The organism is Candidatus Saccharibacteria bacterium (genome assembly GCA_034521515.1).
GTDB lineage: Bacteria > Patescibacteriota > Saccharimonadia > Saccharimonadales > JAXHMH01 > JAXHMH01.
The window spans coordinates 57,672-114,104 of record JAXHMH010000004.1 but is presented as its reverse complement, the minus strand read 5'-3'; the positions used below and the strand labels follow the sequence as shown (position 1 = coordinate 114,104).

Annotated in this window: 64 protein-coding genes and 5 tRNA genes (2 of these 69 running past the window's edge); 5 read left to right on the top strand and 64 right to left on the bottom strand. The window is 43.9% G+C overall.

Going from position 1 to position 56,433, the window contains the following annotated elements; genetic code table 11:
• Positions 1-459, bottom strand: partial view of an ATP-binding protein gene (locus U5K77_04415; protein ID MDZ7744965.1) — the 5' portion only. 201 nt of this gene lie to the left of the window's left edge; the window shows 459 of its 660 coding nt (coding positions 1-459); the start codon lies at positions 457-459; its stop codon lies beyond the left edge, outside the window.
• Positions 460-641: 182 nt separating this feature from the next.
• Between U5K77_04415 and U5K77_04410 the strand changes: the two genes are divergently transcribed.
• Both U5K77_04410 and U5K77_04405 read left to right on the top strand, forming a co-directional pair.
• Positions 642-893 carry a GIY-YIG nuclease family protein gene (locus tag U5K77_04410; GenBank protein ID MDZ7744964.1) on the top strand — a complete coding sequence of 84 codons (252 nt, stop codon included), beginning with the start codon at positions 642-644 and terminating at the stop codon, positions 891-893.
• Positions 884-959, top strand: a tRNA-Trp gene (locus tag U5K77_04405). The genes U5K77_04410 and U5K77_04405 overlap by 10 nt, the downstream gene beginning before the upstream one ends.
• 70 nt (positions 960-1,029) lie before the next feature.
• On the opposite strand, the gene rpmG is transcribed toward U5K77_04405, so the two are convergent.
• The 38 genes from rpmG to rplC form a co-directional block, all read right to left on the bottom strand.
• Positions 1,030-1,224, bottom strand: coding sequence for a 50S ribosomal protein L33 (gene rpmG / locus U5K77_04400; GenBank protein MDZ7744963.1), 195 nt, complete (start codon positions 1,222-1,224; stop codon positions 1,030-1,032).
• 259 nt (positions 1,225-1,483) lie between these two features.
• Positions 1,484-1,558 (bottom strand) — tRNA-Thr (locus U5K77_04395).
• A gap of 1 nt (position 1,559) precedes the next feature.
• Positions 1,560-1,644, bottom strand: a tRNA-Tyr gene (locus tag U5K77_04390).
• 100 nt (positions 1,645-1,744) lie between these two features.
• Positions 1,745-1,821: transfer RNA gene (locus U5K77_04385), tRNA-Thr, on the bottom strand.
• 31 nt (positions 1,822-1,852) lie between these two features.
• Positions 1,853-2,509, bottom strand: a complete 657-nt coding sequence (locus tag U5K77_04380; GenBank protein ID MDZ7744962.1) for a tetratricopeptide repeat protein — start codon at positions 2,507-2,509, stop codon at positions 1,853-1,855.
• 15 nt (positions 2,510-2,524) lie between these two features.
• Positions 2,525-3,379, bottom strand: coding sequence for a hypothetical protein (locus tag U5K77_04375; protein ID MDZ7744961.1), 855 nt, complete (start codon positions 3,377-3,379; stop codon positions 2,525-2,527).
• Positions 3,372-4,418 carry an RluA family pseudouridine synthase gene (locus tag U5K77_04370; protein MDZ7744960.1) on the bottom strand — a complete coding sequence of 349 codons (1,047 nt, stop codon included), beginning with the start codon at positions 4,416-4,418 and terminating at the stop codon, positions 3,372-3,374. The genes U5K77_04375 and U5K77_04370 overlap by 8 nt, the downstream gene beginning before the upstream one ends.
• A 2-nt stretch (positions 4,419-4,420) precedes the next feature.
• Entirely contained in the window at positions 4,421-5,443 is a 1,023-nt protein-coding gene (gene trpS, locus U5K77_04365; GenBank protein ID MDZ7744959.1) for a tryptophan--tRNA ligase, read from the bottom strand.
• Between the two features lie 74 nt (positions 5,444-5,517).
• On the bottom strand, positions 5,518-6,342 hold the full coding sequence (locus U5K77_04360; GenBank protein ID MDZ7744958.1) for a prephenate dehydratase domain-containing protein: 825 nt from the start codon (positions 6,340-6,342) through the stop codon (positions 5,518-5,520).
• A gap of 39 nt (positions 6,343-6,381) precedes the next feature.
• Entirely contained in the window at positions 6,382-6,792 is a 411-nt protein-coding gene (rpsI, locus tag U5K77_04355; GenBank protein ID MDZ7744957.1) for a 30S ribosomal protein S9, read from the bottom strand.
• A gap of 4 nt (positions 6,793-6,796) precedes the next feature.
• A complete protein-coding gene (rplM, locus tag U5K77_04350; GenBank protein MDZ7744956.1) occupies positions 6,797-7,237 on the bottom strand; it encodes a 50S ribosomal protein L13 in 441 nt (146 codons plus the stop codon).
• The gene (gene rplQ, locus U5K77_04345) at positions 7,237-7,716 is read right to left on the bottom strand and encodes a 50S ribosomal protein L17 (GenBank protein MDZ7744955.1); all 480 of its coding nucleotides are present in this window, start codon (positions 7,714-7,716) and stop codon (positions 7,237-7,239) included. Before rplQ ends, rplM begins: the two co-directional genes overlap by 1 nt.
• A 96-nt stretch (positions 7,717-7,812) precedes the next feature.
• Entirely contained in the window at positions 7,813-8,754 is a 942-nt protein-coding gene (locus tag U5K77_04340) for a DNA-directed RNA polymerase subunit alpha (protein MDZ7744954.1), read from the bottom strand.
• 17 nt (positions 8,755-8,771) lie between these two features.
• On the bottom strand, positions 8,772-9,389 hold the full coding sequence (gene rpsD / locus U5K77_04335) for a 30S ribosomal protein S4 (GenBank protein ID MDZ7744953.1): 618 nt from the start codon (positions 9,387-9,389) through the stop codon (positions 8,772-8,774).
• Positions 9,390-9,406: 17 nt separating this feature from the next.
• The gene (gene rpsK / locus U5K77_04330) at positions 9,407-9,811 is read right to left on the bottom strand and encodes a 30S ribosomal protein S11 (GenBank protein MDZ7744952.1); all 405 of its coding nucleotides are present in this window, start codon (positions 9,809-9,811) and stop codon (positions 9,407-9,409) included.
• Between the two features lie 12 nt (positions 9,812-9,823).
• Entirely contained in the window at positions 9,824-10,210 is a 387-nt protein-coding gene (gene rpsM / locus U5K77_04325; GenBank protein ID MDZ7744951.1) for a 30S ribosomal protein S13, read from the bottom strand.
• A gap of 124 nt (positions 10,211-10,334) precedes the next feature.
• Positions 10,335-10,451 carry a 50S ribosomal protein L36 gene (gene rpmJ, locus U5K77_04320; protein ID MDZ7744950.1) on the bottom strand — a complete coding sequence of 39 codons (117 nt, stop codon included), beginning with the start codon at positions 10,449-10,451 and terminating at the stop codon, positions 10,335-10,337.
• A gap of 126 nt (positions 10,452-10,577) precedes the next feature.
• Complete coding sequence (gene infA, locus U5K77_04315) at positions 10,578-10,796, bottom strand: translation initiation factor IF-1 (GenBank protein ID MDZ7744949.1); 219 nt, start codon at positions 10,794-10,796, stop codon at positions 10,578-10,580.
• 71 nt (positions 10,797-10,867) lie between these two features.
• Positions 10,868-12,361 (bottom strand): preprotein translocase subunit SecY, encoded by a 1,494-nt coding sequence (gene secY / locus U5K77_04310; GenBank protein MDZ7744948.1) that lies wholly within the window; start codon positions 12,359-12,361, stop codon positions 10,868-10,870.
• Between the two features lie 92 nt (positions 12,362-12,453).
• Positions 12,454-12,921 (bottom strand): 50S ribosomal protein L15, encoded by a 468-nt coding sequence (rplO, locus tag U5K77_04305; protein MDZ7744947.1) that lies wholly within the window; start codon positions 12,919-12,921, stop codon positions 12,454-12,456.
• Entirely contained in the window at positions 12,911-13,510 is a 600-nt protein-coding gene (gene rpsE / locus U5K77_04300; protein MDZ7744946.1) for a 30S ribosomal protein S5, read from the bottom strand. Before rpsE ends, rplO begins: the two co-directional genes overlap by 11 nt.
• Position 13,511: 1 nt before the next feature.
• Positions 13,512-13,868 (bottom strand): 50S ribosomal protein L18, encoded by a 357-nt coding sequence (rplR, locus tag U5K77_04295; protein ID MDZ7744945.1) that lies wholly within the window; start codon positions 13,866-13,868, stop codon positions 13,512-13,514.
• Positions 13,868-14,407: a 50S ribosomal protein L6 gene (gene rplF, locus U5K77_04290; GenBank protein ID MDZ7744944.1), complete on the bottom strand. Its 540-nt coding sequence runs from the start codon at positions 14,405-14,407 to the stop codon at positions 13,868-13,870. Before rplF ends, rplR begins: the two co-directional genes overlap by 1 nt.
• Before the next feature lie 111 nt (positions 14,408-14,518).
• Positions 14,519-14,920, bottom strand: coding sequence for a 30S ribosomal protein S8 (gene rpsH, locus U5K77_04285; protein ID MDZ7744943.1), 402 nt, complete (start codon positions 14,918-14,920; stop codon positions 14,519-14,521).
• Positions 14,921-14,935: 15 nt separating this feature from the next.
• The gene (rpsN, locus tag U5K77_04280; protein ID MDZ7744942.1) at positions 14,936-15,205 is read right to left on the bottom strand and encodes a 30S ribosomal protein S14; all 270 of its coding nucleotides are present in this window, start codon (positions 15,203-15,205) and stop codon (positions 14,936-14,938) included.
• Between the two features lie 103 nt (positions 15,206-15,308).
• The gene (rplE, locus tag U5K77_04275; protein MDZ7744941.1) at positions 15,309-15,908 is read right to left on the bottom strand and encodes a 50S ribosomal protein L5; all 600 of its coding nucleotides are present in this window, start codon (positions 15,906-15,908) and stop codon (positions 15,309-15,311) included.
• Positions 15,909-16,029: 121 nt separating this feature from the next.
• Positions 16,030-16,383: a 50S ribosomal protein L24 gene (gene rplX, locus U5K77_04270; protein ID MDZ7744940.1), complete on the bottom strand. Its 354-nt coding sequence runs from the start codon at positions 16,381-16,383 to the stop codon at positions 16,030-16,032.
• Positions 16,383-16,751 (bottom strand): 50S ribosomal protein L14, encoded by a 369-nt coding sequence (gene rplN / locus U5K77_04265; protein ID MDZ7744939.1) that lies wholly within the window; start codon positions 16,749-16,751, stop codon positions 16,383-16,385. Before rplN ends, rplX begins: the two co-directional genes overlap by 1 nt.
• Positions 16,748-17,059 (bottom strand): 30S ribosomal protein S17, encoded by a 312-nt coding sequence (gene rpsQ, locus U5K77_04260; GenBank protein ID MDZ7744938.1) that lies wholly within the window; start codon positions 17,057-17,059, stop codon positions 16,748-16,750. The genes rplN and rpsQ overlap by 4 nt, the downstream gene beginning before the upstream one ends.
• A complete protein-coding gene (gene rpmC / locus U5K77_04255) occupies positions 17,059-17,259 on the bottom strand; it encodes a 50S ribosomal protein L29 (GenBank protein ID MDZ7744937.1) in 201 nt (66 codons plus the stop codon). Before rpmC ends, rpsQ begins: the two co-directional genes overlap by 1 nt.
• 2 nt (positions 17,260-17,261) lie before the next feature.
• Positions 17,262-17,675, bottom strand: coding sequence for a 50S ribosomal protein L16 (rplP, locus tag U5K77_04250; protein MDZ7744936.1), 414 nt, complete (start codon positions 17,673-17,675; stop codon positions 17,262-17,264).
• Positions 17,675-18,307: a 30S ribosomal protein S3 gene (rpsC, locus tag U5K77_04245; GenBank protein MDZ7744935.1), complete on the bottom strand. Its 633-nt coding sequence runs from the start codon at positions 18,305-18,307 to the stop codon at positions 17,675-17,677. The genes rplP and rpsC overlap by 1 nt, the downstream gene beginning before the upstream one ends.
• Positions 18,307-18,744: a 50S ribosomal protein L22 gene (gene rplV, locus U5K77_04240; GenBank protein ID MDZ7744934.1), complete on the bottom strand. Its 438-nt coding sequence runs from the start codon at positions 18,742-18,744 to the stop codon at positions 18,307-18,309. Before rplV ends, rpsC begins: the two co-directional genes overlap by 1 nt.
• On the bottom strand, positions 18,744-19,019 hold the full coding sequence (gene rpsS / locus U5K77_04235; protein MDZ7744933.1) for a 30S ribosomal protein S19: 276 nt from the start codon (positions 19,017-19,019) through the stop codon (positions 18,744-18,746). The genes rplV and rpsS overlap by 1 nt, the downstream gene beginning before the upstream one ends.
• A gap of 12 nt (positions 19,020-19,031) precedes the next feature.
• Positions 19,032-19,868, bottom strand: a complete 837-nt coding sequence (rplB, locus tag U5K77_04230) for a 50S ribosomal protein L2 (protein MDZ7744932.1) — start codon at positions 19,866-19,868, stop codon at positions 19,032-19,034.
• Positions 19,868-20,212, bottom strand: a complete 345-nt coding sequence (gene rplW, locus U5K77_04225; GenBank protein ID MDZ7744931.1) for a 50S ribosomal protein L23 — start codon at positions 20,210-20,212, stop codon at positions 19,868-19,870. The genes rplB and rplW overlap by 1 nt, the downstream gene beginning before the upstream one ends.
• Positions 20,209-20,850 carry a 50S ribosomal protein L4 gene (gene rplD / locus U5K77_04220; protein ID MDZ7744930.1) on the bottom strand — a complete coding sequence of 214 codons (642 nt, stop codon included), beginning with the start codon at positions 20,848-20,850 and terminating at the stop codon, positions 20,209-20,211. Before rplD ends, rplW begins: the two co-directional genes overlap by 4 nt.
• Positions 20,850-21,461, bottom strand: coding sequence for a 50S ribosomal protein L3 (gene rplC / locus U5K77_04215; GenBank protein MDZ7744929.1), 612 nt, complete (start codon positions 21,459-21,461; stop codon positions 20,850-20,852). Before rplC ends, rplD begins: the two co-directional genes overlap by 1 nt.
• Before the next feature lie 327 nt (positions 21,462-21,788).
• On the opposite strand from rplC, the gene U5K77_04210 reads away from it, so the two are divergent.
• The gene (locus U5K77_04210) at positions 21,789-22,328 is read left to right on the top strand and encodes a hypothetical protein (protein ID MDZ7744928.1); all 540 of its coding nucleotides are present in this window, start codon (positions 21,789-21,791) and stop codon (positions 22,326-22,328) included.
• Between the two features lie 79 nt (positions 22,329-22,407).
• Here U5K77_04210 and U5K77_04205 read toward each other — a convergent pair whose 3' ends face one another.
• Positions 22,408-24,060 (bottom strand): FAD-binding oxidoreductase, encoded by a 1,653-nt coding sequence (locus U5K77_04205; protein MDZ7744927.1) that lies wholly within the window; start codon positions 24,058-24,060, stop codon positions 22,408-22,410.
• Positions 24,061-24,139: 79 nt separating this feature from the next.
• On the opposite strand from U5K77_04205, the gene U5K77_04200 reads away from it, so the two are divergent.
• Entirely contained in the window at positions 24,140-25,339 is a 1,200-nt protein-coding gene (locus tag U5K77_04200) for an FAD-dependent oxidoreductase (GenBank protein MDZ7744926.1), read from the top strand.
• Here U5K77_04200 and U5K77_04195 read toward each other — a convergent pair.
• The 21 genes from U5K77_04195 to tyrS form a co-directional block, all read right to left on the bottom strand.
• Positions 25,329-25,607, bottom strand: a complete 279-nt coding sequence (locus tag U5K77_04195) for a hypothetical protein (GenBank protein MDZ7744925.1) — start codon at positions 25,605-25,607, stop codon at positions 25,329-25,331. The two genes, U5K77_04200 and U5K77_04195, sit on opposite strands and share 11 nt — an antisense overlap.
• A 255-nt stretch (positions 25,608-25,862) precedes the next feature.
• Positions 25,863-26,210 carry a 30S ribosomal protein S10 gene (gene rpsJ, locus U5K77_04190; GenBank protein ID MDZ7744924.1) on the bottom strand — a complete coding sequence of 116 codons (348 nt, stop codon included), beginning with the start codon at positions 26,208-26,210 and terminating at the stop codon, positions 25,863-25,865.
• Positions 26,211-26,859: 649 nt separating this feature from the next.
• Positions 26,860-28,041 (bottom strand): elongation factor Tu, encoded by a 1,182-nt coding sequence (gene tuf / locus U5K77_04185; protein MDZ7744923.1) that lies wholly within the window; start codon positions 28,039-28,041, stop codon positions 26,860-26,862.
• Positions 28,042-28,233: 192 nt separating this feature from the next.
• Positions 28,234-28,488, bottom strand: coding sequence for a hypothetical protein (locus U5K77_04180; GenBank protein MDZ7744922.1), 255 nt, complete (start codon positions 28,486-28,488; stop codon positions 28,234-28,236).
• A 37-nt stretch (positions 28,489-28,525) separates the two neighbouring features.
• Positions 28,526-28,753, bottom strand: a complete 228-nt coding sequence (locus U5K77_04175; protein MDZ7744921.1) for a hypothetical protein — start codon at positions 28,751-28,753, stop codon at positions 28,526-28,528.
• Positions 28,754-28,756: 3 nt separating this feature from the next.
• Complete coding sequence (fusA, locus tag U5K77_04170) at positions 28,757-30,838, bottom strand: elongation factor G (GenBank protein ID MDZ7744920.1); 2,082 nt, start codon at positions 30,836-30,838, stop codon at positions 28,757-28,759.
• Positions 30,839-31,141 carry a hypothetical protein gene (locus U5K77_04165; GenBank protein MDZ7744919.1) on the bottom strand — a complete coding sequence of 101 codons (303 nt, stop codon included), beginning with the start codon at positions 31,139-31,141 and terminating at the stop codon, positions 30,839-30,841.
• Between the two features lie 138 nt (positions 31,142-31,279).
• Positions 31,280-31,756, bottom strand: coding sequence for a 30S ribosomal protein S7 (gene rpsG / locus U5K77_04160; protein MDZ7744918.1), 477 nt, complete (start codon positions 31,754-31,756; stop codon positions 31,280-31,282).
• Positions 31,757-31,859: 103 nt separating this feature from the next.
• Positions 31,860-32,273, bottom strand: coding sequence for a 30S ribosomal protein S12 (gene rpsL / locus U5K77_04155; protein ID MDZ7744917.1), 414 nt, complete (start codon positions 32,271-32,273; stop codon positions 31,860-31,862).
• A gap of 103 nt (positions 32,274-32,376) precedes the next feature.
• Positions 32,377-36,204: a DNA-directed RNA polymerase subunit beta' gene (gene rpoC, locus U5K77_04150; GenBank protein ID MDZ7744916.1), complete on the bottom strand. Its 3,828-nt coding sequence runs from the start codon at positions 36,202-36,204 to the stop codon at positions 32,377-32,379.
• Positions 36,204-39,785 carry a DNA-directed RNA polymerase subunit beta gene (locus U5K77_04145; protein ID MDZ7744915.1) on the bottom strand — a complete coding sequence of 1,194 codons (3,582 nt, stop codon included), beginning with the start codon at positions 39,783-39,785 and terminating at the stop codon, positions 36,204-36,206. Before U5K77_04145 ends, rpoC begins: the two co-directional genes overlap by 1 nt.
• Positions 39,786-40,238: 453 nt before the next feature.
• Positions 40,239-40,850, bottom strand: coding sequence for an ATP-dependent Clp protease proteolytic subunit (locus U5K77_04140; GenBank protein MDZ7744914.1), 612 nt, complete (start codon positions 40,848-40,850; stop codon positions 40,239-40,241).
• 196 nt (positions 40,851-41,046) lie between these two features.
• Positions 41,047-42,327 (bottom strand): trigger factor, encoded by a 1,281-nt coding sequence (gene tig, locus U5K77_04135; GenBank protein ID MDZ7744913.1) that lies wholly within the window; start codon positions 42,325-42,327, stop codon positions 41,047-41,049.
• 37 nt (positions 42,328-42,364) lie between these two features.
• Positions 42,365-42,808 (bottom strand): hypothetical protein, encoded by a 444-nt coding sequence (locus U5K77_04130; GenBank protein MDZ7744912.1) that lies wholly within the window; start codon positions 42,806-42,808, stop codon positions 42,365-42,367.
• A gap of 5 nt (positions 42,809-42,813) precedes the next feature.
• Positions 42,814-44,121, bottom strand: coding sequence for a histidine--tRNA ligase (gene hisS / locus U5K77_04125; GenBank protein MDZ7744911.1), 1,308 nt, complete (start codon positions 44,119-44,121; stop codon positions 42,814-42,816).
• A 384-nt stretch (positions 44,122-44,505) separates the two neighbouring features.
• Positions 44,506-44,590: transfer RNA gene (locus U5K77_04120), tRNA-Leu, on the bottom strand.
• An 84-nt stretch (positions 44,591-44,674) separates the two neighbouring features.
• A complete protein-coding gene (rsmD, locus tag U5K77_04115) occupies positions 44,675-45,205 on the bottom strand; it encodes a 16S rRNA (guanine(966)-N(2))-methyltransferase RsmD (protein MDZ7744910.1) in 531 nt (176 codons plus the stop codon).
• Entirely contained in the window at positions 45,202-46,020 is an 819-nt protein-coding gene (locus U5K77_04110) for a hypothetical protein (protein MDZ7744909.1), read from the bottom strand. The genes rsmD and U5K77_04110 overlap by 4 nt, the downstream gene beginning before the upstream one ends.
• A 142-nt stretch (positions 46,021-46,162) precedes the next feature.
• Positions 46,163-48,199: an ATP-dependent DNA helicase RecG gene (gene recG, locus U5K77_04105; GenBank protein ID MDZ7744908.1), complete on the bottom strand. Its 2,037-nt coding sequence runs from the start codon at positions 48,197-48,199 to the stop codon at positions 46,163-46,165.
• A 33-nt stretch (positions 48,200-48,232) separates the two neighbouring features.
• Positions 48,233-49,018: a class I SAM-dependent methyltransferase gene (locus tag U5K77_04100; GenBank protein MDZ7744907.1), complete on the bottom strand. Its 786-nt coding sequence runs from the start codon at positions 49,016-49,018 to the stop codon at positions 48,233-48,235.
• A gap of 26 nt (positions 49,019-49,044) precedes the next feature.
• Positions 49,045-50,274 (bottom strand): tyrosine--tRNA ligase, encoded by a 1,230-nt coding sequence (tyrS, locus tag U5K77_04095; protein MDZ7744906.1) that lies wholly within the window; start codon positions 50,272-50,274, stop codon positions 49,045-49,047.
• Positions 50,275-50,402: 128 nt separating this feature from the next.
• On the opposite strand from tyrS, the gene U5K77_04090 reads away from it, so the two are divergent.
• Entirely contained in the window at positions 50,403-53,285 is a 2,883-nt protein-coding gene (locus U5K77_04090; protein MDZ7744905.1) for a transglycosylase domain-containing protein, read from the top strand.
• Positions 53,286-53,420: 135 nt separating this feature from the next.
• On the opposite strand, the gene radA is transcribed toward U5K77_04090, so the two are convergent.
• The 3 genes in view from radA to U5K77_04075 are tightly spaced (at most 28 nt apart) and all read right to left on the bottom strand, a layout consistent with a single transcriptional unit that may run on beyond the window.
• A complete protein-coding gene (gene radA, locus U5K77_04085) occupies positions 53,421-54,761 on the bottom strand; it encodes a DNA repair protein RadA (GenBank protein ID MDZ7744904.1) in 1,341 nt (446 codons plus the stop codon).
• A gap of 21 nt (positions 54,762-54,782) precedes the next feature.
• Positions 54,783-55,745, bottom strand: a complete 963-nt coding sequence (locus tag U5K77_04080) for a hypothetical protein (protein ID MDZ7744903.1) — start codon at positions 55,743-55,745, stop codon at positions 54,783-54,785.
• A gap of 28 nt (positions 55,746-55,773) precedes the next feature.
• On the bottom strand, positions 55,774-56,433 hold the 3' portion of the coding sequence (locus tag U5K77_04075; GenBank protein MDZ7744902.1) for an ATP-dependent Clp protease ATP-binding subunit. The gene runs 1,833 nt beyond the window's last position; the window shows 660 of its 2,493 coding nt (coding positions 1,834-2,493); its start codon lies off the right edge, out of view; the stop codon is at positions 55,774-55,776.

The window sequence follows — 56,433 nt, the reverse complement described above, 5'->3', positions numbered from 1 at the left end:
CGGCTCAGGATTTTGCATATTTTGACTTATAGCGTCAAACTTTGCGCGGTCAATTTCTTGTGCATATTTATCGTCGGATTTTCGCCTATCCCGTTTAGTGGTTCTCGTGAAAGCAGTTTCGGTATCTATCTGTGACCATATAAGCATACAACGCGCCTTGGACTTTCTAGCTAATTCACGAAGTTTTCTGCGCTGGCTTACTCTCATTGCATTGGTGTCAAAAACAACACTGACGCCCGCTTCTAAAAATTCTTCTGCCATGTAAGTCATTAGGTGGTTAACTACCTGATTCTCTTGTTTGTCATACCTTGGGTTTTCAAACAGTTCATTACGTATGCGGTCATCTTGAACATGCGCCGCTTTGAAGTCATCACAGAATTGTCTAGCAAAAAATGTCTTACCGGATCCAGGAAACCCATATAGTAGTATCAACGCCGTGCGTGCAAGCTCTTGTTTCATTGCTACATTTATACCAGATTAGGTAGTCAAAATAAAGCAGACACGGATGACAAAGATAGAAATTTGCAGTAGTATAATGCAAGTTATGTGCTAAAACCGGTACATGAATAACTGTAGGTTAAAGGGGTGTAGCCCTGCCCGTCTAGTCGACAGACAGGCGGGTCAGCTGGTAGAGTAGCTGTATGTGGTACTTTTACGTATTAACTTCAGAAGTTGATAATGAACATTATTACGGATCAACTAATGACCTGCAACGACGTATTAGACATCACAATGACGGTAAAGTTGAATCAACCAAAAGCAGGAGACCCTTTAAGTTAATCTATTACGAAGCATTTCTTTCCCAAGAATTAGCACGCAGGAGAGAACATACGGTAAAATCAAGCCGTGGTACACGAACAGCATTACTAAAAAGATTGAATATAGGGGTGTAGCTCAGCTGGTAGAGCACTGGTCTCCAAAACCAGGTGTCGCAGGTTCAAGTCCTGTCACCCCTGCCATGTATGCTACGAAATAACAAAAAACGACCACTTGATTGTGGTCGTTTTACGTTATTAGGCTTAGTCTATCCTATTTTACTTCGTTGCGTCCTAGGTTTTTCTTTGTCTCGGTGTATATAACGTGCTTACGCAACACTGGGTCGTATTTACGCAGTGAAATCTTATCGGGAGTATTCATTGTGTTCTTCCTGGTGTAATAATGCCTACCGCCGCTTTCTTCACTCACCATACCAATAATTTTTCGTTTGTCGCCTTTTTTGGCCATGATTTCCTACCTTTATATAATGCAATTTTGTTTAGTTTAACAGATTAAGGCCACGTAATCAAGGGTCAAGTCTTGGCTTGACCCCCGCAAACAGAGGGAGTTATTTCTGATGTGTTTGACCGCTTCACTATTCCTGCTTGTTATTCTGGCCCTTCGACAGGCTCAGGGTTATTCGACCCGCTGTACAAACAATGACTGGTTCACCACTCTTCGATCTTGAGCCTAAGGGTCGAAAGATAAGCGAGCACAGCGAGTTAAATGGAGCCGACGACGAGACTTGAACTCGTGACCCCCGCCTTACCATGGCGATGCTCTACCGCTGAGCTACGTCGGCATGGTGCAGGAGGAGGGATTCGAACCCCCGAAGGCTGAGCCATCTGATTTACAGTCAGACGTGTTTGACCGCTTCACTACTCCTGCAAGCGTAGCTGAAAGTGTAAAAGCCCAAAAGTATAAAGTAGTAGCTACTTTTTTACTTGATAACTTTTTACTTTATACTTGAACTTTCGCAAAAAGTTCTTGGAGCCACCTCGGGGATTCGAACCCCGGACCTACGGTTTACAAAACCGCCGCTCTAACCAGCTGAGCTAAGGTGGCAAAGTACCGAGAAAGTGTAGCAGAACAGGGGTTAAATGACAACACGCTTTGGGCGTGATAATCGTTTCTTTCTATGAGACGTGTGTTTTGTTGAGTGTTTCATCTTCTCAGCAATTAGATCTGCCTCAGCTTGCATGCCCATGTCTTCGTAGGCTTTTCGAATTAGCCGATAGCTTTCTTGTGAGGGCTCAAGTTCTACAGCTTTTTGTAATTCATCCAACATGACTTTCTGATTTCCTAGTTTTTCTTGAACTTTCGCATAGGCAATATGGCGCGCTGCTAGACTATCCTCTAGTTTTAAGGCGTGCTCAAAGGCGGTTGCAGCTTTTGGGTAATTTTCAGTTTCAAAATATATTAGGCCGAGGTTATGAAGGCTTGAGGCGCTGGGCTCAATCGATGAAGCAATCTCGAAACAGTCAATTGCATCTTTATATTCTTTTTGCTTGGCGTACAAAATGCCCAGACGATTATAAGCAGCGGCATTCTTCTCATCGATTTTTAAAATACTAAGCAAAGCTTTTTCGGCACGCAAAAACCGGTTTTCGCGCATCCCCTGATGTGCAATGTCCCACAGTTTACCGATTTTATCGCTAACTTTACGTGGCAACAGTGAGAATTCATCATCTCGGACACTGATACTGTGAACTACCATCACACCAAAACCTGCAAGCAACAAAAGCTCTAACATATACCAACCAGTATACTACAATTGTAGCAATACATCAGTGACTAATAATTTAAGATTTGGATTGTGGTCAATTTTTGCTTCGGCATTTAATACAGCCCTGAGACTTGCCTGGATTTTCAAAAGTGTAGTAGTTTGATGCTGTAGTGCTGCTTTTTCGGCAACTGCAATCTGAACCCGCTTGATTGCGAACAATAGACTTCTAACTTTTTCTTTATCTCGACTGAGCTGGTCAACTTGTAATAATCTATCGTATGGTTTTTCGCCGAATAGTGTTTTAGCTTGTTCAATAGATCTAATTAAGGTATGGTCGGCGTTTTCTAAAATCCCAAGGCATAATCCGGCATAACCGCCACTTATAGCATATGCCTTGTTGATAGTCGCTTGGTCAACATGTGTACTGTAGGCAGAATAAAGCTCTCTGAGCTGAATTGGGAGTACGTTAACATGATGTAGTCTTGATTCTACTGTCGGCAATAAGGCTTTTTGACTAACTGAGGTCATTATGATGCGTACATCTTCCGGCGGCTCTTCTAGAATTTTCAAAAGAGCATTTTGAGCCTCGACTGTTAAATTTTGAGCATCGTGAATGATAATAACACGGCGAATTTTTTGAGATCCGGGCGCCTTAAGTTTGAGCGTTGATTGAATATTGCGTACTGCGTCAATACCTATACTATTTTTTTCCGGCCATATCTCTTTAACTTGATTGATTGAGGGTTTTGCGACATCGAGGAATTTACAAGCCAACCAATATGCAAGATAACTTTTACCGGCGCCGTATGGTCCAATCAAACCAACAGCGTGATGGTCTCCTTGCAGAAGCAGGTTTAGGGCTTGTTCTGTAGTGGAATGAATGAGTATTTTATCCATGTTTTTTCTCAAAAGATTTGAAGCTTTCTGGCTTGGGCGCAACAAATTTTGTAGCGTACTGGCTGTTTGGTAGTTTAATCACTAGCTCCATGGCGTGGAGGTACAGCCTTTCGGCTGTTTCGCCAGAGTACAGTACGTCGCCAACAATGGGATGTTTAATATAGCTTAAATGAACCCTTAATTGATGCGTGCGCCCAGTACGAGGCGTGAGCGCAACTACACTGTGTTCTTTAAGCTTCTTTATTACACTATAGTGTGTCTGCGCAGGTTTTCCATTAGCACCCGTTCTAAATGTTTGAGGCTTTATGGGATTTCTTTCAATTGGCATATCGATTACAGCTTCATTGTCATTCATGTGCCCATCGACAATTGCTAAATACCGCTTCTTTACACTCCGGTTTGAAAACTGTTGTTGCAGGTGTTTTAGCGTCATTTGATTTTTGGCACATATCATAACTCCAGAGGTAGCCCTATCTAAACGATGGACAATTCCCGCCCGTTCCCCTTCAAAACTTTGCACCGCAGCGTCCTGCTTTCCGGCAGAGTCAGAAAGGCTGCCGCTGCTTTTGGCATCCGGCTGTGTTGCTGATTCCAGTGCTCCTTCGCCGTATTTTATATACGGCTCAGTCTGCGCTTCATCAGCGCCTTGTCGGCCATCCAAATGCGAAAGTCTTGAATTCGTAAATACACGTTGGCGAACAAATGAAGCGACTGAAGGTTCATTCCAGTACCTTCCTCGGCTATGGCTTATCACGCCAACTGGCTTATCAATAACCAGTACATTACTATCTTCATAAATTACTGGTAGGTCAATGTCGGCAACACTATCTAAGTCTGCAATCTCTACATCCGTACTTATAGAGTCTCCGGTGCGTAACTTATATCCAGGCTTCTGGGTATTATCATTTACCAAGAACTGGCCTTGGTTAATGAGTCTATGCACGAAAGCTCGGCTTAGCATGGGCAGCATTTCAGCCGCCACGACATCAAATCTCCGTCCCTTTTGCTCCTCGTTTACTACAAGTTCTTTCAGTGCCATACTTATGCTTTTGGACGTAGCCCGATAGCTTGTTGTACCCGTGAAAGCTTAGAAACAGCGACGTCGTACATTGTCTTTTCAGATGATTCCAGCTTACTTATCACGGAGGCTTCATCTACATTAGTGAGCTTGCGCTGGAATTCTTGCAAAAAGACTATGACTTTATCCGCAACAGCTGACTTCAATGGGCCGTACTGCGTATCGCCAATAAACTTGTCTTTGCTACCACCAAATAGCTCCAAGATGTCGAGCAGGTTACTGACACCAGGTTGATTTACGTAATCATGACTAATTTGCCCAAGGCTGTCTGTCGTAGCGCTCATTATCTTTTTCTTGGCAACATCTGGCGAATCGCTCAAGAAAATAACGCCCTTGCCGGTTTCATCTGATTTACTCATTTTCTTGGTTGGATTGGCGAGGTCTCGGACACGCAAGCCTTGGTCTTTACCGAACATTTTATGCTGTTCTTTAACTGGTTTGGGCACAACAAACAGCTCGCCGAACTTGTTATTCATGCGCTTGGCTATATCACGAGTAAACTCCAGATGCTGCGTCTGATCATCGCCGACTGGCACATAGGTAGCGTCATGTAGCAAAATATCCGCCGCCATAAGAACAGGGTAATTAAACAATGCTACACTGATTCTGTCCTCATTAAGTTTCTCTGATTTCTCTTTGAACTGAGTCATGCGGGACATCTCGCCAAAGCCGGTGAAACAATCAAGTATCCACGTCATTTCAGAATGTGCTGGAATGTAGCTTTGGCGATATATATGTATATCTGGATTGTCGAGCGGCAAACCGGCAGCAGCGAACACTTTGACGTTATTAAGTATTTGCTTATAAAGTTCGTCATGGTTTATCGGCGTGGTAAAACTGTGTAAATCTGGCACAAATAAGTTTATTTGGTATTTACCGGCATGCTCGTTAGCCATATCTACCATTGGCAATAAAGCTCCAAGATAATTACCCAAATGAAGGTCATTGTTAGCCCGAAGACCGGTTAGTATAACTGGTTTACTCATTCACTTATATTTTATCATTAATACTACAGGCTGTATAACTTGCGACTGGACATTGGTGATATTGTGCCTGCTTATCAACTTACCAGTATTTTTGTGCGGTGTCCTAGGGAGTGTAGCTCATCAAGCGTACAACGTGATCTCATTTCTTGCATTCCGGCTTCAAATTCAACAAAAAACATCATATCAAATGCCGAATTAGGCATAACTTTTGACTGTAGGTAACTTAAATTGATCCCAGATTCCTGAAAAGGAAGTAAAGCACTAATTAGTGAACCGGCCGTCTGAGGCGTGAATAACAACATACTCGTTTTATCGGCAGTTTTCAATACATCAACATCATCATCACCGCGCCGTTTTAACTGAATAAAACGTGTAATATTGTCTTTATCGTTTTGAATTTTCTTGGCAATTACATCTAATCCATATAGTTTTGCGGCTTGCATACTAGCGATTGCTGCTTTTGATGTATCACGGCTTTTTGACACAAACTCAGCACTGTCAGCTGTGTCATGTGTTTCGATAATTGAAGCGTGCGGCAACTCGTTATCTATGAAATTGCTACACTGAAGCAAAGCAGGAGCTTGAGAATAAACTTCGCGAATTGATGACAATTGTCCGCCCTGCAGAGCAAGTAATGCATGCTCAACTTTTAGATATTTCTCGCCGACAATTACAAAATCTTCAGTATTGGAAGTTAGCAGCTCGTAAGTATCAGAAATAAACTGCATCCGATTGTTGGCTAAAGCAACCAAAGCCGAATCAATTGATGAATTTTTAAGAGCTGTAAATACATCTTTAAATGTTTCAAAGTACTTTATTGTCGCAGAAGGATGCATCTGTTTAACTGCTAACTCGTGATACGACGCCTTGCCGCCCTGGATACCGATCACATCTGACATAACATAGCCTTACCGAATATATTCAACACGAGGCTTGTACTAACGCTTGGTAAACTGACGTTGTTTTCGAGCGCCTTTGAGGCCAAACTTCTTGCGTTCTTTTTCACGTGGGTCACGCCCGAGTAGGTCAGCACGACGTAATGTACTCCTGTAGTCTTCATTCATAGCGACAAAAGCTTTCGCAATAGCAAGTCGCATTGCCTCAACCTGCCCATGTTGACCTCCACCAGTAACAACAGCACTGATATCGTACTTTTTGTTATCAAGTTCTAGAGCATTGAATGGTTTCTGGAGCTCATTAGCCAGGAACTTACTACCCTCTAAGAAATCTGAAATTTCTTTTCCGTTAACTGTAAAATTACCTTTGCCGTTCATAAGGCGAATACGAGCTGTTGCTGATTTTCTTCGACCTAGAGCGTAGTTATAATGTTTCGTGTCTGTTGTAGCCATACGATTACTTACCTTCCTTTACCTTCAACTGTTGAGGTTTTTGGGCATCATGACCATGATTGCCGTCAGTATAAATTTTAAGTCGTTTTAACCGCTCAGCGCGCAACTTGTTGTCTGGAAGCATCCCTTGGACAGCCTGGAACAACACTTTTGTGGAATCTTTGTCCATCTTTTCTTTAAGGGTAGCTTGTTTAATGCCACCAGGGTAGTTAGTATGTCGATAGTATATTTTGTCATCCAATTTTTTACCGGTAGCAACCAATTTATCACTATTGATAATAACAACGTAATCACCGCAATCTATGTGGTTTGTATACATAGATTTACCTTTGCCGGATAGTAATTGCGCAGCTTGAGTTGCAACTCGGCCAAATGCTGCTTGACTCGCGTCAAGTACGTACCATTTTCGATTTACTTCGGCTGGTTTTGCACTATAGGTTTTCATTACTTGGCCTCCTTTGCAGCAAGCTTGGTTTTTGGTTGGGCTTTTTTAGGTTCAGTTGGTGCTTTTACAGAAACCGTGTCCCCTGAAGCAGCTTCTTGTTCTGCTACCGAGCTTTCGTGAAGATCATCTACAAAACTGATGCGTGCGAGTTGTGAATTATCGCCTCGTCGCAAACGTGTTTTTTTAATACGTAAGTGACCGCTAACACGATTGCCTAATTTTGGCGCAATTTCGTCGACCAGCTTGTGTCCGCTTTCTATAGTCTGCAGACTACGAATAACTTCTCTTCTGTTGTGAAGATCGCCTTTTTTGGCCTTGGTTATAAGTTTTTCAACGTAAGGCAACACCTCTTTGGCCTTAGGCAGAGTTGTTTCGATTGTTTCATATTGTATGAGCGACTCTGCCAAGCTCACAACCAACGCTTTGCGTTGATCTCGCTCGCGTCCAAATTTTCTTCCTTTATATCCGTGTCTATGCATGACAAAACCTCCGGCTTTGCGAGTTGAAAGTAGAAAGTAGATAGTAGAAAGACTGAGTAGCTTTATACTTTATGAACTTTTGAACTTTTAACTTCATTATAGCTCCAATTCGGCCATTTTTTCTTTAACTTCATCCAAAGCCTTGCTGCCAAAGCCTTTTAGCTCGCGAAGTTCAGCATCACCCAAGCTAAATAAATCCTTCAGTGTGTGTATCTCGTTGTTAATCAAAGCATTGGTGGTTCTTGCCGAAAGGTTCAGATCTTCAATTGACGTCATGAGTTCAGCCGAATCTTCATTTTCGTCACTTCCGTTGTTTTCGGCATCAGCCGTTAGAGGCGCAGCGGCTTCAACCCGCGTTTGTCCGGCCAATGCAGTGTATTGGTTAACCAAAATCGCGGCAGCTTCTTCAAAAGAATCTTCAGGAGTTATCGTACCATCAGTATCAATCGTAATAATAAGCTTGTCCAGATCAGTCATTTGTCCGACACGAGTATGCTCAACTTTATATCGAACACGTAGTACGGGGCTAAAAACCGCGTCAAGAGCAATCATATCGCTTGACTTACGCTCAGCTTCTTCTTCAATCGTGCGGTAGCCACGACCTTTTTCTACGGTTAGATCCATAATAAAGGTAGCTTTATCATCATCAATTGTAGCGATTTCGTAGTCTGGATTAACAATTTCAACATCAGCATTGGTTTCAATGTCTTTAGCGACAACTTTACCCTTACCTTTTTTAGTTAGCCTAAGATTCTGAGGCTCATCACCGAATACACGTACACGTACGCCCTTGAGGTTCAGCATAATATCAACCACGTCTTCTTTTACGCCCGGAACAGTCGTGAACTCATGTGACACGCCTTCGATTTTAAACGAAGTAATTGCTGCACCGGCAATACTTGATAGCAAAACTCGGCGGATCGAGTTACCAAGCGTCATACCGTAACCGGTGTGTAGTGGTTCGATGGTGAAAACGGCACTGTTTTCGCCTTGTTCATCGACGTTTACAAGACCTGGTGTATAAATTGATTTTGACATATTTTCCTCTGCCTCCCTTAGCGTGAGTAATACTCTACGATTAATTGTTCATTTATATCTGGTTCAGCTTCTTCTCTTGATGGTATTCCGGTTATATCAACCGTGAACTTCTTACGATCTACTTTTATCCAACTGGGGGTTTCTGTAGGTGCAGGACTGATATCGTCTAGGCTCTTAAAATAGTCGTTTGTCTTACTTTTATCCCGAAGCTCAAGCTTATCGCCGCTTTTAACCCGAAGTGACGGGATGTCGAAACGGCGCCCATTAAGTAAAAAATGGCCGTGCGTAACAAGCTGGCGTGCTGCTCTACGGCTTGGCGCCAAACCAGACCGATATATAGTATTGTCAGCGCGTAGTTCCAGTAATTGTAGTAACATCTCACCAGATTGACCTTTTTTGCGCGATGCTTCTTTCATTAATTTTGAGAACTGTCGCTCAAGTAAACCGTATAGTCGCTTGACCTTTTGCTTTTCTCGCAATTGTATAGAGTATTGACTGGGTTTGTTTCGTCGACCCATAGTATTTGTTTCGCCAGGTGGTGTCGGTCGCTTCACCAAAGCTTTATGGGCTTTGGGGTGCAATGCATAGCCCTCGCGGCGTGACATCTTGACGATTGATTGTGTATCTCTTGCCATAATATTAACCTTTCAACCTATACTCGTCGCGCCTTACGCGGGCGAACGCCCCCGTGAGGTACTCCGGTTACATCTTTAATAGACTCTACTTGAATGTCTGCGTTAGTAAGGCTGCGAATGGCTGCTTCCCTGCCGAGGCCGATACCACGAACATAGACGTCAACTTTGGATAGGCCAAACTGTTGCTTCGCAGCTTGTGCAGCTTTTTCCGTCGCTATTTGAGCTGCGTATGCCGTACCTTTTTTGGAGCCGCGAAAACCACAGCTACCCGCACTGGAGTTCGTTAGTGCGCCGCCGCTTTTATCGGTAAACGTAATTAGTGTGTTATTAAACGTAGCCAAAACGTGCATTTGGCCGGCAGGAACACTGCGCTTTATCTTCTTTTTTCTCGTGGTTGTCTTGGTGGTTGTTGCTTCAGTCATTATCAATTATCCCTATGTTTTACTTGGAGCTTTTCTAGTTGTACCACCGACTGTCATCTTCCGACCTCGTCTGGTTCGAGCATTGGTTCGGGTTCGTTGACCTCTAGATGGAAGACTACCTTGATGGCGAAGCCCTCGATACGATTTAATATCTTTTAATCGCTTAATATTGCCGACAACAATTCTTTGTAGTTCGCCCTCGACAGTAAATTTTTCACCAATTACATCCTGAATTTTGCCAAGTTCATTATCGGTTAAATCCTTGACGCGGACAGTCGGATCAATTTTTGCAGACTGCAAGATATCTCGGCTGATTTTTGGACCAATACCGTGAACATATGTCAAGGCTACTTGGACTTGCTTTGCATCAGGGATAGTTACACCGGAAATTCTTGCCATTACGCAATCTCCCTTCGGTCACTAAAGTGATCAGTATACAGTTTACAGTTGATAGTTAGGCTTGGAGTAGCCGCGAACTGTGTACTTTGTACTGTGTACTGATGTTGAGTAAAGCGAAACATCATTATCCCTGCCTCTGCTTGTGTTTCGGCTTCATCTTATTGATAACGTATAATCGACCCTTACGGCGAACAATCTTGTCGTCGGGACTTATTTTTTTGACGCTTGCACGTACTTTCATACTACTCTGTCCTCCGGACTACGAAGAACAAGTCTTTTGTTCTTATTGCTGCACGCATGAACACTCCTTGTGTAATGCGGATCCTTCTTCGCTAAAGCTACGAAAGACACACTGCTTAATTTATAATTACTTGCGGTACGTGATTCTGCCCTTCGTAAGATCGTAAGGGGTCAACTCAACGGTAACGCTGTCGCCAGGAACCAATCGGATATAATATTTCCGCATCTTTCCAGCAACGTGAGCTATAATTTGATGGCCGTTTTCGAGTTCGACTCGGAACTGAGTCCCTGGTAGGGCCTCGATGATTTCTCCCGTTAGTTCGATAACTTCCTTATTTTTGACCATAAAATATAACGTCAAGTAATTTTACCAGATAGACAGTCTATCTGTAAAGAGTTTTTTCATAAGTCTATAGATTAGCTCTTATTTTTTCTGCGCAGTTTAGATAATACCTTCTTGCGCCGGGATGAAGTTTTTTCTTCCTCCTGGCGTTGTTCCATTTCAGTGAAGAAATCAGGTTGTTCGTATTGATCGTATGTCACCATGAGCGCTCTTGATTCTATAGAACGCAATGTTTCCACCGCAACAGCTACCAAGATCAATATACTGGTTCCACCGATTGCTATATTGGACGTCAGGAATATTTGTCCAATAATCGGTGTAAGGGCAATAAAGCCTAATGCTGTCGCACCAAACAGCGTCAACCGGTTTACGACTTTTGATAAATACTTTTCAGTCTGTAACCCTGATCGGACACCTTCTATAAAACCGCCTTGTTTTTGTAGATTCTCGGCAATTTCTTTGGCGTTAAAAGTGATTCCCGTATAGAAGAAGGTAAACATAAACACCAATAAGAAATAAGTGACAGGATATATAAACGGTTCCCAGCCGCCAGCAGCAAATGTTTCTGCGGTCGGGTTCGCGAACCAAATGCTTAACTTTTCGCCAATTACTTGCAATCTTTCACTACTCATTCCGATTAATATCTGACCAGCGAAACTTGGCACGCTCAAAAAAGCAACTGCAAATATAATCGGAATTACGCCGGCTGTAATAAGCTTAATTGGCATAGTGGTGGTGACTCCACCGTAAGTTCGATTGCCTTGTACTCGCTTAGCATAATGAATTGTTAATCTGCGTGCAGATTCGTTCAATTTGACGATACCCACCGTTAACAGCACTGTTGCGACTAGAATAACCATTGCGTATATAGCCTCTACGCTATTTAGGCTTATACCAAAGACCTCCATATCGCCAGGTCCTCGAAACACTGCGTCCTGGATGGATTGAATAGTAACCGGTAACTGGCTCACGATCCCGGCAGTAATTAACAAAGATATACCATTGCCTATGCCTTGTTCAGTAATGAGTTCACCAAGCCACATAAGTAACATAGCACCGCCAGTAAGGGCTGACACCATCAACACCCACTGTAAAATCGAAGTGTTCGCGGTGATATCGCCTATACCTCCGACACGGGTTGCAGCCTGCCTGACCAAATAAATTGCACCGATTGACTGAATAATTGCCAATGGGAACGTTAGCATTCTAGTGTATTGGTTGATCTTTTTGCGCCCAAAGCCACCCTCTTTATTTAACGTCTCTAATTTTGGAATGGCGCGAGTTAAGAGCTGCATAATGATGCTAGCATTAATGTATGGTCCAAGACCAACGATCATTATCGAGAAATTCGCCAATGCACCTCCGGAAATAATATCAATAAAGCTCAGTAGCTGAGGCGTGTCAGCAGAAAACAGATTCTCTAGTATCTGTACCAATGTCTCTGAATCTTCAAGCGGTATAGGTACATGTGCCAATATACGAAACACCAGCAAAATACCCAGTACAGCGAGAACCCGGCGACGCATGTCGCTATTTCTCAATGACCGCCAAATAATCTTCCAGTTCATGTTTCGTTTTACCCCTTAACACTTTCTAAGTTTTTTCGCTCTACGCTACAGGATACCGTACAATCTCCTCAATTTATAGTGGAGCGACAGAATTACTTAGTAGTTTTTGGTTTAGCCTGTCGTTTTACTTGATCTACTTTCGTAAAACTACCGCCGGCCTTTTGTACTACTTCGATAGCTTGCTTGCTTGCGGACTGTAACTTGATATCAAACTTCTTTGATACCTCGCCCTTAAGCAGTAGCTTTACCTTTGTATGCGGGCTACTAACCAAACCTGCATCAAAAAGCGTGAAATTATCAACATTCGACTTTAGCGATCCAAGTTGGTTAGTGTAGACTACTTCAGCTGCCTTACGAGCTGATATAAAACCACGCAGCTTTGGAATACGCTGCAATAGCGGATTTTGCCCACCTTCAAATCCAGGTCGTACACCGCCACCAGTTCTGGCGTTCTGTCCTTTGGTGCCACGTCCTGCTGTTTTGCCACGTCCGGCCGCTATACCGCGTCCGGCACGAGTTTTTTTAGTGTGAGATTTAGTATTCAATTGATTATACTTCATCTTTGCTCTCCTTAGTGGCTGCGGTGGACTTTGTTTTAACCGTCTTTGACTTAGTGCTTGATTTATCAGCCTTTTGCTCCTGTTTATAGCGTGTAGTGTGCCAATTTTCTGCTGGCTCAATGCTTTGTAGCGCTTTTAATGTAGCATATGCGATGTTAATTTTGTTGGCCGAGCCAAGTGACTTTGATAACGCATTACTAATACCTGCGACTTCAAGAACAATCCGTACGACACCACCAGCAATCAGCCCAGTACCAGGTGCTGCTGGTTTGACCAGAATATGTGCACCACTTACTTTTGCTTCAGCTTCGTGCGGTATAGTGTTGTTATATATGGCAATCTTGACCAAGTTTTTCTTAGCGACGTCTACAGCCTTAGTCACTGCTGTAGTTACGTCAGCTCCTTTTGATACGCCAATGCCAATTTGAGCTTTGTGATCACCAATAACCACGAGCGCACGGAACCTGAACCTACGTCCACCCTTAACGACTCGTGCCACACGATCAATATGAACTACACGTTCATCAAACTGCTTCTCTTCAACTTGCGGTTGGCCTGACTGTCGACGTGTTTGTTGCTTTTGAATCATATTAAAACTCCAATCCTCCTGCACGAGCTGCCTCAGCTAATGCCTTAATGCGTCCGTGATATAACCTGCCATTACGATCAAAAACAACTTGTTTTACGTTGGATGATTTGGCTTTTTTAGCGATTTGCTCACCGACCCATTCGGCCTTTTCGGTCATTGTACCAGTAAGCTTTTTCTGCCCGACGGTAGTTGCAGCAGCAATGGTGGAGTGCGACGTGTCATCTATTAACTGGGCAAATACATGCTTGTTACTAATAAAAACACTGAGTCGCGGCTTCTCAGCCGTACCGGTGATCGTAGAACGGACGCGTCGTTTTCGCTGTGAAAGGTTGCGTAATTTATCAGATAGTCTTGTCATTATTTATCCTTTCCTGATTTTCCAGATTTCCGTAAAATTCGTTCATCTGCATACTTAATGCCTTTACCTTTGTACGGTTCTGGTTTACGTAAGCTCCGAATTTCTGATGCAATCTGTCCAACTTGCTGTTTACTTATACCCTTTATGGTAATTGTATTCTGGTCAACGCTTGCCGTTACTTCACTTGGTATCTTATATATTACTTCGTGTGACAAGCCTATATTAAGCTTCAAATCGTTACCTGCTGCCGATACTCTGTAGCCAACACCGCTTAATTCAAGCTTTTTTTCAAATCCATCGGTAACACCGACAATCATATTGTTTATAAGCGACCGCATGAGACCATGTTTACTGCGATTTTGTGGCTCATCATTAACGCGGTTTACTGTAACCTGACCTTCTATTTGTTTCACGGTGATACCGGGCAACATAAACTGCGTTAACGTGCCTTTCGGCCCGACAACGGTGATATTATCCTGGTCGACAGTGATTGTCACGCCGGTTGGTACTTCAATCGGCAGTTTTCCTATTCGACTCATCTTTCACTCCTTTCAGTTATAGAGCTGTGAGTAGGGAACTGCGAGTAGTGAGAAATTTGCGATGCAAACATCTTTTGTTCTCTTGTCTCTTGTCTCATAACTCTTAACATCCTAATAAACTTTACAAATTAATTCGCCGCCGACACCTTGCTTTTTGGCGTCTTGACCGGTCATTAAGCCCTTACTGGTGCTGACAACAACCAGTCCACGGCCACGTTTTACGGTCGGTATTTTATCTGCACTGGCATAATAACGCCGTCCTGGTTTGCTTAATCTGACAATCTCAGTGATTCGAGCATTTGAATTATCATCGTGAATCATGATTTTTAATGACTTTCCGATGCTGGCATCAGCAACTTTAACATCATCAATAAAGCGGTTTGTTTTTAACAGTTCTGCGATTGATTGTTTAACCTTGCTATGCGGAAGGTTAATTTCTGTCTTGCGAACCGCAATAGCATTACGAATCCGTGAGAGCATGTCGGCGATTGGGTCGGTTGTAACTGTTGACATATATTTATTCCTTTCCTACCAGCTTGATTTAGTAACGCCTGGTATTTCTCCCTTACTTGCGTGCTCACGAAAACTAATTCGGTTTAAACCAAATTGACGCATATAAGCATGCGGACGTCCGGTTTCGGCGCATCGATTCTTCCAACGAGTCGGTGAGCTGTTTCGAGGTAGCTTATGTAAACCTTCACGATCCCCCATAGCTTTTAATTCAGCTCGCTTGGCGGCATACTTTTGAATCATTTTCTGTCGTTTGGCATCACGTGCCACAATTGCTTTTTTGGCCATTATTCAGTCTCCTTATCTATACATGAAACAAACCTACGGTTTTTCTCATCGCGCAGGGCTTGAAATGAATTCAAGCTCTGGTTGCTAATTTCGCTCAAACTCATTACTTAGCCCCCTTACTTTGCTGATTAGATTTCTCAAACGGCATACCAAACTTCTCTAAAAGTGCCCTGGAATGTGCGGCTTCTTCGCAATCAACAACAAATATTGTCTGTAAGCCATGCGTTGTAGTCGTCTCATCAAAAGTTAATTCCGGGAAAACGGATTGGTCAGGAATTCCTAAGCTAAAGTTTCCAGATTTATCAAACGATTTTGTACTTACGCCATGGAAGTCACGCAATCTCGGAAGCACTATATTTATGAGTCGATCCATGAATTCATACATTTTATCGCCACGTAAAGTTACCTTTATGCCGATCTTATTTCCTTCACGCAATTTAAAACCTGCGATTGAAGCTTTGGCGTAGGTATCAACCGGCTGTTGTCCGGTTATTTTACGGATTGTATTGCCTGCTACTTCTATAGCCTTTTTGTCGTCTTTAGCCTTCCCAAGACCTACGTTAATAACAATTTTCTGTAACATTGGTACCTGGTTAAAGTTCTTAAGACCGAGCTCTTTTAGTAGTTCCCTAGCATAGGTGTCGTTATACTGCTGTTTCAGACGAGCAGTAGCTATTGGTGTCTTTGCTTTAGTTTCAGCCATTATGCAATCTCCCTTCGGTCACTTGTAGGTGTTAGTCTGTATGTGCTAGGTGTCGGAAGGCTCATAGAAGCTATAACCTCTAACCTAAAACCAAAAACCTGATGTTGGGTGGAACAAAACATCATTTCACCTCCTTGCCAGACGTCTTAAGAACACGCTTCTTATTACCGTCTTTATCAATTTCAAAGCCAATTCGCGACGGTTTCTTATTGACAGAGTCATACATCGCTACCTTACTTACTGATATTGGTTTAGTTATTTCAATAATGCCGCCTTGTGGATACGCCTTGTTAGGCTTTTGGTGTTTTTTGACAATATTAATTCCTTCAACCGTTACAGTATTTTCAGTCGGGTGTACCGCTGTAATTTTACCGGTTTGCCCTTTATGCTTACCGGAACGAACAATTACAGTATCGCCTTTTTTTAATCGAATTTTATATACCTTCGAACTTTGTACTTTATACTTTGTACTCATTATAGTACCTCCGGAGCTAGGCTGATTATCTTGGCGTAGCCCTTGTCTCGTAGCTCACGAGGTACCGGGCCAAATATTCGGGTTGCCTTTGGTTGTTTGTCATCACCGATTATTACTGCAGCGTTTTCATCAAATCTAATTGTTGACCCATCTTTACGTCGAATAGTATCTCGAGTTCGGACAATGACAGCTTGAACAACTGTCTTCTTTTTGACATTCCCTGTTGGACTGGCTTGTTTTACTGAAGCTACGATAGTATCACCAACACGAGCGTAACGCCTTTTGGTGCCACCCAGAACTCTAATGCAAAGGATTTCTTTTGCGCCGCTGTTATCGCAGACGCCTAAACGTGATTCTTGAGAAATCATGCTTGCTCCTCCTGTTCGTCTTTCGACGCAACGCCAGGAACTTCGATCGAAGCTTCAGTGTGTTGTATAGCTGCGCGATTTAAAATGTCTTTCAATATAAATCGTTTACGAGCACTCAAAGGTTTAGTTTCTTCAATTAGAACCTTGTCACCTTTTTTAGCCTGATTAGTCTCGTCATGAGCCATAAAATTCTTTGTAGAAACATATTGTTTTTTGTAGATAGGGTGCGTTTTGTGAGTCTGCACAGTAACAACGATTGATTTATGTGCTTTATCAGACGAAACAACACCAACAAATGATTTAGCCATTAGATGTTCTCCTTTGTGAGTTGCTCGCTGAGGACGGTCAACATACGAGCTAGATCTTTTCGTTTCTCACGAATAATGCGGTTATTTTGTAATTCGCCCATGTGAAGACGTCGCTTTAGTTCAGCGATTTCATCACGCAATTTAGTACTCTCGGTAGTCAATTCAGCGGTTGATAATTTACGTATTTCCATAATCTTCATGGTTACGCCTCCTCCTTGACTAGAAATTTGGTTCTAATCGGTAACTTATGTGCGGCTAGTCTCATTGCTTCACGAGCAGTAGCTTCTGGTACTCCCTGCATCTCGAACAAAATTGTGCCTGGTCGCACCTTAGCAACGAAAAACTCGGGGTTACCTTTGCCACTACCCATTTTTACGTCCTGTGGTTTGCGTGAGACAGCAGTATGAGGGAATATCCTGATCCAAATCTTACCGCCGCGCTTTATATGGCGTGTCATCGCTTGACGAGCAGATTCAATTTGTCGAGCTGTAATCCGATCCATTCCTTGAGACTGTAATGCGTACGTCCCAAAGGCAATCTCGTGTCCCGACGTAGCGACACCACGAATTTTTCCTTTACGGATTTTGCGGTATTTTGTACGCTTAGGCATTAACATTAGCTTGCTTCTCCTTTGTAAATCCACACTTTCACGCCTATGATCCCTGAATTTGGATATTGCGCACGCGCTGCATGATAGTCAATATTTGCTCGTACAGTGTGTAGTGGCACGCTGCCTTGAACCTCTTTTTCGCGACGGGACATCTCGTTACCGCCCAGGCGCCCAGACAACTCAATACGAACTCCTTTTGCGCCAGCTCTCATAGTTGCTGCTGCTGATGATTTCATAGCACGACGGAACGATATTCGTCGTTCTAATTGATGTGCAATGTTTTCGGCTACTAGTTTTGCATGCAGCTCAGGTTTTTTAACTTCTTCAATGTTTACTCGAGCTGGAATGTTAAACACTTTTTCAATTGCTGTTTTTAGCTCTTGTGCACCCACACCACCGCGTCCAATCACTACTCCTGCCTTAGCAGTACTGATAGTAACCGATACAAGGTTAGGCGAGCGTTCTATATCAACAGTATTAATTGCCGCCCGTGATCCTAGTTTGTCTTGAATCATTTTACGAACTTTTAGATCCTGGGTAAGGACTTTTGCGTAGTCACGTTTATTGGCAAACCATTTACTTCGCCAGTTTTTAGTCACTTGGAGGCGCATGCTAATTGGATTTACTTTTTGTCCCATTATTTGTCTCCTTTACTCTGAGCGTCAGTCGCAGAGTTCTTGGTTGAGGTACGCTTTGCAGCCGACTTACCCTGGGCTTGTCGAACTGGCTTTTTACGTTCTCGTTTATCGCCATCAACTTCTATAAAAATATGTGACGTTCGGTGCATGTACGGCAACGCCCTACCGTGAGCCGCTGGTCGAAATCGTTTATAGCGTGGTCCGGGAGTTACAGTTATCGTAGATATACGAAGAGAGTCGGGCTTATAGCCATGGTTATTATCAGCATTAGCTTGAGCTGATTGGATGACAGTTTTAACAGCTTTGGCCGGACGACGCGGTGTATGATCCAATATTGTTATAGCATCCGCTACTGTCCGTCCACGAACAAGCGCAGCTACCACGCCGACTTTGCGCGGACTCAAACGTACGCCTTTTGCTGATGCTTTAACACTCATTACTTGCCGCCTTTCGCGAGCTTACCGCCATGACTACGGAATTTACGTGTCGGCGCGAACTCACCTAGCTTATGACCTACCATGTTTTCGGTAACAAATACCGGCACATGCACTTTACCGTTGTGGACTGCTATAGTACGGCCTACAAATTCTGGCGAAATCGTGCTGCTACGTGCCCATGTTTTAATGATGGTACGATCATCAGAACCCAATGCGGCCACTTTTTTGGCAAGCTTCGGATCTACGAATGGTCCTTTTTTCAGTGAACGACTCATATTGCTTACTCCTTATTTCCTCTTGGCCGCATGTCGACTGCGGACGATAAGTTTATTATTTCGCTTACGTGATCGGGTCTTGTAACCCAAAGTTGGCTGACCCCATGGCGTACGTGGATCGCGTCCCACTCCATGCGAACCTCCGTCACCACCACCGTGTGGGTGATCTGCGGCATTCATAACGATACCTCGCACAGACGGACGAATACCTTTACGGCGATTTCGGCCAGCTTTTCCGATCTTAATATTCTGATGCTTTTCGTTGCCGATAGCTCCCACATGAGCCATGCAATCCAAAGATACTATACGCACTTCGCCACTTGGTAACTTAACATGCGCGTACTTACCTTCTTTGGCAGTTAATTGGGCTCCATTACCTGCTGATCGAACAAGTTGCGCACCTCTACCGGGTTGCAGCTCAACGTTATGCACCACGCTACCAACTGGAATATTCTTTAACATCAGTCGGTTCCCAACTTCTACGGCTACTTCATCACCAGCCGCTATTTTTGTTCCGACACTCATACCTTGTGCAGCAATGATGTAGTGTAGTTTACCGTGTTGATCCTTAATGCGTGCGATTCGAGCGCTTCTATTTGGGTCATATTCAATTTGCTCAACGACAGCCTCGGTTCCAGGCGCAAGGCTAAAATTAACAACTCGGTAAAACTTACGCGCACCGCCGCCTTTATGTCGTGTAGTGATTCGACCCTGATTGTTGCGACCACTTTTTTGCTTTTTGGTGACTAGCAATGATTTAACAGGTCTTTTTGAAGTCACCTTAGAGAAGTCCTGGGTTGTCATGCCGCGCTGGCCTGGCGTAGTTGGTTTCATCTGTTTAATCGCCATTATTTAGCCTCCTTTTTCGCGGCTTTTTCAGCCTTCTTTTCAGCTTCTTCGACAGCCGCAAATACTGGGATTGAGTCCTTGCTATCAAGTACAACGTAAGCCTTTTTTACATCTGACTGACGCCCAGCTATAGGGCGTCCACCGCGCCGAACAGTTCGTTTTGATTTACCCTTGATGTTGGTGATGTTAACATCTGTTACCTTGACACCAAACTGCTGCTTTACAGCATGAGCAACCGTAGTCTTGTTCGCATCTTTAGGTACATCAAATACATAGACGTTTTTTTCTTGTGATAAGGCGTAAGTTTTTTCACTCATTCGTGGCTTTAGAGTCATTATCTTCATTTATTGTCTCCTCTTAGCCATGTTGAAATTTGCTCAAGTGCTGGGGCTGTAATAACTACATGATCGGCATTTATTACATCAAATACATTTAAATACATAGCTGAAACCAATTTTACGCTCTTAAGATTAGACAGTGCTCGCTCAACCGTTGTTTCCTTGGTTGGAACAACTAAAAGAACATTTTTAGGAGCACCGATTTTCTTGAGTAAAGCTGCTGCTTCGGATGTTTTGGAATTTTTAACTGCAAAATCGTCAATGACAATTAGCTGATTTTCTTTTGCAGCTAGGCTTAATGCCTGGCGAAGAGCCGTGCGTTTGGTATTTTGGGTTAATTTCTTGATATAAGTCTCAGAACCATTCGGCCCAAACGCAATACCGCCTCCTCGCCAAATTGGATTTCGGCTAGAACCAAAACGTGCACGGCCGGTACCTTTTTGCCTCCATGGCTTGCGTCCGCCTCCGCTTACTTCGCCACGTTTTTTGGTAACCGCTAAATTTTGTCGACCATTCGACAGGTAGGTTTCGTAAACCTGTTTTAATAAATCATGTGACTTGACTTCAACTTCAAACACTTTTTTATCGAGTTTTATCGGTGCAGTGGCCTTGTTGCCTGTCTTGGTGTAAGTTGCTACAGACATTATTTGGCCTCCCTGATTATCACTATACCTTTGCGGGGTCCTGGAACTGCTCCGGCAATGCCTATGACATTATGTTCCGCATCAATCAGTGCAACGCGTAGATTACGAACTGTCACTTGTTCGCCACCCATCTGTCCAGCCATTTTTTTGCCTTTAAAAATACGCTGAGGATACATTGAACCGATTGAACCCGGTTTACGTACATTGCCGTTTCCGCCGTGTGTTTTGCGTTGTTGATGAAAATTGTGACGTTTAATAGTGCCGGCAAAACCCTTACCTTTACTGGTTCCGGTGATATGGACGGTGTCGCCAACTGAAAAAACCTCAGCTGTTAGATGGTTACCAACGGTGAGGTCTTCTGATATTTCTTCTACACGGACTTCTCGTGATACTTCCGGCATAACGTTAGATTTTTTAAAATGTCCTGCCTGCGCTTTGCCGTGTTTTTTTGTACCCATACCAATCTGGACAGATGTGTAACCATCTGTCTCGTCGGACTTCACCTGTGTAATGGTATTTGGGCTAGCGGAAAGCAAAGTTACGGCTTGAACCGTACCATCATCATTGATAGTGCTAGTCATGCCAACTTTTCTGGTGATTAAAGCTTTCATAGCGTCCCTTAATATTTAGATTTATCTTTGATGCGTTTATTAGCGCACTCGTAACATACTGGTCTGTGGTGGTTTCTACCTCTGATTTGGTAGACCTGCAACATCAACCATCCCGTCTGGAATTTTTATATACCAAAACAGATTAGCACTTAACGCCTACTCCTGTCAATATGTTGTTCATTCTACATATATTTTTTTACAATAAACACTATTACGGTAAAGATTTCAAATATTGATTTCAAAGCTGCGCTAAATCCACCGACACTTGCAAAGTGTCACGCTAATGCTTATTATACGATATATAAAGTAACAACGGAGTCATAAACTATGGCAAGACAGAAAGAATCACTAAATAAACTGTTCGTATCGCTTGGAATCGCTAGAATTAGCGTTGGCCTGGTGTTTTTATGGGCGTTTCTTGACAAATTAATTGGGCTTGGTTTTTCCACTTGCCGAGATGCGGCGACCAATGGCATTAACGTAATGTGTGACAGTGCAGCACTACAGGGCGGCTCGTCAACCACTGGATTTTTAAAGTTTGGCACTCAAGGACCATTCGCAGACTTTTATGCAGGTTTGGCTGGAAACGGTTTTATTGATTTGTTATTTATGACGGGTCTTCTTGGTATAGGTGTTGCGCTAACATTTGGAATCGCAACAAAACTAGGAACTATCAGTGGTGCAGTTATGCTCATGATGATGTGGACTGCAGTGCTACCACCAGAACATCACCCAGTATTAGATGACCATGTAGTCTACAGCGTCCTACTAGCAGCCATCTACTTCGGTGACAACAATCAACGACTTGGCTTTGGTAAACAATGGAAGAAAACTGCTTTAGTGAAAAAGTTCCCTATACTCAGCTAGCAACTAAACTTCCAGCTAATACTGAAAAATCCTCGGTTATATACACCGAGGATTTTTATTTATGTATAAGTATTGATATCTAGAAGCTCTTGCGAACATGGTTGATACTATATTCCCACTCAGCATCAGTCTTTTTATGTGGATTGAATATATTGGTTGGGTCAAATATTGACTTTACCTGTTTAAAGTATCCCAGAGTTTTGGCTCCATACATTTGCTCTAACCACGGGCCGCGTATCATACCATCGTTATGTTCACCTGATAACGAACCGCCAAATTCTAAAACTAATTTATTGACTTCTCTCATTGCTGGCTCTAGTTTGTCTCGTTCACTTTGTTTCTCAATTTCCATAAGCGGAATAATATGAAAATTACCATCACCCATATGACCAGCAATGGTTGCAAGTAGCTTATACCGCTTCATAATTTCTCTCACCTTAGGTAAAAATGCTGGTAGGTGATGAGGTGGCACTACAAGATCGTCAATGAATGGTGCAGTATGCTTGTCTTTAACCTTTTTCCTTAGCAAGTTAAAGCTCTCTCTGCGCATAATCCAAAATTTCTTGGCTTTGGCCTCGGTCTCATCTTCTTCGAACAATGCTTCATGGTTGTAAGGCTTTAGTGCAGTACGCATATTGTGAACTTTTTGCTTAACCTCGTCTTTGGTCTGGCCATTAAACTCAATCAGTAAGACCATTTTCGGTATGCCGCGGAACATCATAAGAGCATTCGGTATAAGTTGCAGACCTAGTTTCATCATGCCAAACCAACCAAGTGTTTTTCTAAAGTAAAAGAACAGTTTAATACTAAGCATCAATGTATAGTTGTCGAAACCTTCGAAAGTAGCAGGTTTATGTCGCAATACATCATTTATTAATTTTCCAAGATCGCTAATGTCTCTTAGAAATACAACAAGAGTTCCGGAATGTCTCGGTGCGGGCACGAGTCGAAATGTTATATCGGTAACTATACCCAAAGTACCCTGTGAACCGACTATCAACTGAGTCAAATCAAATATACCCGTATCCCTATCCCAAACATTCCATATATGGTATCCGGTGGAGTCTTTACTTACATTAGGCTTAGCAGCTTTTATTTCGTCATAATTATTTTCTACTAGATCAAATACTTGCTTATAAAATCGACCCTCGAATGTATTCTTTTTCATTATTTTATCGAGTTCAGGCTTTTTTAGAGGTTTAATGGTGTACTCATTACCATCTGACAGCACTACCTTTAGCTCACGTACGAAGTTTTCAGTCTTGCCGTACTGAAGTGATTTTTCTCCTCCGGAGTTATTAGCAACCATGCCGCCAATCGTACACAGCCCTCTTGAGGCAGGATACGGTGGCAATAAAGCACCATGTTCAAGTGTTGATACCTCAAAATCTCGATAATAAACTCCTGGCTGCGCGTGCGCTGAGGTCGACGTGACTTCGTGAATAGCATTAAAGTACTTCGTCATGTCTAGTACTATCGATTCGCCTATTGCCGCACCGCCCATATCAGTACCTGCACTTCGAGCTGTAATTGCGGCATTTTCTCCTGATTGTTTGGCTTTACGTATGATGTTAACGACACTCTGAACGTCTGAGCTATCCTTTGGAAACACCACAGCTTGGGGTACAACCTCAAACAGACTGGCATCGTGACTGTAAGCATTCTTAATTTCTGCTTCAGTGCTAACCTCACCAGTAATTTGTTTTTCTATTTCTTTTATATATTTTGTCATTTCACTAATAGAGTAACCGTTACCGTGATTCTGTGCAACTACTTGTATACAGGCTACAGATAAAGCTATAGTATTACTAATGCTTAGATTAATTATTGTCGGCGGCGGGTTTGGAGGTTTAGCTCTTGCTAAGCAACTCCGTTCTCGCAGTGACGTTCAAATTACGCTTTTAACGGAGCGACATGACTTTCGCTATTGCCCCGCCCTGTATCGTACTGCCACAGGCTTTACAATGCGCGCTTCCTCCATACCGATTAAGGATATAACTAAACCATTAAAAAATGTAGAAGTTATATACGGTCGTGCCAAACACATTGATATGAACAAACATATCTTAACTACTGGATCCGGTAAGTCGCTACACTACGATAAGGTCGTTCTTGCACTAGGCTCCGTACCAGACTATTTTGACACACCAGGTATCAAACAAAACGCCTTTAGCGTGACTTCCCCTGATGAAATTTTAGATTTACGGAAACACCTACACGATTTCATGACAACAGCACACAATTCCGAGCATAGTTACGTTGTTATTGGAGCTGGAGCAACAGGTGTAGAAGTATCGGCAGGTTTAGCATCGTATGTACAAAAGATAGCTAAAAAACATAAAATCAAGCATCCCAAGGTACAAATTGACCTTGTTGATCGTTCAGACAAACCGCTACCAAACTTACCTGTTAGCACGTCAAAGCATGCTCGACTTAGGTTGAAAAGGTTAGGTATACGATTTTGGCCAAAAACCAATGTAAAAAAAGAGACCTCTAAACAACTAGTAACCGATAAACATTTATTTGATACCAACACCGCCGTATGGTGCGCCGGAGCGAAATTACCTTCATTTTATAGACAAAACAACCAGTGGTTTGGTATTTCTAAACGCGGTAAAATACTAGTAGACAATTACCTGAAAGTTCACCCCGATGTCTTTGTTATTGGGGATAACGCAGACACTGCTAACAGTGGTTATGCGCAAACCGCAGTACACGACGCGGGTTACGTAGCAAGCCAATTACAGCGCCAGTTAAAAGGCAAAAAACTTAAAAAATACAAGCCCCGTAGCCCAATCGTGGTCGTTCCGGTTGGTAATAAATGGGCGCTACTTCACTACAGAGGTTATTCTTTAAGAGGAATTACTGCTTCTGTAATACGGGACTTAGCAGACTTATTTGGTTATTTAGATATCATGCAGCCCAAGAAGGCTATAAAAATATGGCGAGCACGTAATGACACCGAAGAGTATTGTGCTATTTGTCTCAATAACAAAACGCTTAAACGGTAAAGTAAAACCCTACACCAAGCAAAAAACTAACCGCTCCAGACAATAACAAAACTGTGTAATCAAGTTTTCTATCAAGACTAAAGTGTTCGTGACTAGCAAATAGCAACCCTAGTGCTGGCCCAAAGGGCAGTAAGAATACTACATTACCTAACGCATCAACGAACCACACCCACTGCATTCCTAGCAGCAAATACAAAAGTATTTTTAGTACAAATACGCTATCTTGGTTATTGGATGTTTTACTGTGTTTTTTTGGTTTGTTTGCCACAATATTAATATGGTATCACAAAGCTACAGAAGCAAGTGCTACATCTTAATTTCAGCCTCATTCCGTCAGTAAATACTACACATTACTGCGGGGCAAGCACCCAACTTGCTACATTTTTATTTCGGCGCCCGCCTGTCTGTCTGACAAGACGGGCAGGCCCGCCTGTCTGTCTGACAAGACGGGCAGGCCCGCCTGTCTGTCTGACAAGACGGGCAGGCCCGCCTGTCTGTCTGACAAGACGGGCAGGTCGCAGCCTTACATCTTGATTTCGGCGTCACAGCCGGCAGGCAATGAGAGATTCATGAGTGAGTCAATCGTCTTCGGTGTTGGCTCTAATACGTCGATAAGTCGTTTATGAACACGCATCTCAAATTGTTCGCGGTGTTTTTTATAAACGTGAGGGCTTTTAACGACCGTAAATACTGATCGCTTAGTTGGCAATGGGATAGGTCCGGCAATTGTAGCACCGGTACGAATCGCTGTATCGACAATCTGTTTTGTGGATTGATCTATTACTTTATGATCATACGCCTTTAGTCGTATACGTATGCGCTGCTTTACCTCGTTTTTAGCGGGGGTTGATGATTTTTTGGCTTCAGCCATGGACAACTCCTTTCAGTAGTTGTAGTCTCTGGTCTTTTGTTTCTAGTCTCTAGGTTCTCTAGTGACAAGCAACTGGTAACTGGAGACTTACCGGTGTATCGTAACCTCTTCCGGAGTGATGAGTGACCGGACGAGTTCTCGACACGATTAATTTATGTATCGATTTTACAACAAATTAAGAGTTTCGTCTACAACCAATTATACACTTTGCTGCCGTAGTCACCTGCAAGCTGTGTTCTCAATACTGAAAGTTGGATTGTCCCGGGTCTGAGGAACTCACACACGGTTCTAGTTTTTGATTTCTTCCGAGGACGACGCAGCTGACAGAGTTGAGTGCAGTTTGTGATTTCTCTTGAGTAACGTAAGCGAGACGTATACTAATACGTTGAGTGCGTAACAAAATCCCCGTGCACAATGTAACGCCTGGAACGCTTCTGAGGGATTCACACACGGTGCTAGTTTTTGATTTCTTCCGAGGACGACGCAGCTGACAGAGTTGAGTGCAGTTTGTGATTTCTCTTGAGTAACGTAAGCGAGACGTATACTAATACGTTGAGTGCGTAACGGAAAGAAAATCGCGAAATGCCTCAAAAACAAAAAAAGAGGGAGTGATTTATTCACTCCCTTACTTTTTGTGCTCTGTTAGCTGCTACTTGTTGATTTTGGTTACTACACCAGCACCAACAGTTCGGCCACCCTCACGGATAGCAAAGCGAAGACCTTGCTCCATAGCAATCGGGGCAAGCAACTTAACCTTAAAGGTTACTGTGTCGCCTGGCATTACCATTTCTTTGTCTGCTGGTAGTTCAACTTCGCCAGTTACATCGGTTGTACGGATGTAAAATTGCGGCTTGTACCCTTTAAAGAATGGGGTATGTCGACCACCCTCCTCTTTTTTAAGAATGTAAACTTCTGCATCAAACTCAGTGTGTGGTGTGATTGAACCAGGTTTACAAATAACTTGTCCGCGTTCGATGTCATCGCGTTCAATACCGCGTAGCAAAATTCCGACGTTATCACCGGCTTGACCTTGATCAAGATTTTTCTTGAACATCTCTACACCAGTAACAACTGATTTACGAGTGTCACGAACACCAACAATTTCGACTTCTTCGTTAACCTTAACGACTCCTTGTTCGACGCGTCCAGTAGCAACCGTTCCACGACCTTTAATAGAGAACACGTCTTCAACCGGCATCAAGAAAGGCTTATCAAGATCACGCTTTGGCTCTGGAATATAATCATCCATCGCCTTAATAAGCTCCATAATAGCGTCTTCGTTCTCTGCATCACCTTCAAGAGCTTTGATTGCAGAACCTTTAACGATAGGAGCATTTTCATCAAACTCGTATTTACCAAGCAATTCGCGAATATCCATTTCGACAAGTTCTACTAGTTCCGGATCTGCAAGATCCATTTTGTTCATGAAGACCAAAATGCTAGGAACTCCTACTTGCTTAGCAAGCAAAACATGCTCACGCGTTTGTGGCATAGGGCCATCAGCGGCAGATACGACTAAAATTGCACCATCAACCTGAGCTGCACCGGTAATCATGTTCTTTACGTAGTCGGCGTGACCGGGCATGTCGACGTGTGCATAGTGCCGGTTTTCTGACTCATATTCCTGGTGAGAAGTTGCGATAGTAATACCGCGGGACTTTTCTTCCGGTGCATTGTCGATCTGATCATATGCAATTGGTTTATTTACGTCGCTCGGAAGCTTTTTTGCAAGCGTTGCTGTAATAGCTGCTGTCAATGTGGTTTTACCATGGTCAACGTGCCCCATAGTTCCAACGTTTACATGTGGCTTGCTTCGGTCAAAATCTGCCATAGTTAATAAATCCTTTCGTATTTTCATGATTCATGAAAATGAGTCATGAGGGTTTAATGAATTATTGTTGATAACGATTCGCGATCCATATTTGTTGGCACAAACCAACAAAAGCCCTCACGCGAGTTACCAATGTATAGTACCGAAGTTTAAGAGGTTTGTAAACCCTGTTGTGAGCAAACTTTCACAGCACTATACATCTGAGATTTCTTCATCTTCACTTACGTGCTGTGTTTCTGGCTCAGCTTCTTGGAAAGAATCAGATATAGTTTGCCAAGACGCATGAAATAATGAACTGGATACACCTACTATGAAGCGGCCAACCATAAACGGTTTTCTGAGTATATCGTTTCTTTCGCTATGCTTATTAAAGCGTTCGACGTGCGAATTTGCGTAACTCCAGTAAGCTTCTCTGAACGACTCTTTGTCCTGTATTTTTGAGTCCATTAATCTACATTAATGCATTTTTTTGAGCTAGGTGCAACTATTCACCAGTCGGTACGGCTTCACAGTTCTCTGCAGCAGTATCGATGTTTGTTGGGCAGTTCTCGTCATCACTGACTACTTTCCAGCCTCCGACAACAATAGCCATGGCAGCAAATCCCACCAGCATAGTTTTTGCAATTCTACCTAAATCAGGGTCACGAACTTCTAAATCCTCGTTGCTTGGATTATTTTCAGGTGACCCGGATGGGTGCATAGTAGCTTTCATGGTCTATTTTTTAGCCTGGATGGCTTCAGCAACATGGCCAGGGACATCGGCGTAGTGATCGAGCTCCATGCTTGAACTAGCCCGTCCTTGAGTACTGGAGCGTAAATTAGTGGTGTAACCAAACATTTCTGCGAGCGGGACAAACGCAGTTATTTCCTTAACACCGGCCTGCAAATCTTCCATGGATTCGATTCGACCACGCTTGGAGTTAAGGTCACCAATCACGTCACCCATGAATTCTTCCGGAGTAACAACCACGACCTTCATAACTGGCTCTAGCAGTGTTGGTTTGGCATGTTTCATGCCTTCTTTGAAGCCGATAGAACCGGCCGCTTTAAAGGCCATTTCAGATGAATCAACATCATGGTAGCTACCGTCATACAGTTCAACTTTAACGTCAACTACTGGATACCCAGCCACGACACCATTGTTCATAGCTTCTTTTATGCCCTCTTCAACCGGTTTAATGTACTCAGCCGGTACAACACCACCCTTGATTGAATTAATGAACTCGAATCCGGCTCCTTGTTCGTTTTGAGAAAGACGGAGCCAGACGTGCCCATACTGACCACGACCACCCGATTGGCGAATAAACTTACCTTCAGCCTCTACAGCGTCTTTACGGATTGTTTCACGGTATGCAACTTGCGGAGCGCCAATATTGGCTTCTACCTTAAATTCGCGTTTCATTCTATCAACCAGGATTTCCAGGTGTAACTCACCCATACCAGAAATAATTGTCTGGCCGGTTTCATCATCAACACTCACGCGGAAGGTTGGGTCTTCTTCTGCGAGCCGTTGCAAGGCTATACTCATTTTTTCTTGGTCAGATTTGGTCTTTGGTTCAATCGCGATAGAAACTGGCGGTTCAGGGAAGTTAATACTTTCTAGGATAATCGGGCTACCCGGATCGCACAATGTATTACCGGTGGTTGTGCCTTTTAGACCAACAATGGCGGCAATATCACCCGCACCAGCTTCATCAACCTCTTCACGCTTGTCTGCCTGCATGCGAACTATCCGCCCAACACGTTCTTTGTTGCCAGTCGACGAATTCAAAACATAACTACCAGCGATAAGTTTTCCTGAGTAAACACGGAAGTAGGCTAACTTTCCAACAAACGAATCGGTGGCAATCTTAAACGCTAAACCAGACATTGGCTGGCTCTCAGAAGGCTGGCGCTCATCTTTATCGCCAGTTTTTGGGTGAGTACCCCACACAGCACCACGATCCGGTGGACTAGGTAAATAGTCATTTACCATATTAAGGATCTTTTCAACGATAACGCCGCGAGCATCACCGCCAGTTACTGGGAAGAAATTACCAGATAGTGTAGCTGCTCGGATCGCGTGGTTGATTTCTTCTTCGCTCAAACCGTCTTCACCAACCTCAAAATATCGCTCTAACAAAGTTTCGTCTTCAGCAACAGCATTTTCGATTAACAAACTACGAGCTTTTTTAGCTTGATCAAGCATGTCTTCAGGTATGTCACCTTCTGTAAGGTTTTTGTCAGTAAAATCCTTGTAGCTATAAGTCTTCATACTGACAAGATCAATTACGCCGTTAATACTCTGCTCAAACCCAATTGGTAAGTGCACTGGGAAAGCTCGTTTGCTTAGGCGATTATGGATGGATTCTAGTGATTTATAAAAATCTCCACCGGTTTGGTTGATCTTATTTATCAAACAGATTCGTGGCACATTGTATTTATCAGCTTGGCGCCAGACAGTTTCGGACTGAGATTCTACGCCCATTTTACCGTCAAATACTACTACGGCACCGTCGAGTACACGAAGTGACCGCTCTACCTCAACCGTAAAGTCAATATGACCCGGTGTATCAATAATGTTAATCTGGTGATCTTTCCAGTAACAGGTAACCGCAGCAGACACGATGGTAATACCGCGCTCGCGTTCTTGAGCCATCCAATCAGTCGTGGTTTCACCTTCGTGAACAGCACCAATCTTATGCTTTAAACCCGTGCGGTATAAAATACCTTCGGTTGTAGTTGTCTTACCAGCATCGATATGTGCAATAATACCGATGTTTCTGATCTTACCCATTTCATATTTCTTCTGTGCCATCTAATATTCCTCAATTTTAACGCCAGCTCTTTTGGCAAGAACTGGGCATATTACTTTCTCTTTATTAAAAACATGGGCTTCACCATCATGCAACCGCTCGATACAGCGTGTCCCTGCCGAAATAACAAAAGCGTCATTTAGAACCCGCTCTGTTTCTTCTATTTCTGTAAAATGGCTTTCCCTATCCGACCAATGATAGGTGCCCCTGTTAATAGCACGAACGTGATTATCGTACGCTTCTAGAACTGCACAAGGTCTTTCTAAACAGGAGAGTTCAGGTGTAGCGACAAGAGACTCAGACATCTCTACCCCCTGATAGGTTTTGCAGATGGATGCAGTTTGGATTTTCTCCTCGAAGCACGCAAGAAACGGTACGTAAATTGTACCGTGAATGAGTACTGGAGTGGAAAAATTCAAAGTGCGCCATCTGCATAAGCTATCTTACCTTGCGAAGTGAGCGAAGGCCCTATTAGCTTCTGCCATCTTGTGGGTGTCTTCACGCTTCTTGACCGCATTACCGGTGCCGTTATAGGCATCGATTAGCTCAAGTGCGATCCGGTCAGCCATACTCATACCCTTACGAGCTCGTGCGGCCGTGACAAACCACATTATGGTCAGGTGGTTTTGACGTTGGCCTTTTACCTCAAACGGAATTTGGTAGTTTGCACCACCAACCCGCCGAGAACGAGTCTCAACACTTGGGCGGATGTTTTTCATGGCTGTATCAAACACTTCTAGTGGATTTTGAACCTTCAGCTTATCAGCCGCTTTTTGCATGCCATCGTACACCAAACGCTCAGCAAGCTGCTTTTTTCCGTTTAACATAACGCGATTAATTAAGCGCTGCACCATCACGCTGTTATACAAACGATCCGGCTTAATATCACGAACTAATGATGCAGTAACTTTACGCGGCATGGCACGCTCCTTCGGGTCGCTTAAAGTTCAAAGTTTGAGTATTTGAAATATGGTTCTTCTCTGAAGTTTGAAGTTTGAAGTTTGAAGTTTGCAGATAGTTCATCTATTTGGTCTCCTTTTTGGTGCCGTACTTGGAACGGCCTTGTTTTCGGTTAGAAACTCCTTGAAGATCAAGACTGCCACGAACCACATGGTAGCGTACACCTGGAAGGTCTTTTACACGACCCCCACGAATTAATACTACGGCGTGTTCTTGTAGATTATGACCCTCACCTCCGATATAAGCCCATACCTCATGGCCGTTTTGCAATCGAACGCGAGCGACTTTACGGAGTGCAGAGTTAGGTTTTTTCGGAGTTTTGGTAGTAACTTTAACGCAAACACCACGCTTAAACGGTGATGGTTTTTCGTAGTTCTTATTCTTAAGATTGTTAGTAATGCGCTGCAATGCCGGTGACTTTGACTTAGTCGTCACCTTCTTGCGCGGCTTGCGCACTAATTGATTGACTGTTGGCATTTATTCTCCTTAGTGTTGCATCCTTCTGCAGCATGTGAATGCCGACACACGGCTCAGGACACTTATATTGTTTAGTTAACTTTAACAGATTGGACTACAGAAATCAAGCTTCGTCGTTTCCTTCATCGAGTACGTCGGTATCAGTAAAACCATCGCCATCGACGTCTGGCAAGTAACCAGTACCTACCGGGATTCGTCGACCAAGTATGACGTTTTCTTTAAGTCCGTACAAGTGATCGACTCGACCACTGGTTGCAGCACCAATCAGAACTCTAGTAGTATCTTGGAAGCTTGCAGCACTTAAGAACGAGTCAGTACTCAACGACGCCTTGGTTATACCAAGCAACAATTGTACATACTTAACTGGTTTCTTACCTTCAGCAGCTAGTCGTTCGTTTGTCTCTACAACCGAAAGCTTGCTAACTGTATCGCCGGTTACAAATTCGCTATCGCCTGTTTCGTCTATTTGAACTCTGCTAAACATCTGTCTGACAATCACTTCAAGGTGCTTATCAGAAATGTTCTGACCTTGTGATGCAAATATACGTAAGACTTCATTCATTATATAGCGCTGAGTGGCTTCGACACCTTTAAGCTTCATCAACTCATGCAGATTAATCGATCCGTTTGTGAGCCGCTGCCCAGCCTCCACTTTGTCGCCATCTTTGACAACGATCTGTTTGAAACCAGGTATTTCATAACGCACAATACTTTTACTGTTCGGAGAAATAGAAATTAGCTTCTTGGTGAGGTGCACTTTACCGGCTACGGGGGCGATTAAAGGATCCGAGCCGTCTTCGTTTGCAGCAAGTACGTCACCATTTACTACCTCATTACCTTCAGCGATCTGAACATTTCTTTGGTCAATTTTCAGCTCGACTTTATCTTTATCATCCGCTGCAACTTGTACTATGTAGCGCTCACCTTCTTCCCAGGTGCTCACAACGCCGGTAATTTCAGAAAGGAATGCATGACCTTTTGGCGTTCGAACTTCAAACAACTCCTCAACTCGGGGCAGACCAGTGGTAATGTCCTCACCGGCCACACCACCAGAGTGGAAAGTTTTAAGTGTCAACTGCGTACCAGGTTCACCGATACTTTGTGCCGCAATTACTCCAATTGGATGCGCGATACTAACCAACTGTCCTGTTGCTGGATCAATGCCGTACGATTTCTGCGATACGCCACGTACGTTGGTACATGAAAGAACGCTCATTATACGGATACAATCAAGGCTTTCATCTTTCTCAATTTCGACAGCCACGTCTTCAGTAATCAGCTCACCTGCTTTAACATATTTTGCAATGTTTTCAGCCGCATATCGACCGGTTAGTCGTTGCGCATACGAAATACCGATTTCTTTAGCGTCGCTTCGATAGAGCGGAAATCCTGGGTCATCGCAATCTTCATCAATGGTAAAGACATCTTGAGATACATCAACCAACCGACGAGTCAAATACCCAGAGTCGGCGGTTTTCAGTGCGGTGTCAATCATACCTTTACGTGCACCTCGCGTGGCCGTAAAGTACTCTAGCGGAGTCAAGCCAGTCTTGTAGTTAGAACGGATTGGAAGTTCGATTGCACGGCCGCTTGCATCGGTTGTGACACCGAGCATACCTACCGCTGTTTTAACCTGGCCGATATTACCGCGAGCACCAGAAACAACGGCCACTGACATAGCGCTGTTCTCGTTAGTAAACTGCTCGCTAAGCACCGACTGAACGTTTGTATCAGTTTTCATCCAGTTATCAACCGTTAATCGGTATCGTTCCTCATCGGTGATAAACCCTTGGTCAAACTGATCGCTAATTAAAGTAGCTTTATCCTCTCCATCCTTCATAATCTTGTCCAAACCCTTAATATCTGTAAAGTCGGACAAGCCCATGCTAAGACCAGAGTGTGTAGCGAATTCCAGGCCAATATCTTTTAGGTCATCAGCAATTTCAGCTGTCTTAGATTGACCATACATCTGGTAAACTAACGCCATAGTGGCCGTAATTCGTTTTTTGGTCATTGCTTCATTGAGGTATGGGAAATCTTCAGGAAAAATTTCGTTGAACAAAATCCGTCCTAACGTAGTCTCACGTAGTTCACCTCTGAACGGAATCCGCACATTGCTTTGTAGACTAATATTGTTTAGATCATACGCCATTAACGCTTCAGCTACGTCAGTGAAGTCAAACACTTTACTGGCTATGTCACCGTGCTGATAGGTTAAGTAGTAGCAACCAAGCACAATATCTTGTTCTATATGAAGTACCGGAGAGCCGTCGGCTGGTTTTAACAAGTTTTTGCTGCTCACCATTATGTTTCTAGCTTCTGCCTGAGCTTCGTCCGAAAGTGGTAGATGTACTGCCATTTGATCGCCATCAAAGTCGGCATTGAAACCTTTACAGACAAGCGGATGTAATTGGATGGCTTTGCCTTCAATTAGTCGTGGCTGGAAGGTTTGAACCGAAAGTCTGTGCAATGAAGGAGCACGGTTAAGTAATACGTATTTACCGTGGATCACCTCATCAAGTGCGTCCCATACAGCAGTTTCGTTAGTTTCAATCATACGGGTTGCAGATCGAATATTATGCGCGTGCTCATTTGCTATTAAGTTGCCTATCACAAACGGCTTAAACAACTCTAGTGCCATCATTTTTGGCAGACCGCACTCATTAATCTTAAGCTCGGGACCGGCGACAATGACAGAACGACCCGAGTAATCAACTCGTTTACCTAGCAAGTTCTGACGGAAACGACCCTGCTTACCTTTAAGCATGTCACTAAGTGATTTAAGGCGTCGTCTTTGCCCAGTAGCTGCCACCGCCCGACCTGACCGGGCATTATTGTTGTCAATCAGCGCATCAACTGCTTCTTGCAACATGCGCTGTTCGTTACGGCGAATTACTTCTGGAGCATTTAATTCGATTAGTTTTTTCAGACGATTATTTCGATTAATTACACGGCGGTACAAATCATTCAAATCACTGGTTGCAAATCGTCCACCAGTTAGTTGCACCATTGGCCGCAAATCCGGAGGAATAACCGGCAACACAGAAACGCACATACTTGAAGGTTTGATATTGGCGTTTTGCATATTCTCAAGTAAACGAAGCCGTTTCATTAGCTTTTTCTTACGTTGACCTTTTGCCTCTTCTGACTCGGCTTGCAAGTCTTGAATAAGCTGATCAAGATCAATGTCTTCCAGCAGATCTTTTAGGGCGGCTCCACCCATACCAACTGTGACGACTTCCGCCAGTTCATCAGGAAGTGCCCGATAATCAGCTTCACTTATTAAGTTCATCTTAACCAGACTGTTTACTTGAGACCTGAACTCTTCAAACTCTTCAGTAATTTCTTCAATTTCTTTGGTCTGCATCTCAGCGAGAGCTTTGACATTAGCATCTTCAGCTTTTGCTTCATTCTCATAGCGTGATTTTATGGCTTCTTGCGCCGCGGCAAATTCAGCTTCTTTATCTGCCAAAAGCTGGTCTCGTTTTTCGATATCGACCGACTTTACGATATAACTCGCAAAATAGGTGACTCGCTCGAGATTTTTGACAGTCATGCCAAGCAGCAGGCCGATTGCCGACGGTGCACCACGCAAAAACCAAATATGGGTAACCGGTGCAGCGAGATTTATATGCCCCATTCGCTCACGGCGGACAATACTTTTGGTAACAATTTCACCTTTTTTGTCAACTGCGGCTTCTCGTGATCTAACACCTTTATACTTGGCGTCGTGTGGATTAATATCTTTAACCGGGCCAAATATCCGTTCGCAAAATAGTCCATCGCGTTCAGGTTTTTGTGTACGATAATTAATTGTTTCTGGCTTGGCAACTTCACCGTAGCTCCACTCAAGAATATCCTGTGAACTAGCCACAGCCAGCCGGACGGCATCAAAATCTGCAATATTGTTTCCTGTGTTATAGCCGCGCATTAATTGTTCTCCTTATCATCGTTTTGTGCACTTGTTGTATCTTCGCTTGCTTGATCTTCATCGTCAGTCGATGAAACAGTCGCGGTGGTCGGAATATCATCATCCAACTCCATAACCGTATACTCATCTGCTGCTGCATCTTCTGTAACATCAACATCCGACACTTCGGGGTCAGGTACTGCAACTTCAGCTTGATGCGCAGCTTCGTCTTTGATGCTTTCAGACAAGACTTTTTCGGCATCAACCAGATTGTCCGAATCAATCAAGTCAACTTTCAAACCTAGACCTTGCAATTCTTTTACAAGCACATTGAAGCTCTCTGGTACTTTTGGTCCGACAATTTCTGTACCTTTAATGATCGATTCGTATGCCTTACTGCGTCCGTAGACGTCGTCTGATTTTATTGTCAGCATTTCTTGCAGTGTATTGCTTGCACCATACGCTTCTAGTGCCCATACCTCCATTTCGCCGAACCGTTGACCGCCGTTCTGAGCTTTACCGCCCAACGGCTGTTGCGTCACCATAGTGTATGGACCAGTTGAGCGTGCATGAATTTTATCGGCAATCATGTGATTGAGCTTAATGGTATACATCGCGCCAACAGTAGTTCGTTCTTTGAAAGCTTGCCCGTTCCGACCGTCATACAGTTGTTGTTTGCCATCTTCAGGCAATCCAGCTTCTTTAAGCAGTTCTTGAATTTTCTTGGTTGAAACACCGTCAAAGGCCGGACTGGCTACTTTCAAACCAAGCTTATGAGCAGCCATCCCGAGATGTGTCTCAAAAAGCTGTCCGATATTCATACGAGACGGCACACCGAGTGGGTTTAAGACGATATCGACTGGCGTTCCATCTTCGGTAAACGGCATATCTTCAACTGGGAGAATCTTCGCAATCACGCCTTTGTTACCGTGACGACCTCCGAGCTTATCACCGACAGAAATCTTACGCATCTGAGCGACAAACACTTGTATTTGCATGATCACACCGGCTTTTAGCTCATGGCCGTTAGCTCGCGAAAACACTTTAACGCCAACAACTTTTCCGTGTTTGCCGTTGCTCATCCGTTGCGATGTGTCACGAACTTCTTTGGCTTTTTCGCCGAAAATTGCTCGCAGGAGGCGCTCTTCGCTACTTAACTCTTGCTCACCTTTAGGTGTAATCTTACCGACTAGTATATCGCCCGGGTGAACTTCCGCACCTATCCGAACAATGCCGTCATCATCAAGGTGTCGCAACGCGTCCTCGCTAACATTTGGGATATCGCGGGTGACAATTTCAGGGCCGAGCTTGGTTTCGCGGACTTCAACCATAAAGTCCACAATATGTACCGAGGTTAAAGTGTCGTCTTCGACCAACCGCCTCGAAATAACAATTGCATCTTCAAAGTTGTAGCCTTGCCACGGCATAAACGCTACCATCAAATCTTTACCAAGAGCTAGTTCACCTTCAGCAACTGACATTCCCTCGATAAGCGGATCACCAGCTTTAACCTTATCTCCACTATAAACAACAACCTTTTGGTTGATGCTGCTGCCTTCGTTGCTGCGAATGAAATGCTGTGGAACGTAGCTAACATTACCGTCTTTATATTTAACGACAACTTCCGAACCGGTAGCTTTAATAACTTCTCCATCATCTTTTGCAACCACAAGTTGACCGCTGTTGTGAGCTACGCGTGATTCCAGACCAGTTCCAACAATTGGTGCGGTTGGCCGGATTAATGGCACCGCCTGACGTTGCTGGTTGCTGCCCATAAGACTTCTATACACATAGTTTTTCTCAATGAATGGAATCAATCCGGCACTGGAGCCAATGATTTGACGCCGTGATGCATCAACGTGTGTAACCTCCTCAGCGTCAACCTCACCAGCGATTAAGTGGGTTCGAACACTAACACGGTTGTTTTTGAAGTAGTTATGCTCATCTAGTTCTTCACCGGCGCTGGCAATTGTTGCCTGTTTTTCTGCAGCAGCATCAAGATAAACCACTTCGTCTGTAACTTTTGATTTTACCGGCCAAGTCGTACGTGTCTTTATAGCTGCTAGTTTCTTAGCATCAGTTTCGCTAATTTTTGCGTCTTTCTTGACGATGACTTTGCCCTTGTCGTCTTCTAGGTCAACACTGGCAATGTGCCCGACAGCGTCTTTAGCCGTCACTGCGTTTATAACTTTACGATACGGTGTCTCAATAAACCCATAATCATTAATGCGAGCATAAGATGCTAGGTTTAATACCAAACCGATGTTAGCACCTTCTGGAGTCTCAACGGCACAAATTCGGCCGTAGTGCGTAGCATGTGCATCACGTACCTCAAAACCGGCACGTTCACGAGAAAGCCCACCAGGACCCATTGAACTCAAACGACGTTTATGAGCAAGCTCTGAAAGTGGGTTAATCTGATCCATGAACTGACTTAGCTGTGAACTCGCAAAGAACTCACGAACCGCCGCTACCACCGGACGGGCGTTGATTAGCTGTGCCGGCGTTACGGTTTCAATTTCACTCATCGACATACGATCTTTGGTGTTACGTTCCATACGCAACAGACCAATCCTGAATTGTCGTTGAACAAGTTCGCCGACAAGTTTAACGCGTCGATTAGCCAACGAATCGATATCGTCAGATGGATCTTGGGTGTTATTTAAGCGGATAATCTCGGCGATAATTGCCAATAAATCTTCGACCCGCATAATACGGTTTTCGATTGTATTGGGCAGATCAAGATCAAGTCGTTTATTGATTTTGTAACGGCCAACACGACTGAAATCAAACCGCTTGAAGTTATAGAACATGTTTTCCAGCAGACTGCGAGCGTTTTCTACCGTTGCCAAGTCACCGGGGCGTAGACGACGATACACTTCAATGAGCGCCTCGTTTGATCCACGGGACGGATCTTTCTCAAGAGTGGCATCAATATAGTTAAGTTTACCGGTATCAACGTGTTTAACGGCGTCACGCAACTGAGCTTCTGTCACACCGAGTGCTCTCAGTAGTGTCGTAACGGCAATCTTGCGTTTTCGGTCAATTTTTACAAACAATGCACCATTTGGGGCAGTTTCAAACTCCAGCCAAGCCCCGCGTCCTGGAATTACTTTAGCACCGTATAAATTGGTCGTACCGTGCAAATCACCTGTGAAGAAAACACCGGCAGAACGGATAAGCTGACTAACTACGACGCGTTCAGAACCGTTAATTACAAATGTACCGCGCTCTGTCATCCAGGGGAAGTCACCTAAATAAATCTCTTGGTTTTTCACCTCTCCGGTAACTTTATTTGTTAGTTCGACCGTTGCTTTAAGTGGTGCTTCAAAACTGACATTGTTTTCCCGCGCCTCGGTCTCGCTCATTTTTGGCGGTTCAAAACGATAATCTTTAAAATTTAGTGATAACTTGGTGTTTGTATAATCGTCAATCGGGCTAACTTCAGCGAGTAATTCACCTAGGCCTTCTTGTACGAACCACTGGAATGATTTGCTTTGATGGTCAACCAGATTAGGCATGTCCAGTATGTCGTCAACATCGTTATAAAATATTCGGTTATTTTTATTCTTGGTTTGCTTGGTCTTAGCGCTATTCGCCATTCGGCTCTCCCACTTAACATTAATAAAGTAACAGCTGTTTTTGCAGTTGTTTGTTTGGTTGTTGTAATTTTTCGCGCGAAGATCCTACTAGGGTATTTTTTGGTGCATTTTGTCGACAATAGCCGGCACTGCCCTAAGTACACTACTTCTTAGACTACATTGTGAACAACGACTAAGTTATTGTCAAGAAATATGTAAATTCTATGCAGTGCTTTTAGATCTAAAGATTATATCTATTGAAAATTAAGCTATGCAAATCGCTACTAGCTACATGTACAGATGACTACTAACGTAATGGTGAATCAGATAATTCCAATAAAATACCTCATACGCTGCTAAAGACCGAAGGCAGGACATAAAAATCCGACAAAAATATAGGTTTAGAGTTTAAGACTATACATCCCCCAGAATATCATACTAACATGTTTTTGCAAGTTTGGCAATAGCTGCAATCTACTTACTACCTGTTGGCTGCGTGGCGACTACAGTGTCTACAACGCCGTACTTTTTGGCTTCTTGGGCGGTCATCCACTTATCACGCTCTAAGTCTTCGTGTATTTTCTTGACGTTTTGGCCGGTATTTTTAGCCATAATTTCCTCAAGTAGCTTTTTAACCCGCAGTGACTCACGTAGGTCTATCTCTTGATCGCTAACTTTACCACGCGTACCACTGGAAGGTTGATGCATCATAATAGTAGCGTGAGGCAGTAACATCCGCTTGCCTTTGGTGCCGGAGCTTAGTAAAAACGCCGCGGCACTGGCTTGCACGCCAATTCCAACTGTTTGTACATCAGCCTTAACGAAGTTCATGGTGTCATAAATTGCCAAAGCATCATAGACGCTGCCGCCTGGACTGTTGATATACAAATAGATATCTTTTTTGGGGTCAGCGTTATCTAAAAACAAAAACTGAGCAACAATTAGGTTAGCGGTGTGTTCGTTAACGTCATCGCCTAAAAATATGATCCGGTCTTTTAATAAGCGGGAGTAGATGTCGTAGGCTCGTTCAACGCGACCTTCGTTTTCGATAACTGTTGGGATAAGTGTGCTCATGACATTCATCATAGCCGAACTAGCAGTCTCAAGTCAAGAGTGCCAGCTTTAAGTACTTAGTACACAGTACATAATAGTACTTAGTACACAGTACCTAGTGCGTAGTACTTAGTACATAGTACCTAGTACCTAGTACCTAGATAATGCCTGGTGGTTAGTACTTAGTACATAGTACGTAGTACGTAGTACGTAGTGCTAAGCTATGCGGTTATTTGGTGGCATGTGATGCCAGTAAGGCTACAGTCTTTTCGCTCAACATGCGCATAGCGATATCGCGCCGGGCTTGCGGTTTTTCAAGTTCAGCTCGCATAGCTTCGTCCTGGTATTGCGACTTAAGTGTTTGCATACGAATCTCTAGCTCTTCCGGTGTCACGTCAAGCTTCTCTTGTTCGGCAACTTCAGCCAAAACCAAACTAGCTTTAACGCGCTCTTCGGCTTGCGGGGCGAGTTCTTTGCGATACTCTTCTTCTGTTTTACCCTCTGCCTTCAAATATTCTTGGAAGGTTTGTCCACGGTATGTAAGATTTTGCTTTAATTCCGATATCATCCGCTCAACCTGCTCATCAATGAGCACCTGAGGCATCACTACTTTACTTTTAGTGGTCAGCTCACGAACCAACTCTGACTCATATTGGTTTCCAGCTTGTTGTTCACGCTCTAATTTGAGCTGCTTCTTAATATCGTCTTTTAGTTCTTTTAGCGTTTTAAACGGTCCGGCCTGAGCGGCAAAGGCATCGTCTACCTTTGGTTCAGTCATTTCTTGAACTTTCGTAACGGTTACTTCGAACGTTACTTTCTGCTTAGCCAAAGCTTTTACGCCGTAATCAGCCGGAAAGGTCACGTCAAACTTCTTGGTTTCGCCAGCCTTCATACCGGTAATATTATCTTCAAAACCTGGGATAAATGTTTTGCTACCCAGAACCAACGGATAATCCTTGCCTTCTGCGCCGTTAATCGGCTCACCTTTTTGGTTGGTGCCCTTAAAATCAATCCAGACTTGATCACCTGTTTTAGCGGCACGATCAACATCCTTCTTTTCAGCTAAACGAGTCTGTAGAGATTTAATGACTTCATTAATATCAGTTTCTGAAATGGTAACTGATGGTTTGGGCTTTCGTATCTTAGTATAATCGGCAAGTTTGATTTCACCCACTACCGGTACTTTGGCTTCAAATTCCAGTTCACTAAACGGTACAAACTTTATAATTTTTATCTCAGGTTGTACCACTGGTCGAATGTCTTCGTTCCGCACAGCTTGGGGATACATCTGGTTGACCGCTTCTTCAAGAAACTGGTTTTGTAATTGCTCTTGATCTACATGTTTTTCCACTACTTCCAACGGTGCTTTACCTTCCCTAAAGCCAGCGACTTTAGCTTTTGCTTGAAAGTGTGTCAATGTGTGATCTTTAATAGCTTTTAGATCTTTTTCTGAAGCGACAATAGTGAGGGTTACCTCGGTATCTGATTGATGAGTAGTTTTTACATGCATAGACACGGAGTGTAACAGATGAGTCCCAGCTTGCCAACTAATGACTTAGATTAACAAACAAAACAAAGGCAGCGATTGCCCAAGGAATTTCAAAAATCCATCCCCATGGCTTTTCGGCCCATTGAATACGCGCCAAAAACGTCTCTAGTTTGGACTTAGCTTTGCCCGGCTTGCCGGTTATTTCACGTAGCCAATGAGGCAGCCAAAGAGCATCCGGGCTAGCTGCAACTACGCTTGCTGCAATTATCAGTAACCAATGTTCCGGACGTAAGAATGAAACACTCAACAAGAAGGAGCTAGCAATTGCAAAGTCTACTGCAAGTACATACAAAAATTTCCTGTCAGTGTGATCTTCGTGACCATAGTGCGGCAGAGCATCCAGGATTACGTGCGAAACTAACGCCGCGGGTAACACTACTAGTGGGTTTGGGTAGGCCGCAGCTAAAACTGCACCGGTTAAAACGTGATTAGTCGCTGTCACTTTATCTACCTGCTGCGATAGTCTTTAACTATGCTGACAATTTTTTGAAGACTATGGGCTTCTTCTTGTCCGGTTTTAAGATCTTTTAGCGTAAATTGCTGATTATCGAGCTCTTTTTCACCAATAAAAACCGCGTGACGAATGCCTTGTTTTACGGCGGCTTTTATTTGTTTGTCAGCCTTTCGGCCAGAACTATCTACGGCAACATTAATGCCCATTTCACGCAGCTCCGTGATTGCTCGCTGTGCTGGTGTGTATACGTCACCTATAAGTACCGCGTAAACATCGACTGGCGATTGCAGTTCTGGCAGCAACTGGTGTGTTTCTAAGAAATTCTTTAAAGTTACATCTCCAACTCCAAAACCGATAGTTGGCACTGGATCAACACCAAACAGACCAACCAGACCATCATATCGTCCGCCACCAAACATTGATCGATTATTATCTGGATGCGTATCAAAAATCTCAAACACTACGTCTGTATAGTAATCAAACCCTCTCATCAGCGTTGGGTCAAACCGCACATTTGAAACAAACGAGTCTCTGAGCATTTCCATAAGCTTCTGAAGCTTAACAATTGACTCGTGCTTCTGTAGCTCAACCGGAATCTCTTGTAAATCTTCAATCTCTAAAAAGGCCTTGAGTTTAGAGTAGGCATCACCATCTCTTTGAGTGGGGCTGAAAATTGCATCCATCTGGGATTCTACGGCCGTATCGTCAAGTTTGTGCATGCGGTCTATCAGCTTGCGCATGGTGTGGCTTTGTGTCTCATCCAAACCTATATATTCCCCGAGCACAGCATCCATTAACTCACGGCTGTTAAGGCGGATAACGTAGGTGTTTCTTTTGGCACCGAATCGTTTCATGATCTGGTCGGCCAGTAAGATAATCTCATGTTCAGCTTCTAGGCCAGGCAATCCAAACAAATCAACATTAAGCTGCCAGTGCTCGCGTAATCTGCCCCGTTGTGGTCGCTCGTAGCGCCACAGATTAGGAATAGAGTACCAACGTAGTGGATAAGCCAACTCCTGGCGGCGTCCTGCGACCATTCGGCTTACCGTAGGTGTCATTTCGGGCCTTATGGCAACTTGCCGATCACCCCTATCTGTAAAAGTGTAAGTCTGCTCATCGACAATCTCTTGCCCGGTTTTCGCGGCGTAGAGTTCTAGAGGCTCGAGTATTGGTGCATCGTATGATTCATAGCCAAACTGCTCTACTGCGTCGCGCATAACGCTAAACATGTAGTCTTGTACGCGCTTATCCTCTGGATAAAAATCACGCGCGCCTTTGTATGGTTGAGTTGATAATGCCATAGTTAAAGATAATTATACCTAATAATACTCCACATAAACAAAAAGAACCGGGATTACCGGTCTTTTGGTGTTTGGTTAGGGGATGATAGGACTTGCCCTGTCATCCGACAGGGCACCATATCGGATGATATGGTGAACCTCCACGCCACGTGAGGCACTAGTTCCTAAGTTTACCCAGTAGCAGCGCAAGGCGCTTGTTTCGAGGACTAGCGTCCCGTAGTTGAATTCTTGGTGCGGCGGAGAGGACTTGCCCTGTCATCCGACAGGGCACCATATCGGATGATATGGTGAACCTCCACGCCACGTGAGGCACTAGTTCCTAAGTTTACCCCGTAGCAGCGCAAGGCGCTTGTTTCGAGGACTAGCGTCCCGTAGTTGAATTCTTGGTGCGGCGGAGAGGACTTGAACCTCCACATCTTGCGATACTAGTTCCTAAGACTAGCGCGTCTACCAATTCCGCCACCGCCGCATCCAGAGCTCACTACGGGACAAGTGTCTACGATGAACTCACGTTTCACTTGAGCCACCACTCGCGCAAGAAACTCAACATATTCTACGAAACATGTCGATAAAATGCCAGGGCTGCGTTGCCATATTGAGTTTGTTTGACTAGCTCAAGCCCAGCAATCCATGGTATATCGGCGGCGCTAGGGTACGATAAGACAAGCAATCCATCTGGTTTTAATACTTTAGTTAAACGCTCAAATTTCTGTTTAGAAAACTCCATATAGGGTGGGTCAGCGATGATAACATCAAACGGCTTTGGCTGCTGGTTGATGTAGCTGTAGACACTTTTTTCAATCAATTGAATGCGTGACTCAAGCCCAAGCTTTGCAATATTGCCCTGAAGACTTTTGGCAACGCCGTTATCAAGCTCGCATACTGTTACATGTGATGCTCCGCGACTTATGGCCTCAAATGACAAAGCCCCAGTACCTCCAAAACCATCTAAAAAGTGCAACCCCTTTATATCACCCAAGCTGTTAAACAGCGCGTTTTTAATCCTGTCGGACATTGGATGTGCCCGTGCACTTGGCGGATCATCAAACAATCTTCCTTTTAGCTGACCAGCCGTGATTCTCATGTTTTTATAGCTTCTGCCTCTACTAAAGCAGCGTACCAAGTTAATGTAACGGTTTGGATAATAGTCGGGCCAAGTCTATGTCGAACTTGCCATGCCAACTTCGGCGTCCATCCCTTTTTGTAGTACTGTTCGTACATATCGAGAATGGCAATTTCACGAGCTGAACGCTGAAACCATTCTATAGGCCCGATCTCTAGCATGCGGGCAACATCCTCTTTGCGGGGAATAGCTTCACCGAAACTAAGCGGTGCAATAATCGTGGCAATGCCTATCTCAAATAAACCATGCGTGGTCAACAAACCTTTCGGTCCCCACATTTTCCAATTGTTCTTGACCCGTTCACGCCGGGTGACGCCAGGCATAAAAATTTTTTCCTTGACGCTTGTTCGTGTTTCTATTCCCTCTCCGCCCCGCAGCTCAACCAATTTTTGTTCGTACGGATAATGATGCGCTGGCGTTAATCCATCAACAAGCGCGTGCGCCAACCAGGCTGCCTCAAAAGCAATACGCTCTTGGTTTTCTCGCTTAATTTCCCGTACTAATTGATGATAATGTTCCTCGATAAGCTCAATTAGCTGTGAATCCTCATCGTCAAACGGACTATAGTAATGCCACGGCTCATCTTTAGCCGGACTCTTGCGCTTGATGGCATCGGGACCATTTTTACCCTCAAAGTGTAATATTCGCCTTGCTGTTGGAAACACCTGATTATCGGGTAATAAGCGACTGAGATGCCTGCGAGCCACTTTATCTATTTTTTGGTGAGCACCAAGGACACGTCCTGAATACTTGGTTATGGTTGTTCCGGAGTACATTATTTTCTACCCTGCGCATTAATCGCTTCTGGCAGCGAGTTTTTTGCCCGGTACTGAAAACTGCGCATAAAACACGCTTGCTGATATATATTTTTATCTAACATGATGGTTGTAGTGAGTCTTGCTTTTTAGGCTTTTCGTTCTAATTAAGATTAGTAACGGCGCGTAATTTTTTAATACGCTCATGCAACTCATGGTAGTGTAGCAGGTTTTCTTGGTGATCAATAAATGCCTGCGCTCCCGAACGAGCTGCGGCAATCAGCTTGACATCGGTAAGTTTTGCCACGCGCAGATCAAGCGCACCATGTTGCAAGGTGCCATAAATAGCACCCGGTCCGCGAATCTCAAGATCAAGTTCCGCCAAAGCAAATCCATCAGTAGAGCTTTCCAGTGCTCGCAATCGACGGCTCGGCTGAGTGCTATCGCTTAACATGAGGTAACAAAACCCTTGGTGGCTACTACGGCCAACTCGTCCGCGTAATTGGTGGATCTGCGCTAAGCCAAACCTGTCAGCATTTTCTATCAACATTACCGTCGCGTTAGGTATATCGACACCGACCTCAATCACCGTAGTCGAGACTAAGATGTCTAACTTGCCGCGCACGAACTCATCCATCACAGACTCTTTATCAGCTGCTTTCATTTTCCCGTGCAACAGACCTACCCGGCGATGTTTAAAATCTCTACTGCTCAACTTTTCATATACTTGCTCAGCAGACTGCGCCGGAAAGCTATCAGATTCACTTATTAACGGACATACGACAAACATCTGACGTCCCGCTTCCAGCTCTTTATCAATTGTTTTATACAGCGCTGCCCGTGAATTTGGCGAACAAATACTGGTTTTTATTGGTTTTCTATCTTGCGGTTTAGTATTTATAAGCGATATGTCCAACTCACCATAAAGTGTTAATGCAAGGCTACGCGGTATTGGCGTGGCTGTCATAGCCAGAACGTGCGGCATGAACTCAGCCTTGGCTTGTAATGATTTACGTTGTTCGACTCCAAAACGATGTTGCTCATCGACAATAACCAGACCTAGATTCTGCATCGTAACCTTTTCTTGGACTAGAGCGTGAGTACCGACAATAATCTGAACGTCACCAGCTTTAATACGTTTTTGCATGGACTGTTTTGCCGATTTTTTCAGACCGCCAACCAAAAGACCAACTTTCTTGGTAAGCTTTAGCGGCTTTAGAAGAGTTTGGATTGTCTGGTAGTGCTGACGAGCTAATAGTTCAGTCGGGGCCATAAACGCTACCTGGAACCCTTGCTCAACCGCCATAATTGCAGCCATGGTGGCTACGACTGTTTTACCAGAACCAACGTCGCCTTCCAGTAACCGGTTCATTGGAGTTGTTTTTGCCAGATCTTGATAAATTTGCCAGGCCGCTTTGCGCTGCTGGTCGGTTAAATTAAACGACAAGCTGTCAGTAAAATCACGGGCTAATTTTTCTTGGAAAGAAATCGCCACAGCTTTTTTTTGCAAAAGTTCATATTTATTGAGCAAACTCGCCAAACTGAGACTAAACACCTCTTCATACGCCAGACGCCGTTTGGCGTGAGCGAGCAATTTTGCATCGGCTGGAAAATGCATCATTTCAAATGCTGCAGAACGCGGCATTAAATTGTACTGTTCAATTACCCATTCAGGTAGTGTTTCAGGCAGGTTGCGAACAAGTGGAATCGCTTCACGCAACAATTTTCTAATCTGAGCCGATTTCAAACCTTTGGTTTCGCGATACACCGGTACGATACGAGCTGTGTTAACAGGAAAATCGCTCACTAGTTCGGCCGAAGGGTTTAATATCGACAGCTTTGTCCGACGCATACCGAACTCACCTGTTATGTAATAATCTTTCCCGGCTTTAATCGCATTTGTCCGATATGGTTGATTAAACCAAACCAGTCTGACGCTGCCGCTGTCATCAGAGGCGATGGCTTCAGTTACATGCATACCGCGTCTTACGTAGCGACCAGTTGCTTGCGTAATTTTTGCCTGTACTGTGACCATTCCAGGTTTCAATTTATTAATTTCGTCAATCTGTGAATAATCATCGTACCGGCGAGGTACATAATCCAATAAATCGGCGACTGTTCGTACACCTAATATTTCGAGCTTGCGGGAGACTTCTTCACCAACGCCTCTCAGTTCACTAACTGAGCTATCTAATGTCATACCTAAAGTATATATGATTGTCCGTGCTAAGTGTTATTTAGCTTTACGGATCAGGAAAAACACGCTTGGGCCAAAATAACTTCGCGCTAAAGCCGGTTGTAACAGTGTTTCCAGACGCAACATGACACTTTGTGGAACAACCTTCTTTACACCCGATGAACGCAAGTTTGACACCGATAAAACTCTGTCTACTTTCAGCCCAGCATGAGCTAATTGCCTTATCACAGTCTTTGGGTTGTGATTTACAAACGGTATTTCTTCTTCTCGTTTATTCTTCTTTGAACGGATATCGACTGGTTGTTTTGGTAAACGTTGTGCTTTGGCAAGATGCTTCAGACGATTTCGGCCATGCGCATAATTGGCCATCTCTAGTACCAAACAACCGTTGTCATGCAGAGCCTTTGCGATCTGGCTGAACTCTACCGACGGATCTGGCAGGTGGTGCATAACCCGTATCATAGTAAACAAGTCAACGCTACCAGGTTCAAACTGCAAATCATCAGCTTGCATTTTAACAATATTAACGTCCGGATAATCTTTTAAGTATTCCTTTGCAATATCCAGTTGCGTTTGGGAAGGCTCAGCCAGCGTCACGGTGTCGGCATATTCCTTAAGCAGAACACATAACCTGCCATAACCTCCGCCAATATCTACTGCGTGATTAAAATGCATACCTTTTAAAAGTCTACGAATAGCTAACTCTTCTGAGGCGTGCTCGTAATCACGACCCTGCCAATACTTTAGATAATTGTAGTTATCATTATCGTACTGGTCGGCGGTTTTTTTGGTTTGTTTCTTATGAGTTGATTTTTTTGGCATGAATAAGAGTATAGCAGTAAAGTAGCCTAAGCCACTACGATTGCACAGGCATTTTTGCCGCGTTTTAATATATTATTACCGGGTTCAAACGACACGCTGTCTGATGTAAGTTTATTTCCGTTCAACGATATAGCACCTGATTGAACAAAGGTCCGAGCTTCAGATTTAGACTGAGCTAAGTTTGCTGACACTAGAACGTCGTATATATCCTCACTGGCTTTAACAACTGGTAGTTCCTGCTTGAGTACCTTGATGGCTTGCTCGTCTAAATCATGAAATCTGCCTTGCCCAAACAACGCATCACTGGCGCTTTTTACCGTCTGCGCTCGTTTTTGACCGTGCACAAGTTTAGTAACTTCAAAAGCCAGTACCTTCTGTGCGGCACGACTTCCACGATCATTTTGGAACTGCTCCATAGTTGCTAAAATTTCATCTTTTGAAAGTAAGGTATATATCTTTAAGAAATCTTCAACGCTTATATCATCAACATTAAGCCAAAATTGGTAAAACTTATAGACACTGGTTAACGAATTGTCAAGCCATATCGCTCCATCCTCGGACTTTCCGAATTTTGTACCTGTAGATTTATTAACTACGAGAGGAGCGGACCATACATGAACAGCATCGCCGGTGAGCCGTCTAACCAAGTCGACGCCCGCAATACTGTTTCCCCACTGGTCAGACCCACAAACCTGCAAGTCTACACCTTTCTTTTTATGAAGATGCAAAAAATCATAACCTTGAATCAGCGCATAGCTGAACTCTGCGTAGCTTATACCGGCACCGCCCTCACTGAGTCGAGATTGTACAAAATCACGGCCAAGCATCTGGCGCATGGGAACATGTTTGCCGATATCGCGCAGGAATTGTAGATACCCGATGTCTTTGAACCAATCGTAATTATCAACCACTTCTATATCTAGTCCATCAAATATTTGTTTATACTGCGCAACAATGCCGGCTTTATTGCGCTCGACTTCTTCCTTGGTAATAAGATCACGTTCCCGTGTCTTACCGTCAGGGTCACCAATTAGACCGGTTGCACCACCCACCAGCAGCACTGGCTTGTGACCGTAATCAATAAAATGGCGCACCATCATAGCAATAGCCAAATTCCCGACCGTCATTGAGGATGCGCTTGGATCGACACCCCAATAAAAAGTTATGGTTGTGGTATCAATTTTACGTAAATCTGTATATGTGGTCTGGTTAACGAAACCGCGCCACGATAGTTCTTCCGATAATTTTTTCTTCATATGCCACCAGTATACCGTACCACTGTATAATCTGTTAAATTTTTGCTTGTTTCATAAGGATATTTGCTATAATAATGCGTAAGCTGATTATGGCTTTAGGGAAAGGGAGATTACATCTTTAAAGATCTATGAAAAATAAGAATAAGAAACGTACGCCCGTAAAGCGTGCGAGTTCATCTACTCGGAAGTCAAAGAATACTTTCAAGACAAAAAACGGCAAGACGATAAAACTCAATCGCTCGCTAGCCGACAAGTGGCACGCTAGTCGCGACGCTCGTGCTCGCCGAAAAGCTCTACGACTTGCCGGAATGCCCAAAACCCGTATTAAACGTTTCTTTTATCGTCTACACCCTAAACGCATGTACAGGTACTGGTTTAGCCGCGAGGGCGGCATTATGGCGCTTAAAGTTACTGGCATTTGTATTATCGCCGGTTTTTTGACGCTTGTCGGGCTTTTTGCCTATTTCAGAAAAGATTTGCCGAATCTTAGGGATATATCCGGAAACAACATCGGCGGAAGTATTCGTTACTATGACCGTACCGGAGAGAACTTGTTATGGGAAGATTACGATGCAGTCAAACGCGTACCCGTAGAAGACGATGAAATTGCCCAAGTTATGAAAGACGCCACAATTGCAATTGAAGATCAGGAGTTTTTCAGTCATGGCGGTTTTGATGTTCGAGGCATAACGAGAGCAGCCGTTGCCAATATAACCGATGGCGAGACAACTCAAGGTGGCTCAACCGTCACACAACAACTGGTTAAGCTCACTCAAGAATGGACTGAAGATCGAACCTATACCAGAAAAATTAAGGAGCTCATTTTGGCAGTTGAGCTAGAGCGCACCTATACCAAACAAGAAATATTAGTGGGGTACCTCAACACGGCTCCTTATGGTGATATAACTTACGGTGTTGAAGCCGCAATGCAAGATTATTTCGATAAACCAGCTAGTAAAATTACGCTTGATGAAGCTGCCTTTTTGGCCGCAATTCCGCAATCTCCGACATTTCTTTCGCCTTACGGGGCTAACTATAATCAAGAGCGCCTAATCGGCCGGCAGCATTACATTCTCGATCTCATGGCAGAACAAGACTACATTACATCTGAAGAACGTGACGAAGCAAAGGATACTGACACCTTAGCCAAAATTACAACCAGACGTTTTAAATACGATAATATTACCGCGCCGTGGTTCGTCTTAACTGCTAAAGAACGACTTCAAGAACGATGCGAAGAAACCGTACAGTGCGGCGGATGGAAGGTCATTACTACGCTTGACCTGGATAAACAGCGCGAGGCTGAAGAGCAAGTCGCCGCCGGATTGCCGCAGGTTCAACGACAGGGAGGTGATTCTATCGCCTTTGTCGCCGAAGAGGTGGATACTGGCCACGTTGTGGCGCTCGTCGGTGGCACAGACTTCGATAATGACGTATACGGGCAAAATAACTATGCACGTATGCAATTACCTCCGGGATCCAGTTTCAAACCGTATGATTATTTGTCACTTATGGAAAGTAGCGAAGACTTCGGCGCCGGATCGGTGCTGTACGACACGCGCGGACCAATTGATGGCTATCCTTGTACAAATGCCAGCAATTGCTTAAGAAACTACGACCGGCGCTACCCAGGCCCGTTAACACTACGGTATGCTCTTGGTGGTTCACGAAACGTCCCAGCTGTAAAAGCAATGTTGATTGCAGGCGTTGATACGACAATTGAAACTGCCGAAAAATTAGGACTTGAAAGCGGCTACAATTGTTATCTGGATGACGCGCTTACCAACCCTGGACCTTGTTACGCCTCTTCTGCTATAGGAGATGGGGCTTACTTACGCCTGGATGAACACGTTCACGCTTTTAGTACTATTTCGCGTAATGGAAACAAAATCGATCAAACATACATACTACGCATCGAAGATGCCTCAGGCACGATTGTTGATGAATGGGAACCAACACCGGGTGAACAAGTCGTACGCGAAGATAGTGCGTATATTGTGTCTGATATACTAGCAGACCCACGAGCCAGTTATATGTCGCGTAAACCACACAATTTTAATGGACATCGATTTTCGGTTAAAACCGGAACGACCAATGACTCGAAAGATGGCTGGATGATGGGTTACTCGACACAATATTCAGCAGGTGTCTGGGTTGGCTATCATAATCGCCAAGTCGAAATGACTGGTTTTATGGAAAATATGACACAGCCAATTTTGCAGGGCTGGATGGAAGCTATTCACCGTGACTTGGAGCCAAAAGAGCGTCCACGACCGGAGGGTATACAAGTGCTTCCCGCGTTTATTGTCAGAAACCACGTAGGAGCTAGTTCTATTGAACCTAGCCCTGAACGAGATATTTATCCTTCGTGGTATGGCAAAAACATCAGCAACGAACGGCAGACGATTGATGTTGTGTCTAAAAAATTAGCCACCGAATGCACACCGCCACGTGCACGCGAGGAAGTAACCGGCGGAGATGCTTCAAGATTTTCTGGCGACACCTTCGTAAATCAGGATTTTGACAGCAGTGAACAAGACGACGTACATGATTGTAATGACATTAAGCCGTCTGTGGCGCTTAATGTCACGGAAACTGGCACTGGTTATTCAATCGGAGCAATCGTAGAGGCCGGAACACACCCGTTGCATAGCGAAGATTTTCCTGGAACGGTACGCTTCACTATCAATGGCGAAACAGTCAAAAATTATACTATTACAAGCGGCGGAGCGGTACCAACTTTCAACTACAAACCCAATTATGACGGAACACGTACGCTCAAAGTGGAGGTAATCGACAGTGTTTTGTATGATGGCTCCGATACCATGAAACTCTCATCTATTGAACAAGCGGCACAGCTTGAAATTACTAGCGCCGAATCGAATGGCCTGCAGACAGATTTTAGTTGGAGTGGTGGTGTCGGCACTGTAGAGATTCGACGCTCAGACGATAACTCACTGATATGTGATGGTTCGGCAGACGGTGCATGCTCTCTCAAGCCCGCCGGATGATCTAGAAGAGGGCATAGATGTATTTGCACGTGACAGTGAGGGTAACGAATCCGCCAAAGTCACCGTTGATTAGCTGTCTTGCCTCGATATATTATTGATATCTAACTAACCATGACGACCATGACGGATTTTGGCCTATTCTTTGGAAAGATATTTGTTTAGCGCCTCTTTTGCGTCGTAAACAACATGATAGCCCTTCACTTGCTTACCTTTTGCGTGTGGCCCGATAAACTCATTAAACCCGAGTTTCTTGGCTTCAGCGATACGTTTGTCAATAAATGGAACATGTCGAACTTCGCCAGATAATCCGACTTCACCAAACACTACAGCATTTTGCTTCAACTGAAATCCTCTACTGGCACTTGCAATTGCCATGACGATCGCTAGATCTGCCGCTGGTTCGACTAACTTAATACCGCCGACAATATTGACATATATATCCTGATCAGCAAGCTGTAGTTTGGTTCTGCGCTCAAGCATGGCAACCAACAAATTTATCCGATTTAAATCAACGCCGCTAGCTGCGCGTTTGGGGTATCCATAACTCGTTTTATTTACAAGTGCCTGAACCTCTACGAGCAGCGGCCTGGTACCTTCCAATGTAGCTAGCACGATTGAGCCGTCAGTAACTTGACGTTCAGCCAAGAGTGCCGCTGAGGGATTATCTACCGGGTGCATACCTGTTTCTGTCATTTCAAAAATACCTGCTTCAGTCGTGGAACCGTAACGGTTCTTTATTGCCCGAAGCACTTTAAATCCTCCGTAACGATCCCCTTCTAGCTGTAACACGACATCAACTACATGTTCTAATAGCTTTGGTCCAGCAATAGACCCCTCTTTTGTTACATGACCAACCAACAACAGTGCGGTATTGACATGTTTTGCTGCCGCAGATAGTACATGGGTGCTATTGGTTATCTGACTAGCCGAACCGGCAGCTGACGTAACTCCATCTACTGTCATTGTTTGGATTGAATCAACGACAACTAAGTCGTAGTCGCCACTCATGATGGTAGCGCTAACATCATCAGCACTTGTACTAGTAGTTATTAGTAGTGTGTCCTGGTGCATGCCGAGCCGTTTTGCTCGCATACCAACTTGGTGGCCTGATTCTTCTCCGCTCACATACAGTACACGTGCGTTTTTAGAGATTGCATGAGAAACCTGCATTAACAAAGTGCTTTTACCGATGCCTGGCTGACCGGCAATCAAAGTCACGCTACCACGCACCAAACCGCCACCCAATACGGTATCAACTTCAGACATATCGCTCACCAGCCGCGGATTATCTGTTTTAAGCGTATCTTTCAACCGGGTTGATTTTAACGGCTGACCTTTCTGCAGTCGATCGTCATTTATAACTATACGTTCCTCTACTGAATTCCACTCACCGCAAGCATGACAACGTCCACTCCAAGTGCCACTAGCGGCACCACATTGATTACATACATATTTAGCAGCGTCTTTTTTTGCCATACAGAAGTAGTGTAGCAGACCTTAAAGAGTTTGTGGCCGGCTGTCAATCGCGTCGAATAGTTGCTTTTGCTGAACTGCAGCTTTGTTGTATTCTTCAATAAGCTTATTAACCGTCTCCACCTGAGAGTTATATGAATTAACAATATCCTTATAGGCGTTTACTTGTGCGTTGTAGCCTGAAACTGCAGCGTTATACTGGGTTGTTTGGTTGTTGCTTCTTAGCTGGTCGAGTCGTTCAGACTCGTCGCGCAGCCGGCTTTCTGTCATTTCAATTTCCTGCCGAAGACCTGCCAACTGTTCCGTATTTTGCGTTATTTTATGCTGCAATTCATCGAGCCTTTGTTGCTGAGCCACAAAGACATCTTCGTATTGTTGAGCGTACGCTACGACACGGCCTCGATCAAAAAAATATTGGCTATAGTATTCTTCCAATTCATTTGGCAAGTTTTCTACTTCAGTCCCCAAAATAGAGTGAAGTTCGTTGGTTACAATCAAAGGGTCGCGCTTTTCATACGAAGCAACCGTTTTTAGTACCCGCTCGCTTTTTACTTCGGATAAAGCCTTATCGAGTAAATCCTCGACTCTGGTTTTCTCGCGGCTTGGTAGGCGATCGTATACTGCATGCAACATCTCGTGTGCAGCGGTAACTTCCTCGATTCCGTCAAGTCTTTCATCCTCAACATTGAAAATATAAATCGCACGGTGTGGTATATAACATCCCAAAATGATAGTTTCCTCGAAGCCTGGGCAACTGGCAGAGAATGTGTCGCGTTCACTCAACACGGGATCATGCACAAAAAACAACCGCTTGCCATATTCGGTCATGGCTGTGTTGTCGGCCAGTTCTGCAATCCTGGCTGGCGGATCATAGTCACGCAGTCGCCACCAATCCATGATTTCGTAGCGTTGCAAGAACAAAACAACAGGTGCAGCCAGTAGCAACAGCGTCAAACCAAACGATAAAAACCTATTTATATATCTCATGTTACTGATTTATTTTAGCACTTTAGGATTAACGCGTGCCGGCAGTTTCGTGTTTTGCACTAAACTGCAGTTCGTTTTGTTTTGTTCCAACATTAACAATACTGCCTTTGGGATACTTGTCATCAAGCAGTTCAAGCGCAATGTGATCTTCGATTGTATCAGCCAGAAGCCGTCTCAATGGTCGGACACCGTTTTGAGCATCATAACCATGTTCCAGTAAGTATTCCTTGGCTTTATTAGTCACTTTTAGGCCAAGTCCGTGTTGTATGAGCCGATCTCGCAACTCCGACAATTGCAAATCCAAAATTCTCAATACGTCCTTTTTGGTTAGCGCACGGAATACGACTACTTTGTCGATCCGATTGAGAAGCTCTGGTCGCAACATGTTTTTTAATTCATCAAGCACCTTATCTTTATTGGCCGCATGTAGTTCATCTAGATTGTCCATATCCTCTGGACGCGTAGCTTGGAAGCCAAAATTGGCTTCTTTTTGTAATTTTTCAGCGCCTAGGTTGCTGGTCATAATGACAATGGTGTTAGAAAAATCAATCTTGCGACCCTTTGCATCTGTCAGTACACCATCTTCTAGTATCTGTAACAGCATATTAAACACATCTGGGTGAGCCTTTTCAATCTCATCAAGTAGCACAAGACTATACGGCTGTCGACGTATCTTGTCAGTTAACTC

What these genes read in the sequence shown, in the direction of transcription:
- U5K77_04410 (MDZ7744964.1), top strand. Translation starts at nt 642, where the DNA reads ATGTGGTACTTTTACGTATTAACTTCAGAAGTTGATAATGAACATTAT.
- rpmG (MDZ7744963.1), bottom strand. Translation starts at nt 1,224, where the DNA reads ATGGCCAAAAAAGGCGACAAACGAAAAATTATTGGTATGGTGAGTGAA.
- U5K77_04380 (MDZ7744962.1), bottom strand. Translation starts at nt 2,509, where the DNA reads ATGTTAGAGCTTTTGTTGCTTGCAGGTTTTGGTGTGATGGTAGTTCAC.
- U5K77_04375 (MDZ7744961.1), bottom strand. Translation starts at nt 3,379, where the DNA reads ATGGATAAAATACTCATTCATTCCACTACAGAACAAGCCCTAAACCTG.
- U5K77_04370 (MDZ7744960.1), bottom strand. Translation starts at nt 4,418, where the DNA reads ATGGCACTGAAAGAACTTGTAGTAAACGAGGAGCAAAAGGGACGGAGA.
- trpS (MDZ7744959.1), bottom strand. Translation starts at nt 5,443, where the DNA reads ATGAGTAAACCAGTTATACTAACCGGTCTTCGGGCTAACAATGACCTT.
- U5K77_04360 (MDZ7744958.1), bottom strand. Translation starts at nt 6,342, where the DNA reads ATGTCAGATGTGATCGGTATCCAGGGCGGCAAGGCGTCGTATCACGAG.
- rpsI (MDZ7744957.1), bottom strand. Translation starts at nt 6,792, where the DNA reads ATGGCTACAACAGACACGAAACATTATAACTACGCTCTAGGTCGAAGA.
- rplM (MDZ7744956.1), bottom strand. Translation starts at nt 7,237, where the DNA reads ATGAAAACCTATAGTGCAAAACCAGCCGAAGTAAATCGAAAATGGTAC.
- rplQ (MDZ7744955.1), bottom strand. Translation starts at nt 7,716, where the DNA reads ATGCATAGACACGGATATAAAGGAAGAAAATTTGGACGCGAGCGAGAT.
- U5K77_04340 (MDZ7744954.1), bottom strand. Translation starts at nt 8,754, where the DNA reads ATGTCAAAATCAATTTATACACCAGGTCTTGTAAACGTCGATGAACAA.
- rpsD (MDZ7744953.1), bottom strand. Translation starts at nt 9,389, where the DNA reads ATGGCAAGAGATACACAATCAATCGTCAAGATGTCACGCCGCGAGGGC.
- rpsK (MDZ7744952.1), bottom strand. Translation starts at nt 9,811, where the DNA reads ATGACTGAAGCAACAACCACCAAGACAACCACGAGAAAAAAGAAGATA.
- rpsM (MDZ7744951.1), bottom strand. Translation starts at nt 10,210, where the DNA reads ATGGCAAGAATTTCCGGTGTAACTATCCCTGATGCAAAGCAAGTCCAA.
- rpmJ (MDZ7744950.1), bottom strand. Translation starts at nt 10,451, where the DNA reads ATGAAAGTACGTGCAAGCGTCAAAAAAATAAGTCCCGACGACAAGATT.
- infA (MDZ7744949.1), bottom strand. Translation starts at nt 10,796, where the DNA reads ATGGTCAAAAATAAGGAAGTTATCGAACTAACGGGAGAAATCATCGAG.
- secY (MDZ7744948.1), bottom strand. Translation starts at nt 12,361, where the DNA reads ATGAACTGGAAGATTATTTGGCGGTCATTGAGAAATAGCGACATGCGT.
- rplO (MDZ7744947.1), bottom strand. Translation starts at nt 12,921, where the DNA reads ATGAAGTATAATCAATTGAATACTAAATCTCACACTAAAAAAACTCGT.
- rpsE (MDZ7744946.1), bottom strand. Translation starts at nt 13,510, where the DNA reads ATGATTCAAAAGCAACAAACACGTCGACAGTCAGGCCAACCGCAAGTT.
- rplR (MDZ7744945.1), bottom strand. Translation starts at nt 13,868, where the DNA reads ATGACAAGACTATCTGATAAATTACGCAACCTTTCACAGCGAAAACGA.
- rplF (MDZ7744944.1), bottom strand. Translation starts at nt 14,407, where the DNA reads ATGAGTCGAATAGGAAAACTGCCGATTGAAGTACCAACCGGCGTGACA.
- rpsH (MDZ7744943.1), bottom strand. Translation starts at nt 14,920, where the DNA reads ATGTCAACAGTTACAACCGACCCAATCGCCGACATGCTCTCACGGATT.
- rpsN (MDZ7744942.1), bottom strand. Translation starts at nt 15,205, where the DNA reads ATGGCCAAAAAAGCAATTGTGGCACGTGATGCCAAACGACAGAAAATG.
- rplE (MDZ7744941.1), bottom strand. Translation starts at nt 15,908, where the DNA reads ATGGCTGAAACTAAAGCAAAGACACCAATAGCTACTGCTCGTCTGAAA.
- rplX (MDZ7744940.1), bottom strand. Translation starts at nt 16,383, where the DNA reads ATGAGTACAAAGTATAAAGTACAAAGTTCGAAGGTATATAAAATTCGA.
- rplN (MDZ7744939.1), bottom strand. Translation starts at nt 16,751, where the DNA reads ATGATTTCTCAAGAATCACGTTTAGGCGTCTGCGATAACAGCGGCGCA.
- rpsQ (MDZ7744938.1), bottom strand. Translation starts at nt 17,059, where the DNA reads ATGGCTAAATCATTTGTTGGTGTTGTTTCGTCTGATAAAGCACATAAA.
- rpmC (MDZ7744937.1), bottom strand. Translation starts at nt 17,259, where the DNA reads ATGAAGATTATGGAAATACGTAAATTATCAACCGCTGAATTGACTACC.
- rplP (MDZ7744936.1), bottom strand. Translation starts at nt 17,675, where the DNA reads ATGTTAATGCCTAAGCGTACAAAATACCGCAAAATCCGTAAAGGAAAA.
- rpsC (MDZ7744935.1), bottom strand. Translation starts at nt 18,307, where the DNA reads ATGGGACAAAAAGTAAATCCAATTAGCATGCGCCTCCAAGTGACTAAA.
- rplV (MDZ7744934.1), bottom strand. Translation starts at nt 18,744, where the DNA reads ATGAGTGTTAAAGCATCAGCAAAAGGCGTACGTTTGAGTCCGCGCAAA.
- rpsS (MDZ7744933.1), bottom strand. Translation starts at nt 19,019, where the DNA reads ATGAGTCGTTCACTGAAAAAAGGACCATTCGTAGATCCGAAGCTTGCC.
- rplB (MDZ7744932.1), bottom strand. Translation starts at nt 19,868, where the DNA reads ATGGCGATTAAACAGATGAAACCAACTACGCCAGGCCAGCGCGGCATG.
- rplW (MDZ7744931.1), bottom strand. Translation starts at nt 20,212, where the DNA reads ATGAAGATAATGACTCTAAAGCCACGAATGAGTGAAAAAACTTACGCC.
- rplD (MDZ7744930.1), bottom strand. Translation starts at nt 20,850, where the DNA reads ATGTCTGTAGCAACTTACACCAAGACAGGCAACAAGGCCACTGCACCG.
- rplC (MDZ7744929.1), bottom strand. Translation starts at nt 21,461, where the DNA reads ATGAAAGCTTTAATCACCAGAAAAGTTGGCATGACTAGCACTATCAAT.
- U5K77_04210 (MDZ7744928.1), top strand. Translation starts at nt 21,789, where the DNA reads ATGGCAAGACAGAAAGAATCACTAAATAAACTGTTCGTATCGCTTGGA.
- U5K77_04205 (MDZ7744927.1), bottom strand. Translation starts at nt 24,060, where the DNA reads ATGACAAAATATATAAAAGAAATAGAAAAACAAATTACTGGTGAGGTT.
- U5K77_04200 (MDZ7744926.1), top strand. Translation starts at nt 24,140, where the DNA reads ATGCTTAGATTAATTATTGTCGGCGGCGGGTTTGGAGGTTTAGCTCTT.
- rpsJ (MDZ7744924.1), bottom strand. Translation starts at nt 26,210, where the DNA reads ATGGCTGAAGCCAAAAAATCATCAACCCCCGCTAAAAACGAGGTAAAG.
- tuf (MDZ7744923.1), bottom strand. Translation starts at nt 28,041, where the DNA reads ATGGCAGATTTTGACCGAAGCAAGCCACATGTAAACGTTGGAACTATG.
- U5K77_04180 (MDZ7744922.1), bottom strand. Translation starts at nt 28,488, where the DNA reads ATGGACTCAAAAATACAGGACAAAGAGTCGTTCAGAGAAGCTTACTGG.
- U5K77_04175 (MDZ7744921.1), bottom strand. Translation starts at nt 28,753, where the DNA reads ATGAAAGCTACTATGCACCCATCCGGGTCACCTGAAAATAATCCAAGC.
- fusA (MDZ7744920.1), bottom strand. Translation starts at nt 30,838, where the DNA reads ATGGCACAGAAGAAATATGAAATGGGTAAGATCAGAAACATCGGTATT.
- U5K77_04165 (MDZ7744919.1), bottom strand. Translation starts at nt 31,141, where the DNA reads ATGTCTGAGTCTCTTGTCGCTACACCTGAACTCTCCTGTTTAGAAAGA.
- rpsG (MDZ7744918.1), bottom strand. Translation starts at nt 31,756, where the DNA reads ATGCCGCGTAAAGTTACTGCATCATTAGTTCGTGATATTAAGCCGGAT.
- rpsL (MDZ7744917.1), bottom strand. Translation starts at nt 32,273, where the DNA reads ATGCCAACAGTCAATCAATTAGTGCGCAAGCCGCGCAAGAAGGTGACG.
- rpoC (MDZ7744916.1), bottom strand. Translation starts at nt 36,204, where the DNA reads ATGCGCGGCTATAACACAGGAAACAATATTGCAGATTTTGATGCCGTC.
- U5K77_04145 (MDZ7744915.1), bottom strand. Translation starts at nt 39,785, where the DNA reads ATGGCGAATAGCGCTAAGACCAAGCAAACCAAGAATAAAAATAACCGA.
- U5K77_04140 (MDZ7744914.1), bottom strand. Translation starts at nt 40,850, where the DNA reads ATGATGAATGTCATGAGCACACTTATCCCAACAGTTATCGAAAACGAA.
- tig (MDZ7744913.1), bottom strand. Translation starts at nt 42,327, where the DNA reads ATGCATGTAAAAACTACTCATCAATCAGATACCGAGGTAACCCTCACT.
- hisS (MDZ7744911.1), bottom strand. Translation starts at nt 44,121, where the DNA reads ATGGCATTATCAACTCAACCATACAAAGGCGCGCGTGATTTTTATCCA.
- rsmD (MDZ7744910.1), bottom strand. Translation starts at nt 45,205, where the DNA reads ATGAGAATCACGGCTGGTCAGCTAAAAGGAAGATTGTTTGATGATCCG.
- U5K77_04110 (MDZ7744909.1), bottom strand. Translation starts at nt 46,020, where the DNA reads ATGTACTCCGGAACAACCATAACCAAGTATTCAGGACGTGTCCTTGGT.
- recG (MDZ7744908.1), bottom strand. Translation starts at nt 48,199, where the DNA reads ATGACATTAGATAGCTCAGTTAGTGAACTGAGAGGCGTTGGTGAAGAA.
- U5K77_04100 (MDZ7744907.1), bottom strand. Translation starts at nt 49,018, where the DNA reads ATGCCAAAAAAATCAACTCATAAGAAACAAACCAAAAAAACCGCCGAC.
- tyrS (MDZ7744906.1), bottom strand. Translation starts at nt 50,274, where the DNA reads ATGAAGAAAAAATTATCGGAAGAACTATCGTGGCGCGGTTTCGTTAAC.
- U5K77_04090 (MDZ7744905.1), top strand. Translation starts at nt 50,403, where the DNA reads ATGAAAAATAAGAATAAGAAACGTACGCCCGTAAAGCGTGCGAGTTCA.
- radA (MDZ7744904.1), bottom strand. Translation starts at nt 54,761, where the DNA reads ATGGCAAAAAAAGACGCTGCTAAATATGTATGTAATCAATGTGGTGCC.
- U5K77_04080 (MDZ7744903.1), bottom strand. Translation starts at nt 55,745, where the DNA reads ATGAGATATATAAATAGGTTTTTATCGTTTGGTTTGACGCTGTTGCTA.